Source organism: Limnobacter parvus, from assembly GCF_024623725.1.
Lineage (GTDB): Bacteria > Pseudomonadota > Gammaproteobacteria > Burkholderiales > Burkholderiaceae_B > Limnobacter > Limnobacter parvus.
The window spans coordinates 1-57,274 of sequence record NZ_JANKHG010000005.1 but is presented as its reverse complement, the minus strand read 5'-3'; the positions used below and the strand labels follow the sequence as shown (position 1 = coordinate 57,274).

The 57,274-nt window shown below is 51.8% G+C and carries 59 protein-coding genes (1 of these 59 cut by a window edge); 28 read left to right on the top strand and 31 right to left on the bottom strand.

The annotated features are described in order from the left end of the window. The 13 genes from fliF to fliR form a co-directional block, all read left to right on the top strand. Positions 1–1,053, top strand: the 3' portion of a protein-coding gene (gene fliF, locus NSP04_RS02220; protein ID WP_257510713.1) for a flagellar basal-body MS-ring/collar protein FliF. 672 nt of this gene lie to the left of the window's left edge; 1,053 of the gene's 1,725 nt are visible here — the last part of the coding sequence; its start codon lies beyond the left edge, outside the window; its stop codon occupies positions 1,051–1,053. 35 nt (positions 1,054–1,088) lie between these two features. Next, positions 1,089–2,090: a flagellar motor switch protein FliG gene (gene fliG, locus NSP04_RS02215; protein ID WP_257510712.1), complete on the top strand. Its 1,002-nt coding sequence runs from the start codon at positions 1,089–1,091 to the stop codon at positions 2,088–2,090. Further along, a complete protein-coding gene (locus NSP04_RS02210; RefSeq protein WP_257510711.1) occupies positions 2,077–2,838 on the top strand; it encodes a FliH/SctL family protein in 762 nt (253 codons plus the stop codon). Before fliG ends, NSP04_RS02210 begins: the two co-directional genes overlap by 14 nt. Then, positions 2,839–4,245 (top strand): flagellar protein export ATPase FliI, encoded by a 1,407-nt coding sequence (gene fliI, locus NSP04_RS02205; protein ID WP_257510710.1) that lies wholly within the window; start codon positions 2,839–2,841, stop codon positions 4,243–4,245. 15 nt (positions 4,246–4,260) lie between these two features. Beyond that, positions 4,261–4,710: a flagellar export protein FliJ gene (fliJ, locus tag NSP04_RS02200; RefSeq protein WP_257510709.1), complete on the top strand. Its 450-nt coding sequence runs from the start codon at positions 4,261–4,263 to the stop codon at positions 4,708–4,710. Next, a complete protein-coding gene (locus NSP04_RS02195; protein ID WP_257510708.1) occupies positions 4,707–6,176 on the top strand; it encodes a flagellar hook-length control protein FliK in 1,470 nt (489 codons plus the stop codon). The genes fliJ and NSP04_RS02195 overlap by 4 nt, the downstream gene beginning before the upstream one ends. Before the next feature lie 127 nt (positions 6,177–6,303). Next, positions 6,304–6,819 carry a flagellar basal body-associated FliL family protein gene (locus NSP04_RS02190; RefSeq protein WP_257510707.1) on the top strand — a complete coding sequence of 172 codons (516 nt, stop codon included), beginning with the start codon at positions 6,304–6,306 and terminating at the stop codon, positions 6,817–6,819. A 16-nt stretch (positions 6,820–6,835) separates the two neighbouring features. Then, complete coding sequence (fliM, locus tag NSP04_RS02185; protein ID WP_257510706.1) at positions 6,836–7,882, top strand: flagellar motor switch protein FliM; 1,047 nt, start codon at positions 6,836–6,838, stop codon at positions 7,880–7,882. Between the two features lie 22 nt (positions 7,883–7,904). Then, positions 7,905–8,354 carry a flagellar motor switch protein FliN gene (gene fliN, locus NSP04_RS02180; protein ID WP_257510705.1) on the top strand — a complete coding sequence of 150 codons (450 nt, stop codon included), beginning with the start codon at positions 7,905–7,907 and terminating at the stop codon, positions 8,352–8,354. A 94-nt stretch (positions 8,355–8,448) separates the two neighbouring features. Next, positions 8,449–8,907 carry a flagellar biosynthetic protein FliO gene (gene fliO / locus NSP04_RS02175; protein WP_257510704.1) on the top strand — a complete coding sequence of 153 codons (459 nt, stop codon included), beginning with the start codon at positions 8,449–8,451 and terminating at the stop codon, positions 8,905–8,907. After that, positions 8,904–9,677: a flagellar type III secretion system pore protein FliP gene (gene fliP, locus NSP04_RS02170; protein ID WP_306815212.1), complete on the top strand. Its 774-nt coding sequence runs from the start codon at positions 8,904–8,906 to the stop codon at positions 9,675–9,677. The genes fliO and fliP overlap by 4 nt, the downstream gene beginning before the upstream one ends. 20 nt (positions 9,678–9,697) lie before the next feature. Beyond that, a complete protein-coding gene (gene fliQ, locus NSP04_RS02165) occupies positions 9,698–9,967 on the top strand; it encodes a flagellar biosynthesis protein FliQ (protein ID WP_257510703.1) in 270 nt (89 codons plus the stop codon). A 10-nt stretch (positions 9,968–9,977) separates the two neighbouring features. Then, entirely contained in the window at positions 9,978–10,742 is a 765-nt protein-coding gene (gene fliR, locus NSP04_RS02160) for a flagellar biosynthetic protein FliR (protein ID WP_257510702.1), read from the top strand. 66 nt (positions 10,743–10,808) lie between these two features. On the opposite strand, the gene NSP04_RS02155 is transcribed toward fliR, so the two are convergent. The 7 genes from NSP04_RS02155 to ectA all read right to left on the bottom strand — a co-directional run bounded on the left by NSP04_RS02155 (position 10,809) and on the right by ectA (position 18,048). Further along, the gene (locus NSP04_RS02155; protein WP_257510701.1) at positions 10,809–11,258 is read right to left on the bottom strand and encodes a response regulator; all 450 of its coding nucleotides are present in this window, start codon (positions 11,256–11,258) and stop codon (positions 10,809–10,811) included. Beyond that, entirely contained in the window at positions 11,246–13,294 is a 2,049-nt protein-coding gene (locus NSP04_RS02150; protein WP_257510700.1) for a histidine kinase dimerization/phospho-acceptor domain-containing protein, read from the bottom strand. The genes NSP04_RS02155 and NSP04_RS02150 overlap by 13 nt, the downstream gene beginning before the upstream one ends. Before the next feature lie 171 nt (positions 13,295–13,465). Beyond that, complete coding sequence (locus NSP04_RS02145) at positions 13,466–14,866, bottom strand: sodium/proline symporter (protein ID WP_257510699.1); 1,401 nt, start codon at positions 14,864–14,866, stop codon at positions 13,466–13,468. Between the two features lies 1 nt (position 14,867). Next, positions 14,868–15,779: a phytanoyl-CoA dioxygenase family protein gene (locus tag NSP04_RS02140; protein ID WP_257510698.1), complete on the bottom strand. Its 912-nt coding sequence runs from the start codon at positions 15,777–15,779 to the stop codon at positions 14,868–14,870. Positions 15,780–15,803: 24 nt separating this feature from the next. Continuing rightward, a complete protein-coding gene (locus tag NSP04_RS02135; protein ID WP_257510697.1) occupies positions 15,804–16,193 on the bottom strand; it encodes an ectoine synthase in 390 nt (129 codons plus the stop codon). Then, the gene (gene ectB, locus NSP04_RS02130; protein WP_257510696.1) at positions 16,190–17,524 is read right to left on the bottom strand and encodes a diaminobutyrate--2-oxoglutarate transaminase; all 1,335 of its coding nucleotides are present in this window, start codon (positions 17,522–17,524) and stop codon (positions 16,190–16,192) included. The genes NSP04_RS02135 and ectB overlap by 4 nt, the downstream gene beginning before the upstream one ends. Continuing rightward, positions 17,521–18,048: a diaminobutyrate acetyltransferase gene (gene ectA / locus NSP04_RS02125; protein WP_257510695.1), complete on the bottom strand. Its 528-nt coding sequence runs from the start codon at positions 18,046–18,048 to the stop codon at positions 17,521–17,523. The genes ectB and ectA overlap by 4 nt, the downstream gene beginning before the upstream one ends. 307 nt (positions 18,049–18,355) lie before the next feature. Between ectA and NSP04_RS02120 the strand changes: the two genes are divergently transcribed. Beyond that, positions 18,356–18,838, top strand: coding sequence for a MarR family winged helix-turn-helix transcriptional regulator (locus NSP04_RS02120; RefSeq protein ID WP_257510694.1), 483 nt, complete (start codon positions 18,356–18,358; stop codon positions 18,836–18,838). Between the two features lie 146 nt (positions 18,839–18,984). After that, positions 18,985–19,146 carry a hypothetical protein gene (locus NSP04_RS02115; RefSeq protein WP_257510693.1) on the top strand — a complete coding sequence of 54 codons (162 nt, stop codon included), beginning with the start codon at positions 18,985–18,987 and terminating at the stop codon, positions 19,144–19,146. Here NSP04_RS02115 and NSP04_RS02110 read toward each other — a convergent pair. The 16 genes from NSP04_RS02110 to NSP04_RS02035 all read right to left on the bottom strand — a co-directional run bounded on the left by NSP04_RS02110 (position 19,143) and on the right by NSP04_RS02035 (position 36,419). Next, positions 19,143–20,177, bottom strand: a complete 1,035-nt coding sequence (locus tag NSP04_RS02110; RefSeq protein ID WP_257510692.1) for a GGDEF domain-containing protein — start codon at positions 20,175–20,177, stop codon at positions 19,143–19,145. The genes NSP04_RS02115 and NSP04_RS02110 overlap by 4 nt on opposite strands. A gap of 217 nt (positions 20,178–20,394) precedes the next feature. Next, the gene (locus tag NSP04_RS02105; protein WP_257510691.1) at positions 20,395–20,916 is read right to left on the bottom strand and encodes a chemotaxis protein CheW; all 522 of its coding nucleotides are present in this window, start codon (positions 20,914–20,916) and stop codon (positions 20,395–20,397) included. Positions 20,917–20,930: 14 nt separating this feature from the next. After that, entirely contained in the window at positions 20,931–23,132 is a 2,202-nt protein-coding gene (locus NSP04_RS02100; RefSeq protein WP_257510690.1) for a methyl-accepting chemotaxis protein, read from the bottom strand. Positions 23,133–23,151: 19 nt separating this feature from the next. Beyond that, positions 23,152–25,317: a chemotaxis protein CheA gene (locus NSP04_RS02095; RefSeq protein ID WP_257510689.1), complete on the bottom strand. Its 2,166-nt coding sequence runs from the start codon at positions 25,315–25,317 to the stop codon at positions 23,152–23,154. Between the two features lie 3 nt (positions 25,318–25,320). Continuing rightward, positions 25,321–25,665, bottom strand: a complete 345-nt coding sequence (locus NSP04_RS02090) for an STAS domain-containing protein (protein WP_257510688.1) — start codon at positions 25,663–25,665, stop codon at positions 25,321–25,323. Positions 25,666–25,696: 31 nt separating this feature from the next. Further along, positions 25,697–26,062 carry a response regulator gene (locus NSP04_RS02085; protein WP_008252462.1) on the bottom strand — a complete coding sequence of 122 codons (366 nt, stop codon included), beginning with the start codon at positions 26,060–26,062 and terminating at the stop codon, positions 25,697–25,699. A 23-nt stretch (positions 26,063–26,085) separates the two neighbouring features. Further along, complete coding sequence (locus NSP04_RS02080; protein ID WP_257510687.1) at positions 26,086–27,279, bottom strand: methyl-accepting chemotaxis protein; 1,194 nt, start codon at positions 27,277–27,279, stop codon at positions 26,086–26,088. Beyond that, positions 27,263–27,451, bottom strand: a complete 189-nt coding sequence (locus NSP04_RS02075; protein WP_257510686.1) for a hypothetical protein — start codon at positions 27,449–27,451, stop codon at positions 27,263–27,265. Before NSP04_RS02075 ends, NSP04_RS02080 begins: the two co-directional genes overlap by 17 nt. A gap of 224 nt (positions 27,452–27,675) precedes the next feature. Further along, entirely contained in the window at positions 27,676–27,969 is a 294-nt protein-coding gene (locus NSP04_RS02070; RefSeq protein WP_257510685.1) for a hypothetical protein, read from the bottom strand. A gap of 24 nt (positions 27,970–27,993) precedes the next feature. Then, positions 27,994–28,980 carry an alpha/beta fold hydrolase gene (locus NSP04_RS02065; RefSeq protein WP_257510684.1) on the bottom strand — a complete coding sequence of 329 codons (987 nt, stop codon included), beginning with the start codon at positions 28,978–28,980 and terminating at the stop codon, positions 27,994–27,996. Between the two features lie 169 nt (positions 28,981–29,149). Continuing rightward, complete coding sequence (locus NSP04_RS02060; protein WP_257510683.1) at positions 29,150–29,848, bottom strand: DUF3299 domain-containing protein; 699 nt, start codon at positions 29,846–29,848, stop codon at positions 29,150–29,152. Positions 29,849–29,876: 28 nt separating this feature from the next. Next, on the bottom strand, positions 29,877–31,175 hold the full coding sequence (locus tag NSP04_RS02055; protein ID WP_257510682.1) for an ABC transporter permease: 1,299 nt from the start codon (positions 31,173–31,175) through the stop codon (positions 29,877–29,879). After that, a complete protein-coding gene (locus tag NSP04_RS02050; protein ID WP_257510681.1) occupies positions 31,172–31,855 on the bottom strand; it encodes an ABC transporter ATP-binding protein in 684 nt (227 codons plus the stop codon). Before NSP04_RS02050 ends, NSP04_RS02055 begins: the two co-directional genes overlap by 4 nt. Beyond that, complete coding sequence (locus tag NSP04_RS02045) at positions 31,852–32,469, bottom strand: DUF2796 domain-containing protein (RefSeq protein WP_257510680.1); 618 nt, start codon at positions 32,467–32,469, stop codon at positions 31,852–31,854. The genes NSP04_RS02050 and NSP04_RS02045 overlap by 4 nt, the downstream gene beginning before the upstream one ends. Positions 32,470–32,550: 81 nt before the next feature. Continuing rightward, complete coding sequence (locus NSP04_RS02040) at positions 32,551–33,366, bottom strand: mechanosensitive ion channel family protein (RefSeq protein WP_257510679.1); 816 nt, start codon at positions 33,364–33,366, stop codon at positions 32,551–32,553. 5 nt (positions 33,367–33,371) lie between these two features. After that, complete coding sequence (locus NSP04_RS02035; RefSeq protein ID WP_257510678.1) at positions 33,372–36,419, bottom strand: parallel beta-helix domain-containing protein; 3,048 nt, start codon at positions 36,417–36,419, stop codon at positions 33,372–33,374. Between the two features lie 181 nt (positions 36,420–36,600). On the opposite strand from NSP04_RS02035, the gene NSP04_RS02030 reads away from it, so the two are divergent. The 3 genes from NSP04_RS02030 (at position 36,601) to NSP04_RS02020 (ending at position 39,208) form a co-directional block, all read left to right on the top strand. Then, complete coding sequence (locus tag NSP04_RS02030; protein WP_257510677.1) at positions 36,601–36,948, top strand: c-type cytochrome; 348 nt, start codon at positions 36,601–36,603, stop codon at positions 36,946–36,948. A gap of 10 nt (positions 36,949–36,958) precedes the next feature. After that, positions 36,959–38,233, top strand: coding sequence for an NAD(P)/FAD-dependent oxidoreductase (locus NSP04_RS02025; RefSeq protein ID WP_257510676.1), 1,275 nt, complete (start codon positions 36,959–36,961; stop codon positions 38,231–38,233). Between the two features lie 204 nt (positions 38,234–38,437). Further along, positions 38,438–39,208, top strand: coding sequence for a lipase family alpha/beta hydrolase (locus NSP04_RS02020; RefSeq protein WP_257510675.1), 771 nt, complete (start codon positions 38,438–38,440; stop codon positions 39,206–39,208). 13 nt (positions 39,209–39,221) lie between these two features. Here NSP04_RS02020 and NSP04_RS02015 read toward each other — a convergent pair whose 3' ends face one another. The 3 genes from NSP04_RS02015 to NSP04_RS02005 all read right to left on the bottom strand — a co-directional run bounded on the left by NSP04_RS02015 (position 39,222) and on the right by NSP04_RS02005 (position 41,185). Next, positions 39,222–39,596, bottom strand: a complete 375-nt coding sequence (locus NSP04_RS02015) for a 5-carboxymethyl-2-hydroxymuconate Delta-isomerase (protein WP_257510674.1) — start codon at positions 39,594–39,596, stop codon at positions 39,222–39,224. A 201-nt stretch (positions 39,597–39,797) separates the two neighbouring features. Beyond that, positions 39,798–40,676 carry an alpha/beta fold hydrolase gene (locus NSP04_RS02010; RefSeq protein ID WP_257510726.1) on the bottom strand — a complete coding sequence of 293 codons (879 nt, stop codon included), beginning with the start codon at positions 40,674–40,676 and terminating at the stop codon, positions 39,798–39,800. 38 nt (positions 40,677–40,714) lie between these two features. Next, entirely contained in the window at positions 40,715–41,185 is a 471-nt protein-coding gene (locus NSP04_RS02005) for a thioesterase family protein (protein WP_257510673.1), read from the bottom strand. Positions 41,186–41,336: 151 nt separating this feature from the next. Between NSP04_RS02005 and NSP04_RS02000 the strand changes: the two genes are divergently transcribed. The 5 genes from NSP04_RS02000 to NSP04_RS01980 all read left to right on the top strand — a co-directional run bounded on the left by NSP04_RS02000 (position 41,337) and on the right by NSP04_RS01980 (position 45,923). Further along, positions 41,337–41,549, top strand: coding sequence for a hypothetical protein (locus NSP04_RS02000; protein ID WP_257510672.1), 213 nt, complete (start codon positions 41,337–41,339; stop codon positions 41,547–41,549). A gap of 3 nt (positions 41,550–41,552) precedes the next feature. Next, entirely contained in the window at positions 41,553–42,332 is a 780-nt protein-coding gene (locus NSP04_RS01995) for a hypothetical protein (RefSeq protein ID WP_257510671.1), read from the top strand. 555 nt (positions 42,333–42,887) lie between these two features. Next, entirely contained in the window at positions 42,888–43,112 is a 225-nt protein-coding gene (locus NSP04_RS01990; RefSeq protein ID WP_257510670.1) for a hypothetical protein, read from the top strand. 197 nt (positions 43,113–43,309) lie between these two features. After that, complete coding sequence (locus NSP04_RS01985; RefSeq protein WP_257510669.1) at positions 43,310–44,728, top strand: UDP-glucose dehydrogenase family protein; 1,419 nt, start codon at positions 43,310–43,312, stop codon at positions 44,726–44,728. Positions 44,729–44,798: 70 nt separating this feature from the next. Then, the gene (locus NSP04_RS01980) at positions 44,799–45,923 is read left to right on the top strand and encodes a beta-ketoacyl-ACP synthase III (RefSeq protein ID WP_257510668.1); all 1,125 of its coding nucleotides are present in this window, start codon (positions 44,799–44,801) and stop codon (positions 45,921–45,923) included. A gap of 471 nt (positions 45,924–46,394) precedes the next feature. On the opposite strand, the gene NSP04_RS01975 is transcribed toward NSP04_RS01980, so the two are convergent. After that, positions 46,395–47,168 (bottom strand): glutathione S-transferase N-terminal domain-containing protein, encoded by a 774-nt coding sequence (locus NSP04_RS01975; RefSeq protein WP_257510667.1) that lies wholly within the window; start codon positions 47,166–47,168, stop codon positions 46,395–46,397. Positions 47,169–47,296: 128 nt separating this feature from the next. Between NSP04_RS01975 and aroQ the strand changes: the two genes are divergently transcribed. The 5 genes from aroQ to NSP04_RS01950 all read left to right on the top strand — a co-directional run bounded on the left by aroQ (position 47,297) and on the right by NSP04_RS01950 (position 54,523). Beyond that, positions 47,297–47,728 carry a type II 3-dehydroquinate dehydratase gene (aroQ, locus tag NSP04_RS01970; protein ID WP_257510666.1) on the top strand — a complete coding sequence of 144 codons (432 nt, stop codon included), beginning with the start codon at positions 47,297–47,299 and terminating at the stop codon, positions 47,726–47,728. 144 nt (positions 47,729–47,872) lie between these two features. Next, a complete protein-coding gene (locus NSP04_RS01965; RefSeq protein WP_257510665.1) occupies positions 47,873–49,306 on the top strand; it encodes an efflux transporter outer membrane subunit in 1,434 nt (477 codons plus the stop codon). Then, positions 49,303–50,499 (top strand): efflux RND transporter periplasmic adaptor subunit, encoded by a 1,197-nt coding sequence (locus NSP04_RS01960; protein ID WP_257510664.1) that lies wholly within the window; start codon positions 49,303–49,305, stop codon positions 50,497–50,499. Before NSP04_RS01965 ends, NSP04_RS01960 begins: the two co-directional genes overlap by 4 nt. After that, positions 50,496–53,636 carry an efflux RND transporter permease subunit gene (locus NSP04_RS01955; protein WP_257510663.1) on the top strand — a complete coding sequence of 1,047 codons (3,141 nt, stop codon included), beginning with the start codon at positions 50,496–50,498 and terminating at the stop codon, positions 53,634–53,636. Before NSP04_RS01960 ends, NSP04_RS01955 begins: the two co-directional genes overlap by 4 nt. Then, positions 53,633–54,523, top strand: coding sequence for a substrate-binding domain-containing protein (locus NSP04_RS01950; RefSeq protein ID WP_257510662.1), 891 nt, complete (start codon positions 53,633–53,635; stop codon positions 54,521–54,523). The genes NSP04_RS01955 and NSP04_RS01950 overlap by 4 nt, the downstream gene beginning before the upstream one ends. A 16-nt stretch (positions 54,524–54,539) precedes the next feature. Here the strand turns inward: NSP04_RS01950 and NSP04_RS01945 are convergent, their stop codons facing one another. The 4 genes from NSP04_RS01945 to NSP04_RS01930 all read right to left on the bottom strand — a co-directional run. Continuing rightward, a complete protein-coding gene (locus tag NSP04_RS01945) occupies positions 54,540–55,358 on the bottom strand; it encodes an ABC transporter substrate-binding protein (protein WP_257510661.1) in 819 nt (272 codons plus the stop codon). Between the two features lie 21 nt (positions 55,359–55,379). Next, positions 55,380–56,144, bottom strand: coding sequence for an ABC transporter ATP-binding protein (locus NSP04_RS01940; RefSeq protein ID WP_257510660.1), 765 nt, complete (start codon positions 56,142–56,144; stop codon positions 55,380–55,382). Then, positions 56,137–56,844 carry an ABC transporter permease gene (locus NSP04_RS01935; protein WP_257510659.1) on the bottom strand — a complete coding sequence of 236 codons (708 nt, stop codon included), beginning with the start codon at positions 56,842–56,844 and terminating at the stop codon, positions 56,137–56,139. Before NSP04_RS01935 ends, NSP04_RS01940 begins: the two co-directional genes overlap by 8 nt. A 226-nt stretch (positions 56,845–57,070) precedes the next feature. Beyond that, positions 57,071–57,274, bottom strand: a 204-nt coding sequence (locus NSP04_RS01930; RefSeq protein WP_257510658.1) for a flagellin, incomplete at its 5' end; no start/stop codon positions are given.

The following is a 57,274-nucleotide window of genomic DNA, read 5'->3' as shown; positions in this document are numbered from 1 at the left end:
TCTGGCCGCTTGCTGACCGGCAAAACCCAATTGGAAAGCGGTCTGAATCCTACCCAATTGGCTTACACCAACCAGATTGAACAAAGCCTGACGAGCCGTATTGTCGACATTCTCACTCCCGTATTCGGCAGCGAAAACGTACGCGCCACAGTCACCGCCAACATGGATTACTCCACTTCCGAGCGGACCGACGAAATTTACAAGCCCAACGGTGACACCACCCAGGCCACCATTCGCAGCCAGCAAATCAGCGAGTCGAATGACGGCAGCAGCAACAACCCGCAGGGCGTGCCCGGTGTGATGGCCAATCAGCCCCCAGGCGAGGCTGCAGCCAATATTGGTCAAAACCCCCAGCAGGCTTTGGCCAATGGTGCAAACGGCGGCAACAATGCACCGGTGCAGACCAATAACAGCATGCGCAAAGACTCCACCGTGAATTACGAAGTGGACAAATCAGTGCAGTACACCAAATCGCAAGTGGGCAAAATCGAGCGCTTGTCTGCCGCGGTGGTGGTGAACTTCAAAACCATCACTGACCCCAAAGGCGAAACGCGCCAGGTGCCATTAACTCCCGAGGAAATTACCCAGCTTGACAGCCTTGTGAAGCAGGCAATTGGATTTGACGAACAACGCGGCGACGCCGTGAATGTGCTGAATCAGGCCTTCACAAAAGTAGAAGAAGACACCATCCCGATGTGGGCTCAGCAAGAAACCATGGACCTAGCCAAATCACTGGGCATGCCAATAGGTATCGCGCTGATTGCAGCCATTCTGGTGTTTGGTGTGTTCCGCCCCTTGATGAAACCCGCTGAACTTGAACTGTATGACGATGGCCCTGAACTGTTGCCGGGCCAACGCACCCCCTTGCTGGCCAACCAGGTGGGTGGCGACAACGACATGGAATTGCTGGAACAGCTTCAACGCGAAGGCACCTTGCCCGGCATGAACCGCCAGGAAAAGCTTGAAAAGCTTCGCCTGCTGGCCAAAGAGCATCCGCAAATTGTCGCCAACATCGTGAAAAACTGGGTCAACGGCGAAACACAAAACGCTTAAAGCAAACGCCTTAAGTACTACAAGGAAGAAACACCATGGCAGAAAGCGAACTGGGAATTCAGAAAGGCGCAATCTTGATGCTGAGCTTGGGCGAAGAAGAAGCCGCTGAAGTATTCAAGTACCTGGGGCCCAAAGAAGTCCAGAAACTTGGCCAGCAAATGTCGAAAACCAAAGACGTGCCAATTGACCGTATTGAAGAGATTGCCGGTGAAGTGGTCAACATGGCGCAAAGCCAAAGCGCCTTGGGACTTGATTCTGATGCCTACATTCGCAGCGTACTGACCCGCGCCCTGGGTGAAGACAAAGCGGGGTTTCTGCTTGACCGTATTCTGCAGGGCAGCGACACGTCCGGCATTGAAGGCCTGAAGTGGATGGACCCGGGCACAGTGGCAGAGTTGATCAAAAACGAACACCCGCAAATTATCGCCACCATTCTGGTGCACCTGGAACGCGACTTTGCAGCGGCCATTTTAAATTTGTTTGTGGACCGCCTTCGCAGCGATGTGGTGTTGCGCATTGCTACCATTGATGGCATACAGCCCAATGCCCTGATTGAACTGAACGACGTTTTGTCCAAAGTTCTGGCCGGTGGCGACAAGCTGAAGAAAACCACCTTGGGTGGCGTACGTGCTGCAGCTGAAATCCTGAACTTTGTGGGCACCACTTCCGAGAAAACTGTGCTGGATACCATTCGTGAATACGACAACGAACTGAGTCAGCGCATTCAGGATGAAATGTTCACATTCGACAACCTGCTCGACATTGACGACCGCGGCATGCAAAGTATTCTGCGCGACGTTCAAAGCGACTTGCTGGTAATCGCGTTGAAAGGTGCAGACGAAGCCATTCGTGAAAAAGTGTTCAAGAATATGTCTAGCCGTGCTGCGGAAGCGCTACGCGACGACCTGGAAAGCCGTGGCCCAGTAAGGCTATCGGAAGTGGAAGCGGCACAAAAAGATGTACTGAAAGTGGCCAGAAAGTTGGCTGATGCAGGCGAGCTGGTACTGGGTGGTGGAGGCGACGATGCGTTCGTCTAGCCGAATTATTCGCGGCCTGGATGCCGCTGAATTGCCCAACTGGTCTGTCGAACTGATTGGCTCACGTTATGAAAACCCGGTTGACCGAATGATGTCGGAACTGGACCGTCAACGCACGGAGCAAGCCACCCCACCCCCGCCCCTCACAGCCGAGGAATTGCGCTTGAAGGAATGGGAAGAGGCACTGGCCCGTCGCGAAAAACAGCTGGAAGAACTGGAACGCGATACCTTGAAACTGGCCGAAGAACGCGGTCAGCAATCCGGTTATGAAGCCGGCTGGAATGCGGCACACAACGAACGCGTGGTGTTGGTACAGGCTGCAAAAACAATGGAAGACGAGTTTGAGCGGTTTAAAGGCGAGCTGTCAGAAAAGCTGCTTGACTTGGCCGTGTTGGTCAGTAAAAAAGTGATTTCCGACACACTGGCCATGCACCCAGAGCAAGCGGCTGAACTGCTGAACCAGGTGCTTGAAACCATGCAACTGCATGGCAAGGCAGTGGCTTTGCGTGCGCACCCCAATACCATCCGTGTGTTGGAAGCCCAATTCGGCGACCAGCAAATGCTTGGCAATTTGCGCATGATCGAAGACCCAAAACAACTGCAAGGCGGCTTTTTGCTGCAGCACCCAGAAGGCGAAGTGGACGCCACATTGCAAACCCGCTGGCTGCGCGCCATTGAGGCCTTGGGTAGAAACACACCCATTAACCCCGACGATTTGAACGAAGATTCCGACAAGGACGCAGACTAAATGGCAGACCTGCTGGACTGGCTTGATGAATGCAAGTTTCTGGTTGAACACAGCCAACCCCAGGTTGCCACCGGAAAGTTAACCCGCGTTGCTGGTTTGGTGATGGAAGCTGTGGGCTTGAAGTTGCCTGTTGGCAGCGTGTGCACTGTGGTGCAAAAAGGCGCGCCCCCGCTTGAAGCGGAAGTGGTCGGCTTTAACGGCGACAAACTGTTTTTGATGCCCGCCACCGATGTACACGGCATGACCCCCGGCGCAAAAGTGATTGCGCAGGAACCACCCCCCATCGCTCCCAAACTGGGCGTTAAAGCCCACCCCTGGCGCAGGCCAGAAGACAAAACCAAACACCTGCCCGTGGGCGACAGCCTGTTGGGCCGGGTTGTTGACAGCAATGGCCGCCCGCTGGATACACTGGGCGAATTGAAATTCGAAAAACGCTGCCCCTTGGCCGCCCGCCCAATCAACCCGCTGGAACGCGAACCCATAACCGAACCCATGGATGTGGGTGTTCGTGCCATTAACGCCCTGCTTACCGTAGGGCGTGGCCAGCGAATTGGCTTGATGGCGGGTTCAGGCGTAGGCAAATCGGTGTTGCTGGGCATGATGGCCCGTTACACCAAAGCCGACCGTGTTGTGGTGGGCCTGATCGGTGAGCGTGGCCGCGAAGTGAAAGAATTCATTGAACAAATTCTGGGTGAAGAGGGCTTAAAACGCAGTGTGGTGATTGCGGCCCCGGCGGACGTCAGCCCACTGCTTCGAATGCAAGGTGCCGCATACACCCAAGTGGTGGCTGAACATTTCCGGGATCAGGGTCACAATGTGCTGATGATTATGGACTCGCTAACCCGCTACGCCATGGCACAGCGAGAAATCGCCTTGGCCATTGGCGAACCACCTGCCACCAAAGGCTACCCACCCAGTGTATTTGCGAAGCTGCCCACGCTGGTCGAACGCGCGGGCAATGGCCGCAAAGGCGGCGGATCGATCACCGCGTTTTATACCGTGCTAACAGAGGGCGACGACCAGCAAGACCCGATCGCGGACTCAGCCCGTGCAATTCTGGACGGGCACATTGTACTTTCGCGCCAACTGGCCGAAAGTGGCCACTACCCCGCCATTGACATTGAACAATCAATTTCACGCGCCATGCACAATATTGTGCCAGCAGGCCACCTGAATGCCGCGAGGGGCCTGAAAGCCGCGTTTTCCAGGGTGCAGCGCAACCGCGATCTGATTACCGTAGGCGCTTATGCCCCCGGGGCAGACCCGCAATTGGACCATTCTTTGGCCCTTTATCCAAAGATTGAAAACCTGCTGCAACAGTCAATGTTAGAGAGTGCAAGTTTCGATGAAGCCTTGGCAGGTCTTCAATCGCTGTTTCCCAATGAATTCAAGAACGACAAACATTAAAACGCTTGGGTCTTTATGAGCAATGTGCTGCAAATTCTGATTGAACAGGCCAGCGAAAAGGCCGACAACCTGGCCCGAAGCATGGCTGCTACCCAGCAAAAGTTGGTGCAGGGTCAAGACAAGCTGAACATGCTGCAAACCTACCGCGATGAATGCGAAGGCGGCATGCACAACAAAGCCTCGGTTGGCATGACAGGCCAACAATTGCGAAACCAGTTGGCCTTCGTCGGCAAAATCGGCGAGGCAGTGGCTCAGCAGACCCGTGAAATCGATTTTCTGAACACCACCCTGGCCCACCAACGCACGCAATGGCAAACAGCATTGGCCGAACAACGCAAATTCGAAGCACTGGTTGAACGCGAAAAGTTGAAGCAGGCCAAGCTGGAGAACAAACGTGATCAAAAAATGAACGATGAGTATGCTGCACGCATTTATCGGGTTCAAACCGCTGGAGAGCACTCTTGAGCACAAGCACACAAGCCATGAACAACATCAACAAAGTTCAAACCCAAAGTACGGGTGGCAAGCCCAAGCAGGCCAACGAGCAGGTTGAACTAAACTTCAACGACCTGTTCAGTTCCGCCATGGGGAAGATGACTCCAAATTCCCAATTGAACAGCATTGAATCGCAGCTGCGAGAATCGCTATTTAAACAGGACAAGCCCAAAAAGAGCAGCGACAGCAATGTGAATACCGAGGCAGCACAGGCCGCCATGTGGGCGCAGCGCAACTGGATGCAACCTGCCAGTGCAACGCCGATGCAAGCGGATGTTTCGCAGGCGCCAGTTGCCAGTAGCAACAAAGCGAATTCTGCTGAAAAGGCTCCAGAGCCAACCAGTCAGGCAGCCCGACCCAATGACAACTCAACGACTGAACAAACCGCTGTGGAAGGTAAACCTTCGGCTGAACAGGTGAAAACTGCCAACACTGAAAATACAGGTTCAGAAGGCGCCAGCTTAACAACCGCAGCCGCTACGTCCGCCACATCAGCAACTACAAGCCCTGCCGCCACCTTGGCTGCAGGCAACGCGGCCGCAGTAGTTGAAACGCAAGGCGATGCCCTCAAAACAGTTGCAGTAGACTCAAGCACCAAACTGGTCAACACGGAACAAACCGTTCAAACAACGGTAAACACCAGCCCGGCTCAAGACAAAACATCAACAGGCAATACGAAGTTGGATGCCCTGTTGAGCAGCGGCAACGTGAGTACGAAAGCCGAAGTGCAGGCACAAACAGGAACTTCCGCCAATAATGTGGGCAATACCAATCCGGTGGCGGCCCAGCTTGCGCCGCAAATTGCCCAACAGGCACAAAACCTGGGTGGCAAGCTGGAGGCTGAAGAACTGAAAGTGGGTCAAAAAATTCTGGCCAACGGCAGTTTGCAAACTGCCGGCACTACAAATGGCATCGCTGCGGGCACCAATGGGCTGGCTGGCACAACGGGCACCGCCCCCCAAGCCTTGATCAAAACCCCGGTAAATCAACCAGGCTTCGCCAAAGAACTAGGCCAGACCGTGAACTGGGCAATCGGCAAAAACATGTCGACCGTGGACATTCGCGTGAACCCGGAAACATTCGGGCCGATGAACATGCGCCTGGTTCAAAAAGGCCAGCAGGTTCAATTGGTGATTCGCACACAAGACGAAGCCTCGGCAAACCTGCTGACCCAAGCCTTGGGTGGACTGAAAGAAGTGCTGGCACAAAATGGCTTGCAACTGAACCAAGTTCAAATTCAACATGGCAACTCGCCCGGCAGCAATGCCAATGGTCAGAACAGCAACGCACAATCACAGTTTGATCAGGGCAATGGACAAAACCGGGGTGGCCAACAATCCGCCAACGGGGGTTCAAGCGAGCAAGAATCGATTGCAGCAAATACCGCAACAGGCAGCGCTCGCAAGGCAGACGGCAAACTGGACCTGTTCGCCTGACCAAACAAGCTTTACGAATGAATAGAGTCAAAACAACACGGCTTTTCGGGGGTTTGCTCAGAAACCTTTCAGACACAATAGAGTTTGAAAGTGACACACAACAGCATTTGAACTTACGGAGTCAAGTATGGCCAGAGTTGCCCCGGCACCCGCTGCAGCAGTACCAGAAGCTGCGCCCGCAAAGGGATCCAAGAAGAAACTGATCTTGATTCTTGCAATCGTTTTAGCGGTTCTTGGCGCAGGCGGCGCTGCTGCTTTCTTCATGTTGGCCGGTCAGTCTGGTGACGGTGCCGCAGAGGAAAAAGTCGAAGAACCTTTGGGGCCACCCACATTTGTTGTGATGGATCAGTTCGTGGTGAATCTGGCCGAACCCGACAGCACACGCTACCTGCAAATCGGAGTTACCTACGAGGTCAGTGGTGCCACACAGGCTGATGAAATCAAAAACTTCACACCCGTAATCCGCAGCCGCATTTTGTTGGTGTTGTCTGGAAAAAATGTGGGTGACCTGACATCGATTGAAGGCAAGCAACGCCTGATGGATGAGCTGGTGGATTTGGCCCGAGTCACCATCAAAGGTGACCCCAAAGATCCAACACGCGGTATTCGCGACGTACATTTCTCCAGTTTTGTGATTCAGTAACAGGACGCCCAGCACCATGCCCGGAGAATTCCTTTCACAAGACGAAGTCGATGCCCTGCTTCGGGGTGTCAACGGCGAAGAAGAAACGAAAGACGCGTCTGAGACCCATGAAGGCGTCCGCCCCTACAACTTGGCCACGCAAGAACGTATTGTTCGCGGCCGCATGCCGACGCTGGAAATCATCAACGAGCGTTTCGCACGTTTGATCCGAATCGGCCTGTTCAACTTCATGCGCCGCAGTCCGGAAATTTCGGTTGGGCCAGTGAAGGTTTTGAAGTACAACGAATTCATTCGAAACCTGGTGGTACCCACCAACCTGAACATCATGGCCATGCGTCCATTGCGCGGAAACGCCCTGTTCATTTTCGACCCAAGCCTTGTGTTCGCAGTAATCGACAACCTCTTTGGTGGCGACGGTCGCTTCCACACCCGTGTAGAAGGTCGAGATTTCACGCAAACCGAACAACGCATTATTGCGCGCATGCTGGAAGTGATTCGTGAAGAATTCATCAAGGCCTGGGCACCCGTGTTTCCTTTGAAGCCAGACTACCTGCGCTCTGAAATGCACACCCAATTTGCCAACATTGCAACGCCTTCAGAAATTGTGGTCACCACCTCATTTTCAATCGAGTTGGGTGCCGGCGGCGGTTCGTTGCACATTTGCATTCCCTACTCCACCATGGAGCCCATTCGCGACTTGCTGTATTCAAGCATGCAGGGTGATCAGGCAGAGCCCGACAAACGTTGGGTCACCATGTTGAAAAAGCAGGTACAAATGGCTGAAGTGGATCTGGTTGCAAGCTTGGCCAGCGCACCGCTGACAGTGGCAGACATCATGGAACTGCGAATTGGCGATGTAATCCCAATTGAAATCGACAAGGTGATCGAAGCCCGCGTCGACAATGTACCGGTATTCAATTGCAGCTACGGAACCAGTGGCGGGCAATACGCCCTGAAAGTGGAAGAAGTGTTGGCGGTTCAAAACGAATCCCACGCAGACGCCCTGAATCTGGAGGCTTTGCTGAGCAAAGATGCCAAACAAACCGAAAAAACACACGAATAGCGATCAAGATAAGGAATAGACCATGTCTGAACAGCACGAAGAAACCGTTACCGACGCAGCCGACGATTGGGCAGCCGCACTGGCTGAACAGGCCAGCACAAGCGCCACGTCCACCAGCGACACTGACAACCTGTTCGCCAAGGCCAGTGACGCGAAACCCGCATCTGGCTTGTTTCAGCCCTTCGCCGGAAGTGTGGCATCGGGCACTCAGAACGACATTGACATGATTCTCGACATCCCGGTTCAGTTGACTGTTGAGCTGGGTCGGACGAAGATACCCATTAAACACATTCTGCAGCTTGCTCAAGGCTCCGTGATTGAACTGGATGGCTTGGCTGGCGAACCCATGGATGTGTTGGTGAACGGCTACCTCATTGCGCAGGGTGAAGTGGTGGTAGTCAACGACAAATTTGGTATTCGCTTGACCGACATCATTACGCCCTCAGAGCGTTTGAGAAAGCTCAACCGTTAAAACCACTTCGCAGTACCAAGGCATGCACACACAAAAAAAATACAGAAGTACGGTGGGAAAACTGATCACAAGGCGCAACCCTTTCGCAAAGGGCATGCGCCTTTTGTTCTTGGCTGGGGGCGCATTGCTGGGCAACAGCATGGCCTGGGCCCAAGAAGCTGCAAACCAGGGCGCCACTGAAGCCAACGCGATGGTCATGCCTGCGGCTGAGTCACCAGTGACAGGTCACCTGCTTCAAACCACATTGGGCTTGTTGTTCGTCATCGGCCTGTTGTTCGCACTGGTGTGGCTGCTTAAACGCATGGGGTTCACCAATCAACAAAAGCGCGGTGGATTTTACAAGGTGTTGGCCACCTCGGCCTTGGGACCACGGGAAAAAATTGTTCTGGTTGAAGTGGGCGACACCTGGCTGATGTTGGGCATGACCAGCAACAGCATCACCACCTTGCACAGCATGCCTGCTGGCAGCATTGAGCTTGAGCAAATGCAAAACCCGGCGGCCAATTTTGCAAAAATGCTGGAACGCATGAAAAACCCAAAGGTGAAGCCATGAGCATGCTCAACGCGCGCTGGGGCACATCACTCGCATGGCTTGGCATTCTGGCTGCTGGCCTTGCACTGCTCGCACCTGAAGCGCAGGCTCAGCAAGTGCTGCCCGGCGTCACGGCGAGCCCCGGTGCAAACGGCACCACCAACTACAGCGTGCCCATTCAAACGCTGCTGTTCTTTACCTTTCTTAGCTTTTTGCCTGCCCTGTTGCTCATGATGACTGGCTTTACCCGCATCGTGATTGTAATGTCACTGTTGCGCATGGCGTTGGGCACTCAGAACTCGCCACCCAATCAGGTCATCATTGGCCTAAGCATGTTCCTTACTTTTTTTGTCATGGCCCCGGTATTTGATCGGGTGTATGAAAACGCCTACCTGCCGTTTTCCAACAATGAAATTCAATTTCAGGAAATGACCGAACGCGCAAGCATTCCCATGAAAGACTTTATGTTGAAGCAAACGCGCGAACCCGACTTGGCACTCTTCATGCGACTGGGCAAAGTTGAGAATGTAGAGAATCCAGAAGATGTGCCCTTAAGAATTTTGATTCCGGCATTTGTCACCAGCGAACTTAAAACTGCGTTTCAAATTGGCTTCATGATTTTTCTGCCTTTTTTGGTCATTGATTTGATTGTGGCCAGCGTGCTGATGTCGATGGGCATGATGATGCTGTCCCCCATGTTGATTTCATTGCCATTCAAGCTCATGCTGTTTGTATTGGTCGACGGTTGGACGCTGCTGGTCGGCTCGCTGGTGGCCAGCTTTGAAACCTGAACGGAATTGGGCATTTACTCATGAATAGCCAAACTGTACTAAATTTGGGGCAAAACGCACTGGAAGTGATGTTGATCGTTTCCGGCCCATTGTTGGTCGTCGCCCTTGTGGTCGGTTTGTTGGTCAGCATTTTGCAGGCAGCAACCCAAATTAATGAGATGACCTTGTCGTTCATCCCGAAAATTTTAGGTATTTTTGCAACGTTGCTGCTGCTGGGGCCATGGATGTTGTCCACTTTGGTCGACTACACGCAACGCCTCATCATGAACATCCCCAACGTGATCGGTTAAACCGGGCAGTATGGTTCCCATCAACGGCGAACAACTGGAGATCTGGATTGCCACATTTCTGTGGCCCTTCATTCGCATCCTTGCGATGTTGGCTACCGCTCCGGTGTTCGACAATCGGACTGTACAACGACGAACACGTGTTGCCCTGGCTGCTCTCATCGCGGTCATGATGATGCCACTGCTGCCCGCCCCCCCCGTATTAACGTCTGCGCAGGCAATTCCCGTGCTACTACAGCAAATACTGGTGGGCGTGGCCATGGGATTTTCGATGCGTTTGGTGTTTGCCGCGTTCGAGATGGCCGGTGATTTATTGGGTCTACAAATGGGGCTTGCGTTCGCCCAATTCATCGACCCTTCCCGGGGTTCCCAAACACCGTTGATCGGTAGTTTTCTCGGTGTACTGGCCAGCTTGGTCTTTCTGGTTATCGACGGCCACTTGCTGGTGATCGCGGCAGTGGTTCAAAGCTTTGAGCTTATACCGATCAGCGCAAACTTAACGGTGGTCAACTCTCAGAACATTGCACAGGCCGGCAGCATCATGTTTATGCTTGCACTACAGATTTCTCTACCGGTGCTGGCTGCTGTATTGATCAGCAACATTGTGCTCGGTATTTTGGCACGTGCAGCGCCCCAACTGAACGTGATGTCGATTGGTTTTTCCATCACGATTGGCGTGGGTTTGTGGGTTCTTTGGGTCAGCTTGCCTTACTTCATTGCTGGCATTGATGGCGCGATTGGGCGACTGCTTAGCGTGTCGGTGTTGGTTACGAATTAAATTCGCTCTATAGTTTCAATGCCCAATCAGCGCGGAAGAAGCGAAGCACCACGGGTGATCAGCAGATTATTCCAGAAAAAAATCCGTATTGGCCTTGTTGTTATAGCCAGGGACTTCATCTGGTGGCTGTGTAGTCTTGGAAAGAAAATGCCGAATCACATCCATGAGTTGATCCACTTCAAATGGCTTGACCAGATATTCGCTGGCGCCCAAAGTGAATGCCTGGTGAAGGTCGCTGGCATCACTGCGTGCGCTTAAAAGTACAAACGGAATTGACTCAAGCTCTGCATGGTCCCGCACCGCCGCCAGCAACTCAAATCCGTCCATCTTGGGCATCATCAAATCGCTCACAATCAACTTGGGCAGGGCCGCGCCGGTCGCCAAGCGGCTTTGCAAAATGGTCCATGCCACATCGCCATCGTGCGCTTCGATCACATCCAGACCACTTAATTGCAGTATCTGTGACAGATTGCTCAGAATTGTCAAATCATCTTCTACGATCATCACACGTGGCATGCATCCTCCTTCATGGACGGCAACTCAACACACAACCAATGGCGAACGCCACGATTTTTGATCATAATGCGGCCGTTAATCAAGCGAATCACACGCTTGGTCAGCAATAAGGTAAATGGCAAACACTCTCCCTTGAAAGGAACCACTGTTTCCTTGTCGTGAGTCGGCTCCAACTGTCCGCCTTTAATCATCCATGCTGGCCATGCTTTCAATTCGATGCACAGGTTAAGCGTATGATCATTGTTCATCTTGATGGTCAGTTTGCCCGCGTCAGATTCTTTGCTTTCCGCGAAAGCCAACATTTGCCTCATGACTTGTGTGAACACATACTCGTCAGAATAAAAATCCATCTTCTCAAGGCTTGGATCCAGATGATACTTAAACCAATGTTGACCGTGACGACGGCGCTGTTCAAGAGAAGAAAATTGGTTGAACACTTTGCTGACATTCAACAAAGTGACGTTCAGGTGCTTTCTGGCGAAATTCGAACCCATAAACATCAAGGTTTCGTCGACCAACGCCCGAAGTGACCTCAATGCCCCACCGATCTGATCAATGTAATGCAAGGCTGTTTCCGTATTGACTTGTTCCTTCTGCAAGGTACTTTCAAGCAGCGCTTTGGCTGAACCGATCACCGTCATGGGTGTGCGAATTTCATGCGAAAGGTACGATACAAACTGGGATTTTCTCGACGACAACAAAGACTCTTCATTCAATTCTTCCCGGATCGACAATTCAAGATCCATTTCTTCGGTGCGGTCATAAATAATCCCTACCGCCTTGCTGGGAAGACCATATGCATTCTTGACGGCCACCAGATTAATTTCGAGCTTTAGCGTGGATCCATACGATGTTGCATAACGAATCTGCACGGCTGCACTGCTCACCTCTCCGGTTAAACAGGCGTGCAGGGCAGCATCAAGACTTTTGATGTCTTCAGACAAAACACCAGCTCGCCAGATGTTTGCAGGCAAAGCGGGCTGTAAAACATCATCGAGCCCGAACAGCCTTCTCCATGTCGAACTGAAAGCCATTGTTTCATGCTCAATGTCCCATTCAAACACGCCGTCTTCAAGGGTCGCTACCGCAGCCACCAGGCTGTCTACAGACATTTCATGGTCGTGCTGAACAAGTTCGATTGACCGCTCGAGCTGCTCAATGCGGGTTCTCTCGAGTTCAAGTTCTTCCGATGCATTGGCGACCTGAGCCAATGCATCTTGTTTCAACACACGCAGTTTTTGGTTGTCTGCGCGCAGAACTTGTACTGACTTGTCAAACAGCACATAGACATAACACATCAACACAGAAATCATGAACAGGGCGGAGAAACTGATGAAAAGTTCATAACCCACCCGATCAGTCCACAAGCCGAACCAAGATACCGCTCCATCGCCCTCGACCACGGTAATGAATCCTATCAAGCTGTAAGCGATCAGCTGATTCAACCCGGCAATGCCAAAGATGTGCACCATCCGTTTACGGATGCACTTGAACTTTCCCAGTGCAGTGTCGTGAACAAATTGACTCATGCACCCCAAAACAAGAACCAGAACCAAAACCAATGTGCCAAGACCATTCCAGCTTATTTGCAAGATGGAACGGTCATTTGGCAAAAGAATGAATGCTGCCTGTATGGACAATTGCAGCACCACACCTGAAAAAACATAAAAAGCCCGGAAAAGCAGCGGGCGATGTTTGAGCGCTTGCAGAATGTAATCTGCGGCAAGTAGTAAGAGGATGCCCACTGGAAATAGAGCAAGTGTGCCGACAAGACTGAATCGAGATTCACGCGACGCGGGGAGATTCAAGTCGGCTAGAGTGGCTGCAAAAAACATGGCCAATGCGAACAGGGTAAGTGGAGCTCCCCGGCGAATCAAAGCGGGACTGTTGGCAATCACTGTGGGATTCTTGATTCGAACTTCCACGCCCACTGTCATGGCCAACAGCGATGCGAAAAAGCCAAAAGCTAGGCCAGACAGATTTGACTCTGAAAGTACCATTGCAGCGAATGCAAAATCCTCCACTAACCAATTCATTAAACCTGTCGCCCTGGAATTAGTATTTACAGCTAAATGCTGATATTTTTATATGCGCCTAGACTTGAATACTCAACTCGAGCCCAGCTACCAATTTAACAAGTTGGGGTATCACCCCCATCCCCCCAATCGGGTTAACAGGGTGAAATAATGTCCAGTACTTATACGTAGTCAATTCACTGGCCTTTGTTTTGTGCTGACAAATACGCCCAGCACCAGACCAATCAAAATTCCAAATGCCCCTTCGTAGAAGGTAGCTGGAAAGCCATAAAACTTCCAAACTATTGTTGCGGTCACCCCTGCAATCGACATGCTTAGCATTGCCAAGGAAGACAAACTTGCTCCTAGCACTTGCCAGATCAGAATGGGCACGAATGCAGCACCCAATGTGCCCCAAGCCCATACCACCAGTGAAAATACGCTTTGCTCGCTGAACAGGCCAATGCCCAGTGCGAACAAGGTAGTGGCCGCCGTGGCCGCCTTCAGGAAAAATCGGTTTTCAGATTGTTTTCGAGGGAGATCTTGGGTAATGGCCGATGAACACGACAACACCAGTGAATCTGCGGTCGACATGGTTGCAGCAAAAATGCCTGCCAACATCAAACCGGCCAGCCAGGGTGGCAAGAGGTCTCGCGCCATATTGGGCAAGGCCAGTTCAGGATCAAAGCCAGCACTTTCACCAAAATACAGGCGGCTAAGCAATCCCACCGCTGTGGCAAAACAGTAGAACAGCAGGTAGTAGCTGTAGTACCACAGGCGCACCCTGTTCATTTGTTTGGTGTCTTGCAGGGCCAGAAAGCGGCTCACGATGTGCGGTTGCCCCAGTGCAGCAGCACCAGCAAACATCCATCCAACTACAAAAGCCACCGGCCCTGCAAAGCCTGAAATATCCAGGCCAGTTGGCATTGGGCTCATGAAGCCATTGATTGCATTTGCTCGTTCGAACACGGCATTCAGCCCGCCCAAATGACCCACTGCCGCCACCAACAGCACCACCATCGACACCACCATCAACAGCGACTGGGCAGCGTCGGTCCAGATGGAAGCGCGCATGCCACCCGCAATGCTGTAGGCAATCACCACCACGGCAACCATGCTCATGCCAATGGACATGGGAATGTCGAGCATGCCTTCGAGCGCCTTGCCTCCCGCAGAAATTTGTGCAGCTGCATAGGTGGCCAGAAATACCACGCTGACCAAGGCAGCCAGCACTTGCCAACTGCGGCTGTTGGTGCCACCCCAACGCGCAAGCAGGCTGATAATGCCGTTGGCATGAACGCGATCAGCTTCGTCGCGCATGCGTTCATGGGCAATTTTGGAGGCAATCAAATCGCCCGCGATCCAGCCCACCATCAACCAGATTGATTGAATGCCCACGGCGTAGGTGTAACCAATCAATCCAATGAACATGTAACCGGAATTGTTTGTGGCTACAGCCGACAGCCCCACCAACCAAGGAGGAATGCTGCGGCTTGCCACAAAGTAATCAGACGCGCTTGCTTTGGCTTGCCTAGCGGAACTGAGCCCGATCAGCAACACCACCGCAAGGCAGATAAAAAAACTGGCGCCCAAATTAAGCGGGAACCTGCGCCATCAAGGGTTCAACCTTGCGTGAAGCCAGAAACTCGGGCCGAGGTTCGCTGGCGGCATATGGCGTATTCAGCGCATTGCTGACTGCGTTGTACACATAGAACAAATTGGCCCGCAAGTGCTCGCTGGTGTTTTTACCCGCACCGTGCATCACATTGCAATCGAATAGCACCACCGAACCTGCAGGTGCAACCACTTCTTGCACGCCACCGCTTTCTTCAAGTAAATCAAGGAACAAAGCAGGCGGCTTGCCAACTGCCTGCTTCTTAAAAGCCTCGCGGTAACAGGAATCAGGAGTTTCGCCAGGGCAGGCCACAAATGTTCGATGGCTTTTGGGCATGAATTTCAGCGAACCATCGGCTGAAATTTCATCGGTCAGCAACACTGTGGCGCTGATGGCTCGCATACCTGGCATGCCGTCCTCGGCGTGCCAGGTTTCAAAATCGCTGTGCCACTCAAAGCCACTGCCGTAGTGCGGGCTTTTGAAATTCAAACGCGACTGGTGAATGTAAACCTGGTCATTCAACAAGGTTTGAATCACTTCAAGCATGCGGGGGTTGCTGGCCGTGTCTTTCAACAAACCTTCCATGCCATGTACACCAAACAAGGTGCGAAGCTGCTCACCATCGGCTTCCTTGATCAACTGACCAGGATGGGTTTCTGCGCAATTTTTGCTTGCACGCTCAGCAGCGGCGCGCAACTCATCCAGTTCATGTGCAGAAAACACATCGGTCAACACCAGGTAACCATCGCGCTCAAACTGGTCCATTTGTTCTTTGCTCAAGGGTGAGTCTTCAGTCCACTCGCTGTACACCACGGGCTCGGCGCGTCGAATCAACGCACCTTCCGATTTGTCGCGTGTAGGGTATGGGTCTCTTACGGCTGAAACAATCATTGTTTTGCCTCCTGAATAATTTGCTTAGTCGGCCAGCGCAGGGTATGCGCCGGTCTCGTCGTGCACTTCCGCGCCAGTGACGGGCGGATTGAACACGCAGGCCATAATCATGGGCTCATCGAACGCACGCAGAATATGCGGATCGTGCAAGTTCAAGGCATACATGGTGCCCGCTTCAATGGGGTACACCTTGCCGTCGATCTTGCTTTCAATCTCGCCCTTGCCGCTGACGCAGTACACGCTTTCCAAGTGGTTCTTGTAGTGCATGTGCAATTCAGCTTTGGCGTGAATGGTGGTGATGTGAAAGGAAAAGCCCATTTTGTCGTCGCGCAACAGCATGCGAACACTGTCCCAACCTTTGGAATGAATGTGCTTTTCCGTGCCCTGCACATCGCTCAGTTTACGAACAATCATGCTTTCACCTTTTTGTTGTTGGCTTCCTTCTCAACCTTGGCACTGATGGTGGCCACCGCTTTTTCAAGAATTGTCAGGCCTTTTTTCAGGTCTTCCATTTCAATGTTCAACGCAGCAAATACCTTTACCACCTGGCCATCGTTGCCACAGGTTTCAATAATCATGTTGTGCTTGAAACACTCGGCCACCACCTCGTCAGCCAAAGCACCGTTTTGCAACTCGATGCCTTGCATCATGCCGCGGCCTTTGACCTGAACGGTGATGTTCTCATTGGCCTTCAAAATGCGATTCAGGCTTTGATTGATCACGTCTGCACGTTGGGCAATTCCACGCTCGAACGCCGGGTTGGCCCAGTACTTTTCAAGCGATGCTGCGGCAGTAATAAAGGCATGGTTGTTGCCACGGAAGGTGCCGTTGTGCTCGCCTGGCTTCCAGAAATCTAGGTCGGGGCGAATCAAGGTAACGGCCATGGGCAAACCCATGCCCGAGAGCGACTTGGACAGGCAAATCAAATCGGGCTCAATACCAGCTTCTTCGAAACTGAAGAAGGAACCTGCGCGGCCTACACCCGCCTGGATTTCATCCAGAATCAACATGGCACCTGCTTTGCGGGTTACCTTGGCCAGGTTCTTCAGCCACTTCATGGAGGCGGGGTTCAAACCACCCTCGCCCTGCACGCCTTCCACAATCACGGCTGCAGGTGAGTCTTGACCACTTGATTTGTCAGTCAGCATTTTTTCCAGGTATTCAGTGGTGTCTACACCCTCACCCATGTAACCGTCGTAGGGATAACGATCAACACCACACAGCGTTGAAGCCGATGGAGTTCGGTGATGTGTGTTGGCCGTACATGCCAGCGCCCCCTGGGTTACACCATGAAAGCCGTTCGTAAACGCAATAATCTGCTTGCGCCCGGTAATTTTACGGGCCAGCTTGATGGCCGCTTCAACCGAGTTTGTGCCTGTTGGGCCTGTAAATTGAATGCGGTACTGCATGCCGCGTGGCTTCAGAATATGGCGATTGAAGGCATCAATAAATTTGGCCTTTGCGGCGCTGTGCATGTCCAGGCTGTGGCCAATGCCGTCGTCTGCAATGTAATCAAGCAATGCCGATTTCATCTCTGGATCGTTGTGCCCGTAGTTCAACGAGCCTGCCCCAGACAGGAAATCGAGATAATCCTGACCATTCATGTCGGTCATGTAGCTGCCCTTGGCACGCACAAACAGAGTGGGAAAGCTGCGGCAATAGCTGCGTGCTTCCGATTCATTTTTCTGGAAAGTGCGGATTTTGCTCAGGGTTTGAAAGTCGATTGACTTGCTTGAGTCACTCATTGTTGTACTCCTTGAGTTTGTAGGAATGTCGCCAGAGGCGATGTTGGCAAGGCGATTTCCACCAGTACTTCGGTGTTGTGTCGACCGCCAAAATGAGACTGTTCTTCGAACCAGTCTCGTGAAGTCAAATCGCTGCCCCAATCACGGGCCAACGACTTGAAAAGACCCCAAGACGCCGCATTGTCGGGCGTAATGGATGTGTGTATTTTTTGAATTCCGTTTTGTTGTGCAAGCACCCAGTTAATGAGTTTCTTGCCCAAACCAAGACCCCGGGCTTTTTCACCCACAGCCACTTGCCAAACAAAAAATGTGTCGGCGTGTTTGGGTGGAATGTAACCAGAAACCCAGGCCACAACTTCACCGTGCAGGGTTGCAACCACGCATGTGGGCGCAAAATGGCTACATTGAAGCAAGTACAAATAATGGGAGTTCAGGTCGAGGGGCTTGCAAGCGTCCACGAGATCAAACACGGCAGTACCGTCTTCGAGCACGGGATGTCGCAAAACGACATCAATTTCAGACATTCGGATGAGATGGCGCTGTTATTGGCAGAACCATTTATTATTAATAAAATAAACTACTTCTCATCCTTTCGTAAAATCTCCTTGTCTAATTTTATCTTTTAAAAACAACCAAACAAAGAATTTTTATGAAAGAACCCGACAATAATAGTTTACTTTATGAACTAATGCAAATTTAGACTATTTACCCCACCACCAGCACTCCCACGCTACATTTGGGGAGATTGCTCTAAGCGCAGATTTTTACGACTTCTACAGCCTGTTAATCACTACAATTCACAATATTGAATCAGTTTATAAATTGGCCAGCATGGACAGCACCCTACAAAATTCCCTTGTTTCGCTACGACGAATTATTCGTGCCACAGAATCTGGTGCCCGGGAGCTGGCCAAAAAAGCCGATATGGCGACCTCGGAATTACTCACCTTGCAGGCAGTTGCAGACAATCCGGGAATTTCGCCTGGTGAACTGGCCAAATCAATGAGCCTTTCCCCTGTAACTTCCACGGTTATCTTGCAGAAGCTGGAAAGCCGCGGCTTGATTGAAAAAATTCGCAGCACCGTCGACAAGCGCAGGCTTGAGGTGGTGCTGACAGACAAAGGCAAACATGAGGTGAATGACGCACCATCGAGCCTGCAAACCAGGTTCTCGGATCGGTTCAATCAATTGCAAAGCTGGGAACAACATCTGATTGCCTCGGTGTTGGGTCGCGTCACCATGCTGCTGGGTGCCGAGTCGCTGGACGCTGCCCCTATTTTGGACGTGGGCGAACTGGACAAACCAGTCAAATAAGAATTGACATATTGTTATTTTTTTTCAATAATTGCAGCCAATTTACAACATTTACTACTTTCTAGGTTTGACTGCATCCCATGTTTGATTTAAGCGCTTTTTTTAGACGGAACAGCAAGGTTTTGTGGCTAGTCATTGCTGCATTCATGGCAATTTTCGTTTCAATACAGCTCAGCAAAAGCCTTGCATCCGTTGATTCGAATTACGGTGAAATCGCGGAATGCAGTTACATCCATCAGGCAGCAGATTTACAAACCCCCCTTAGCAAGCAGGAACCCGTGGGTAAATACTGCGCCAAACGCAGCTAAATCTGCTCGACCAATACCCTGTTCTTGCCCGAATTTTTTGCCCGGTACATAAGTTCGTCAGCTTTCGAAAGCAATTGCTCCAGGCTGACTACCTCAGAATGTTTGACCAGCAGCACCCCGACACTGGCCGACACGGGTAAATTCGGACAGGTGTAGTGAATGGCCTCCGCAATCGCTGAACGAATCCGCTCACCCAGACTTTCAGCGAACTCTTCCCTCACCTGTCCAAAACTCAACACCACAAACTCGTCACCTGACATTCGATAAACTTTGTCTTCAGCCCGTAACCTGATAGAAAGCTTGGCACAAACACGCTTCAACAATTTGTCGCCTGTCGCATGTCCCATTGTGTCGTTGACCATCTTGAAATTGTCCAGATCCAGAAAAGACATCACAAACGGCTCCTTGGTATTCAAGACACGCCACAGGGCTGCCTCTAACGCTTTTCGATTCAAACTTTTGGTCAGGGGGTCGGTCAAGTTCTCTTGACGCAAAGATCTTGAACTGGCCTGAATTTTGACGCTGACCCCATAAAACTGGATGGGCAACACCAACAATAGAAACAAGTTGGCGTAAACCAAGGTGGTTTGGGTTTGCCAAAAAGGGTTGGAAACCGCCAGTAACAGCACAATCAACATACCCAAACCAATGTGGCAAGCCAGCATGCAAGGGCCATAGCGTATGCCGCGAACCAGTGCCACCACGGCCAACAGTGGAGACGCCAAGGCCAAATATTCGCCGGCAATTGCCAACCCAAGGCCAATGAAAGGCATGTCCATCAAGAAACTTGGCAATTCGATTTTTATCCAGTGAGGCGACTGATCCGAAATAAGCCAGGACTGGAGCATGGCAAACAAAAAATAAACACCCAGCGCGATCATTAGGTACATCAAACTGGTGTTGCCAGTGATTGCATTGGCTGGGGAGAAAAAGAAAACCGTGAGAAATGAAAGACCAGTAAACGCCATGCGCTGACGCGCGCGTGAGGCGCTGTCGGACATATCCAGTGCAATCTTTAAGGTTCGAATCATGGTTATCGCTACAAGGTGGGCCAGCATGGATCAGATTTGCCACGAACCAAGGATGACAAATATCCCCCAGTGGGTGTGAGTGTGCCATCTAGGTGGCAATCTTGTGTGCTGGGGTTCCAGCCTGATCATTGTGGGGGATGGGCGATTCTTCAGGTTCAACTCAAAAATAAAAAGGGCCCGCACCGTGCGAGCCCTTTTAACAACGACTTCATGCGAATTAAGCCACCGCAGCAGCCGCTTCTTCCAGGTCAGTAGGAATGTCGAAATCAAGCAGGCGTTCAACATTCAACACCAACACGAATTCTTCATCCACCTTGCCAATGCCGCGCAAAAAGTCGGTTCGAACTCCAGCACCAAACTGCGGTGGTGGTGCGATGAATTCGGCGCCAATGTCGACCACTGCATTCACCGCGTCGACCATGAAGCCGACCACCTGCGTTTCTTCACCCATTTGTGATTCAAGAATCACAATGCAGGTGCGGCGATTAATAATGGTTTTGCCCTGCCCAAACCGGGCACTCAAATCCACCACAGGCACCACTGAACCACGCAGGTTAATTACGCCGCTAATGCACTGCTGCATCATGGGCACCACTGTAATTCGACCAAACTCGATGATCTCTTTGATTCGGAGAATTTCCACCGCCAGCTTTTGATCATGCACCTGAAAAGTCAGGTACTGATGGCTGGCGCTGTCACTCTCCATGGCCTTGGCCAATTGCTCATTGACATTGCTCATGGTGAGTGCCCCTTTTAGAATTCATCAAAGCTGTCGAAACCGTCGACACTGCCCTTGCTGCTGGTTTTCATTGCAGCTGGCTTGCGTTCGGTGTGGCTTGCGCCCCGTGAATTTGTCGTCCGACCTGAACCCGTGTCGAAGAAACTCATGGCGCTGTTCAGCATGCTGGCCTGCCCGCTCATTTCCTCTGCCGTGGCAGCCAACTCTTCAGACGCTGCCGCATTCTGTTGGGTTTGCTGGTTCAGGTTCATCATGGCCTGGTTAATTTGCGCCACACCGTTGGTTTGCTCGTTCGATGCAGCCGTAATTTCTTGAACCAGATCAGACGTGCGGTTAATCGCTGGGACCATTTCCTGCAACAGGCTTCCTGCACGTTCTGCCTGCTTCACACTGCTGCTGGCCAAATCACCAATTTCCTGTGCGGCCACCTGGCTGCGTTCTGCCAGTTTGCGTACTTCGGCTGCCACTACAGCAAAGCCTTTGCCGTGTTCACCAGCGCGTGCTGCCTCAATTGCAGCGTTCAAGGCCAACAGGTTGGTTTGGTAAGCAATGTCGTCGACGATGCCAATTTTGTCGGCAATCGCTTTCATGGCATTCACAGTTTCACTCACTGCGCGGCCACCCTCTTTCGCTTCTTCAGCTGCTTTGGTGGCAATTTGATCAGTCACACGGCTGTTTTCGCTGTTCTGCTTGATCGAACCTGCCATTTCTTCAATGCTGGCTGACACTTCTTCAACACCGGCAGCCTGGCTGCTTGCACCTTGAGAAAGGCTTTGCGAAGTTTTCGAAATTTCGCGGGCAGCGTTGGTCAGCGAACTGGCGTTGCCGCGCACTTCCTGAATTACATCGCTTAGGCGATCAATCGTGGTGTTCACATCGTCTTTTACTTCACCAAACAAGCCCTTGTAGTCGGCTGTGATTTTCTGAGTCATGTTGCCACTGGCCAGCAGCTTCAGCACGCGGCCCACGTCTTCCAAACCAACCGATGTGGTGGTCAACAAACCATTTACGTTTTGTGCCAGGATTTTCAGGAAACCGTCTTTGTCATCTTCACGAATACGATCGCTGAAATCGCCATCTGAAGCTCGACCTACAATTCCGGAAATTTCATTTTCAATAGCAACTTCGGCTGTGCGGTCACTCCACTCCACCACCGTACCCAAGCGCTCGCCTTCCTCGTTGATCACAGGCGATGCAATCAGGCGGAAACTCAGATCGCCCACTTTAATTCCCGTTCTCAAAGGCGAATTCAACGCAGACAACATGCCGCGCTGGTGCGCAGGGTTTTTGTGGAAAACATCAATATTTGCACCAATTAATTTACGCACGTTGAAGTTGGGCAGACTCTTGCGAATCATGTCCTCGTTGCGCGTCATCATGGTGTTCAGCGAGTTGTTCAAATAAGTGATGTGATTCTGGTTGTCTGCAATCATCACGTTGGTGGTCACAGAATCGAGCGCAATGCGAATTGCCAGGTTTTCAAGTGCTGTCTTGCGCTCTTTCTCTGCGCGCTCTTCTTCGCGCTTGGCCATGGCCACTTCGCCTGTGCGGTCTTTCCATTCAACCACAGTACCCACGCGGATGCCTGACGCATCAAACACCGGTGTCACCAACAGGTTGAAATGGCGCTCGCCAATCGTCAGGTTGGTACTGTATGAATCGCGCAGACGGGCCAACATGCCACGCTGGTGACTCGGCACTTTGTGGAAGCTGTCAATATTCGCACCCAAAATTTTTCGGGCATCAAATTGCGGCAAATCTTTCTTGATGTCGGTTTCTGCTTCAACCAGCATTTTCGACAGCGAGTTGTTCACGTACACAATGTTGTAATCCGCGTCAGCAATCATCACGTTTGTGGCCACGCTTTCCAGTGCTTGAACCTGACGTTGCGCAAACATGGTCTCTGCTTCCAATTTCTTCATGGCGTCGCGAATCACCGTGGGCAACTCATCCGCTGTACCTTTCAATGTTTCTTTTTTCCACAACTGGTGAATGCTGCGCACTGCAGTCTCTTCAATCTTGCGTGAACGCTCATTCACATTGGCGATCATCTCGTTGATCTTGGTGACCACTGACAACACATCACCACTCAGGTCTTTTGTAGGCAACGCCTGCAAAGGCTTTTCCAGGTTGGTTTTCAAGCTGGAAATTTCCACTTCCAGGCTGTCTGCAACTGTGGCCAACTGACCGCTCTTTAAAAAATCAAATGCACCCATTTCGTTTTCCTTTGTAAAATTACGCGTTGGCCTGCTCAAGGCTTTGGCTTGGAACTGCCGGTTGTTCAATGGCATGCCGGCTGTATTCCAGCTCCGCCGTTTTGGTTGTAATACTGCTGACTTCAGTGATTAATTTTGGTACGTCGATAATCAAGGCCACATCGCCGTTGCCCATGATGGTGGCCCCGCTGATTGCTCTGTTTTGTTCAAACAAATTGCCCAGTGGCTTGATCACTGTTTGTGATTCGCCGTGTAATTGATCGGCCACAATGCCGGCTTTAACACCGCCAAAACTGACCACAATAATGTTTTCGCGCTTGGGGCGTTTTGCCCCTGGGTGAAATACTTTGCGCAACCGCACGCAGGGCAAAAACTCGCCGCGCAGGTCGTAATGAATGTCCATTCGATCGTCAGAACCCAAGGCGTCAGCCTGCAATTCCAGGCATTCCCGCACATAAGAAAGCGGAATAACATACACCGAGCCGCCCACACCGATCATGAAACCATCAATAATGGCGAGGGTCAGCGGCAGTCGAATTTCGAATGTGCAACCTTGCCCTGGGCGTGAACGCACCTGAACTGAACCACGCAAGGCTTCTATGTTTCGCTTCACCACATCCATACCAACACCGCGACCGGAAATGTCGGTCACTTTGTCTGCGGTCGAAAAGCCAGGCGCAAAAATCAGCATGTTGACTTCAGCATCAGTCAGCATTTGTTCGGCCGTGATGATGCCTTTTTCGATCGCCTTCTTTAAAATTTTGTCACGGGCCAGGCCGCGGCCATCGTCGTTCACTTCGATCACAATGTGCCCACTGTCGTGGTAAGCATTCAATTGCAGCTTGCCTGTACCTGACTTGCCCGCGGCAATTCGCTCTTCCGGTGTTTCCAGACCATGATCAAGCGCGTTGCGAACCAGGTGCATTAGCGGGTCGCCAATTTTTTCAACCACTGACTTGTCCAGTTCAGTGTCTTCACCGGAAATTTCAAGTTGAATTTGTTTGCCCAATCCCATTGCGGTGTCGCGCACCACACGCTGAAAGCGCTGAAAGGTTTCACCAATTTGAACCATGCGCAAACCCAAGGCACCATCTCGAATTTCTTCAATCAAACCGGCGACTGCACTGGTTGATTCCAGCATGGCTGTGTGGTTCAAATGTTTGGCTTGTTCAACAGTGCCTGCGTTGGCAATGACAAGCTCGCCCACCAAGTTGATGAGTGCGTCCAGTTTGTCAGAAGGCACCCGAATGAAGGAACTGACCGGTGTGGCCTTGCCTGCAGCTTTTGCTTTTGCTGCTGCAACAACCATGCCGCCGGTTGCCTCATGCACCTCGGGTACAAACACCTCGACTGGGCGTGGGAAGCCTGCTTCCTTCAAAAGTTCGGTGGCGCGCGCAATGCCCTCGGGCAATGCTGCAACCAATCCATCCCATTGCTCGGGCGTGCAGTCGTGGGGAAGAATTCGCACCTTGCTTTCTTCGGTCAAAAACTCAAATGCGTCTTCAATACCCGCCTGGCCTTTGTCGGTTAAGAAGCGAAGCTCAAAACCCAGGTAGCAGGCTTCTGAATCCAGCTCTGCAAAACTGGGCAATGCATCCAGCACCGGAATAACCGCCTGCAATTCACCGTAACTGTCCATGTAAGAAAATATCGGCGCTGGGTCGAATCCGTCGCACAACGTGCTACGGCCCAGGCGCACAGACACATGCCAGGTTTGTAAGGCACTGTTTACTGCAGTTGCATCTACAGGCGCTGCGGCTTGCGGCGCATCTTCTTGCAGCAGATAGGCTTTCAAACGGGCAGTAAGGCCCGCTTGCCCAGTGGCCATTTCGGGGCTGACGTGCTCCGCGCTACCACCCGCTTCAATGCAGTCGACCAGTTCAGAAATATGATCGCGACATTCCAGCACCAGCGTGCTCATGTTGGCGTCGAATGCAATTTCAGAATTGCGCACACGGTCCAGCACGGTTTCAAGGTTGTGCACAAAGTGGGTAATGACCATCAAGCCAAACACACCCGCGCTGCCCTTGATGGTGTGCGCGGCACGGAAAGCGGCATTCAATACTTCGTGATCGTTCGGGTTTTGCTCCAGCTGCAGCACATAGCTTTCCACTTCGGCCAGCAGTTGCCGGGCCTCAGTGAAAAATATGCCGCGCGAAGCGTCCAGGTCCAGTTCAAAGGCCATGCCTTAATTCTCCAAAAAACCAGCGTTGATCCAGGACTGCACGCCCAAACGCGCAGCCTTCATGGCCACCACTTCAGAAGGTTTGGTCCAATGCACACGAAGGTTTACCGCGGGGTCGTTTTGAATGGTCACCAGCAACTGCATGCCGGCTGTGTCCACTTCCTGGCAATTGCTCAAATCCAGCACCACGGAAATTCCGGCGCTCAGCGATTGTCGAATCACTTCCACCAAAGCTGCACAATCTGCAATGGTTAAAGTTTCCAAAGCCACTTGGGTGTGTTTGCTGGAAGCGATGCTGTTTTCCATTTCGCTTTCCAGGTCTTCCTGCAGTATCAATTCGCTGTGCATGTGCTTTCTCCGATGTGGCCTTTGATGTGGCTTAAGCCACCAATTTATTCACTGCTGCAATCATTTGCTCAGGCTTGAATGGCTTGACCATCCAGGCTTTCAGGCCAGCCGCCTGCCCTTCACTTTTCAATTTGTCGTCCGATTCAGTGGTCAGCATGATGATGGGTACGAACTTGTAAGCTGCCATCTTTTTCACTTCGCGCACGAAGGTCAGCCCGTCCATATTCGGCATGTTCAAGTCGCTGACAATCAGGTTGATTTTTCGACCATCGAGTTTGGTCAACGCGTCTTTGCCATCACAACCCTCGACCACATCAAAGCCCTGACTTTTCAAAGTCATCGACACCACTTGGCGCAAGGAAGTTGAATCGTCCACAATCAATACGGTTTTGCTCATACAAATTCTCTCGTGTTCAAATATTAGAAAAAAGTCAATTCATCGGTTGCACTGGCTGCTTTCGCTGCTGCCGCACCTTTACTTGGGCTTGCATGGTTCACCCGCTCTTCGGCCATGGTGTATTTGCTTTCCAGTTCATGCATTAGCGCCGCCACATTCAAATCTTGAAGGCCAAGGCTTAACTGACCTTTCATCTGGTTCAAGCTGTCCTGCACATGACCAAGAATTTGCGAGACCCGATCCTGAAACTGGAAATGAACAACAGCATTGTTCAAGCTCGACGACACCTGATTGGTGTTTGCAATGATTTGTTCGCTGGCTTGATGAAGGGGCACGGTAACCTGCTCGAACTGCTCAACCACACCGCTCAATGTGTCACTGGCTTGGCTCAGCACTTTCTCGTCGCTGCTTTCCATACGCGCAGCCCCATCGCCAGCACGTTTTGCGGCCGTGGCAATCAGTTGTACGCGTTCACGAATTTTTACGCCGGTTTCTGCAGACAGCATCGAGAGCTTTCGCACTTCATCCGCTACGATTGAAAAGCCCCGGCCTTCTTCACCTGCACGCGCTGCTTCAATGGCTGCATTCAATGCAAGAAGGTTTGTACGCGCGGCCAGGTTTTCTACCGAGGCTGCCATTTTTGCCAATTCTTCGGTGGAGGAGATAAAGCCCTTCACCTCTTGCATGATGGTGGCCTTTTCAGAAAAGGAATGTCGAATGTTGCTCAACATGCCATTCAGGCTTTCCGCAACATGTTCGGCCAAACCGCTGCCAGCCGATGCGTTGCCCAACACGTTGGCAGCATTGGATGCAACAGTGACAGTGTCATTCAATTTGCTGTGAATTTCAGAAAAGGCTTCTGCCAAATTCACGATGCCCATTTCCATTTGGGAATTGGCCGTACCCAACTGATTATTCAGTGTAGGCACCCATGTACTCGCCAATTGCTCAAGTTGTGCTTCTTCACTGTGATTTGAAGTCAATTCTGCAACTTCGGTTTCCAGGGCTTCAATACGCTTTTGAAAGGCATCAATCTTGTGTTGCTTGAATTGATTCAATGCAACACAACCCAACCCCATAACAAGCAAACCCGAGGCCAGCGTCCATACACTGCTGCTCAACCATGTTGCGCCCAACAGCAGTGCAACTGCACAGACACCCAAAGCAATCGGCCACACCAGGGCCACATTCAACATGTTTTTATTGTGTTTGTTCATGTACAGAAATTCCTATCAACTGTTTGACCGGGCACACTGCGTCTTCTTTTTCAACGGAGGAATGTTCCAGCGCTTCAAACCAACCATGGGCCAATGCACTGCAAACAATCAAATAGGCCGATGCAGCCCAACGATGGAGAACTCGAAGAATTTCAATCATGATGCTGCGCATAAAGTCCTCCAGTGGACTATTTTGTTAAACGCAGTGAACTTGTATATTTCACGCTTGAATAAATTCTGCGGGAATACCCCTGCCCTTAATGGGGAGAAAAGAAATGGAAAAGGGGGCCAATATTGGGTTAATGCCTCCGGGGGAATGCAAAAAAAGGTGAAATGTGTGAAGAAATGTAAAAAACCCGCTTCAGGAGCGGGTTTCAAGGCATTTTTGTTAAAGAATTATTTCGAGGTTTCAGGTTTTAAAGTCATGCCCAGCGGCCCTTTAATCGTGCCGTCGTCATTCAAATCGTAGATCGTGGTTTCACCATCATCGGTAATTTTTACTTTTTTGTCTTCCACCTCATAGGCAGCTTCACGGGTTATACCCATGGTGGAAACATACACGGTGCCATTGCCTTGAAATTCATACTTCTGCAAACCCAGATCATCTTTGTAAACACCATCCAGGTTTTGTCCGCAAGCAACCAGTAACCCCGTCAAACCCAACACCACACAAGTTCGAAAAATATTCATGCTTGTCTATTCCCCTTTCGAATATCAAACCGACCAAAAATCTTGCAGGGCCTTGGCCGTGCGGATCGGAATTTCAACCATAGGCAGGTGCCCTACAGCATCAAAAAGTAACACATCGGCATGTGGAATAATGGCTTGATAAGTGTATGCGCCCGTGTAATGCACAAGCCGGTCTTCTTTGCCCCACATGATTAGTGTCGGCGCCTTGGTGGCCGACATACCGGGACCATTCGGGTTGGGTGCATTTACAAACATTTGATGAAACAAGTGGCGGTTAACATGGCGTCGGTTAATCAAGTCTTGGGCCATCACAGGCGCAAGCGCAAGCGCAATGGCGCGGTTGTGAATCGCCAAGCTCATCAGGGTGTGGGCACCCGCAAGGCTTTCCACAATCATCGGGTTGCGACCTTCTTTCAAACCCGCCTCGAATACAGTGTGGTCAGTGCCTTTGCCTCCAGCCGGATTCATCAGGCACAAGGTTTGAATCAAATCATCATGCCGACCAGCCAGCAGGGCCGATACAAGCCCGCCCACTGAATTGCCAACCACATGGGCTTTGCCAGGCACGTGGGTTTGCATCCATGCAGCCACACGGGCCACCTGATCGTCCAGCCCATAAGGCACGTTTGCGTTGAACTGGCTTTCACCCCAACCTGGCAGATCCAGCACAAAAAGACGGTGTTGTTTTAACAGAAAAGGCACCAGCGAAAGCCAGTTTTCCTTGTTGGATGCAAAACCGTGCAGCAACACCACCGGTGTTCCTTCGGGGTTGCCACCCTCCAGCCAAACCAGTTCATGGTCCAGCACGTTGGCGTGGTGGCGCCTCAATCCAGACAGACCAGCATGCAATTTGTTGATCAAGGAGACTGCACTGCGATTTTTCCACTGGCGAATTTTCAAACCATGTGGTGGCCGCGCCAAACTAAGGTATTTCGGTGCCACATCATCCAGAAATGCAAGCTCGAGATGGTGCATTCCAGCGAATTGTTCGCCAGTGCTTACATTGCCCATGAATAAAACCTCCGGTGGAAGACGGGTGCCTCAATGGCACACTATTCTTATCAAACGTTTGTTTGTTTTTTAGACTGTAACATCGGCTGATGTAAAGGTAAGGACATGGTGCATCCCTGTCAACGATAAAAATAGAGGGGTTTTTACTAATTCTTTGGCAAAGGCGTGTTCAATCCTCGTAGGGCTGAATGCCGGTGGCCGTTAACAGGTAAGCAGCATCGCCCAACTCTTCGCTGCTGAACTTGGTGGCAGTCAGTTCACCCCACACCCAATACGCCTGCATTGCGCCCACTGCTGGCTGGGGTTCGCTTAACTTCACATGGATGATTTGGTTAGCGGGTGGCGGTGGGGTGTGTATGCAGGCACCAAAGTATGGCACCAACAGCAATTCGTCCACGCCCTTTTCGCTTTGCTCAATCGGAATGGCAAAGCCAGGGATACGAACTTTCTTGCCTGTGTATTCGGGATTCACGGGGGCGTCGTTCCAGGCTTTTCGCATTGTGTCCAGCGCCTCTTGTGCACGGGGATCATTGTCTTGAAGCTCAGCAATATTCAAACCTCTAAAGGCGGCCATGGGGTCCCAATCAGCTGGCATCAAGTTGTCCCACTGAAGTTCAGGAAAGGCGGGGTCAAATTCAAGGGCCTTTTTCGACTCGCTACTGGATGAACCACCCGACAAACGGTCGCCGACGGCATATTCACCATTGGCCGAAACATCTGTTGACAGTTGTGCCAGTGTTTGTTCAAGTTGCGTTGCGCCCTTGGCTTGCTCTGCAGGGCTGTCAAGAAACCACGCAGCCAAACCGTAGCCCAATGCAGTCATCACCACAACGGCCACGGTTAATCCAATCAACTTGCTAATCTTCATTGCACTGCTTCCGTTGTTACAGGGTTATTTAGTTCAGTTTTGGGTTCAAACCATCTTGTAGTTGGTTGCGGTAGGCCTGCATGGCTGGGATTACACCCAACACGCTGCCAAACGCAGCAAATGCCAACACCGCCAACAAGCCTGTGTTCAATTCATACATGGACACCAATTGCAATCCAAATTGTGACTGAACCCAGGGTGTCAGCAATCCACTGACCAAGCCTAACACCACCAGCCCCAGGGCAACACCCACCCACATCACCAAGGCACTTTCAAGACAAAGCAAACCAAACACGGTTCTTGGGCCAGCCCCGGTTGAGCGCAACACCGCCAGTTCACGGCGTCGCTGCGCCAAAGTAACCAGCATGACACTGGTCAAGCCCAGTGCACTCACCACCGCCACCAATGCGGCCACAAACAGGAGCACCCGCTCAACCAGACCCACGGTTTGCCACAGTGTACTTAATGCCACACCGGGTAAAATCGCACTGAGCGCGGCATTGGGACGATTTTCCAGTTCACGCTGAAGTCGAAACACGCCAGCCCGGTTGTTCAAGCCAACCAGCACCGCAGTCACCGACTTGGGCTTCAAGTTGAATTTGGTGACCAATTCAGCTGGAATGTCTGCCCCTGGCACGGGTACTCCTGCGGCCCAATCCACGTGTATGGCCTCCATGCCTGCAAGGCTAATGTGCACACTCTGATCCACCGGGGTGCCCGTGGGCTTCAGTACCCCCACCACGGTAAACGGCTTGTCGGCGTGGCTGGGCTCGTTTTGCTGAATTTGCATGCCATGGCTCAAAGCAATTTTATCGCCCACAGAATGCGCCAATTGCTTGGCGACTTCGGAACCCAATACGGCTTCAAACAGCACGCTGGCTGGTTTGCCGACCGAGTAATCTTCGAATACCCGACCTTGCCCAAGTTGCAGATTTTGCCTTGCGCCATACAAAAACTGATCGAAATAGGCCGCTTTGGTGCCCACCACAGCGAAGCCTCGATAAGAATCGCCCAAGGCAATCGGGAGGGCTGATTTCACGCGCGGGTCTTGCTCCAGGCGCTCGAACTCGGCGTACGGCACATTCCGCGTGGCCTGACCAATTCTGAATACGCTGTACAACAACAATGACACCGGGCTGGTTTGTGCGCCGACGATCAAGTCAGTACCCGCCACAGCATTAGAAAAACTGGCCTTGGCACTTTGTCGCGCCAAATCAATGCCCATGAGCAGGCATGTGGACGTAATTACACTAAGCAACAAAAGCAACAAGCTGCCTTTGCGGCTCCATGCACTTTTACTGGCCAGCAATACCAGGGTTTTAATCATGCTTGCCACTGTGCCATGTGTTCGCGCCGCGCACACTGTTCCGCCAAGCGGGGGTCGTGGCTTACCAACAGCACTGCAGTGTTTTGTTGAGCGGCTTGGTCCAGCAACAACTTCAAAAATTGCTGCTGATGACCTGCATCCAGGGCAGAAGTGGGCTCATCTGCAATAATCAAATCAGGCTTTCCAATCAGCGCTCGGGCGGCCGCCACGCGCTGCTGCTGCCCGACCGACAAAGTAGACACCGGCTGCTTCAGATAGCTACCCATGCCCAGCGACTCAAGCAATTGAATGGCCACCTGTTCTACAGTGTTTGCAGACAAAAGGGCATGGCTTTTTCGGCGTTTTGAAAATTTGCAGGGCAAGGTTACATTTTCCAGCACGCTTAAATAGCTCAGCAAATTAAATTGTTGAAACAAAAAACCGACGTGGTCAACCCGCAGGGCATCGCACTGGCTGGCGGAAAGTTCGCTCAGGTTTTTCCCCATCAAACTGACATGCCCCTTCTGTGGCAACAACACACCAGCCATCAGGTTTAGCAGTGTGCTTTTGCCGCTACCGCTGTCGCCTTCCAGAAACACCGTGTCGCCCACGTCAACATGGAATTGAGGAACACGCAATTCAAAGCCGGTTTTTGCGTACTTGAATGCAAGGTTCTCGCACTGAAGCACAGCTTTTGTCATTGAATCACCAGGATATTCTGCTTCGGTGTCAGGCTGGCACCAATCTGACCGCTGGGAAAAAGGGCCTGCACTTCAATTTTTTCAAAAGCAGGAAACTGCCTGAACAAACGCACCTCAATTTGTTTCAATGCGGCTGGCTTCTCACACTCAAATTCATACGCCACTCGAAGGTCGGAATGCCCGCTTTCACTGTCATGGTGCTGGTGGTCGTCTTGCGGACCATGTGAATGCGGATTAAGCACTTCCGAATAAATTTTGTGCGCGGTGCGTTTACACTGCGCAGCGTTTGAAAATAAAAACAAACCATTTGCTTTCAGCAAGGAAGTTACCCGTCTTGCCTTTACACGCTCGGCATCTGTTTTGGGCATGTGCTCAAATCCCAACACATTGTAAAGCGGCGTATTCAGGCTGATAAAAAGACCTTTACCGTCCTGCACCACCTCAAGTTCGCCTGCGCCATGGACATGGGCTGCATCGCTGTGACGACCCTTGGATTCAGAGTGTTCGTGCGCATGACCATCATTACCGTGGGCTGATGCGGAAACACTGAAAGTTGCAATCGTCGCAATTGCTACCAATTTGGTCACCCAAGATCGAACTGTGAAATTTGTCATGAACATCCCTTGCTTGTTACTTAACAACCTGCCTTGTAGACCCTTCCAGTAGAGCGGTGGTTCCCGCCCGGCGGACTAAAACTACACAGGCCCAAATTCGCGCCAAAAACCTTTGTAAATGGCCTGCTCGGCATCGCCCCGCTGCTCAAGCGGACAGGCCAGGCGAACAATCATTTTGTGCGCCAGTTCGTTGTATGCCTGCCAGAACACCTCAGGCTTCGCGCCGGGAAGGTCCACAAATTCTGATACTTCGATTTTGTCGAAATATTGGTCTGCCTCTTCAAGCCAGCTGGACGAGACCGCGTTGGCCACTTGCAAGGCCACCTGTTCTGCGCGTGCCGAGTCCGCTTTGAATGGCAAAATAATTTCAATGGTGTACAGGCTGAATTTGCCCAACATCGACAAGTGTTTGATTGTTTGGGTTAGTACAAATGCATTGGGCACGGCAAGACGCCTACCGGTGTATTTGCCCGACATGCCAATTTCAAACAGCTTGGTGCTTAACAGGTCAATGTCGATTACTCGGCCATTCTGTGTGCCGATTTCGACATAATCACCGATACGGAAAGGCTTGGACAATGAAATGTTTACATAGCCCAACAGGCTTAGCACCACTTCTTTCCCGGTAATAATCAGCGCGCCTGCAATGGCCACCACGCTGAGAAACGCCCCGGTAATTTGGGACGCCCACACAGAAATCAACAAGAAAAACACAGCCATGCGAACCAGATTCTTTAAAAAAACCAGTTGCGAGCGTGCTTTTTCCGGGTGGTAAGGATGAAGTTTGCGAAGCGACCAGGACAAAGCCCGGTTTACGAAGAAGCCGCTGGCCATCAGCCCGAAGGTGATGGCCAGCTTGATCAGAAACAGCGTTGTCGGGTCTTTGAGTAATTCCATGCCCGTTATGGTAACAGGGGAAGGCCTCCAATCAATGGCAAACCGCCACCCGAAGTATTGCCTTCTTGACAGGCATCGGCGTTTTCATAGGTGGAGTCGATCACTTGGTTGATCCACTGGTTCATTAGCGCAACACCTTCTTCATGCACCACGCTGCGCGCCAGGGGGGGCATTTTGGCCGCCAGTTCAACTGCTTCTGGTCCCATGCGGTACGGAACGATGGAGTCACTGGCCAATCCGGGGTGGATGTCGTAGGTGCGGGTACCCCGCCCCTCGGAACCACTGGCAGTGGGCTTTTTACAAATGCCGTGGGTGCCGTCCACTGGCCTGAACACATCCACATAGAAGCCAGTGTTCGATGCCTGCCCATTCACGTTGTGGCAGTGAGCACAGTTCACTTCCAAATAGGCTCTTGCGCGGGCCTCAATGTCACCCTTGGAATTGGCTGGCATTCCTGAATCACCCGGGTTGTTGAACTTTGGAATGTGACTCACATTGGTGGCCACTTGGCGCTGATCCAGATTAAAGTTGGTGGGGCAGCCGTTCATCAAGCCTGTTTCACACATGAACTTCAATTGGTTTTTGCCATTGACCGGGTGTTGCGACTGCCCTGTGAACATGGGCGATTCGTTGATGTACGCGCGGTTCAGGTTGCGTGGCTTGGGACCAATTGGTGCAGAACCCGGATCAACATCGTTGTTGCTGTGGCAAATGGCGCATTGGCTGGCATTGGGGAACATGTACGCATTGGTACTTCCAGTTTGGCGCTTGCCGGAATCCACATCAACATAATCCCACCGGGCTGCTGCACTGCCACCAAACTGGGTCAACACCGCCTTGCGCTGGCCATTGCCTGCATCTTGCCAAATGTACTCAAGTGCTTCCCAATAGTTTTGGCCGTCGGTGCGCTGGCGCTTGATCAGCAACCGGGTTTCATAAGGCGTTTCACGGGCGGCTGGCTGGTCAACAAACGAGAAGGTTTTGGCGATGATGGTGCCCACCGGAAATTCAATCGTGGAATTCACGCGGCTTTCTTCATCTTCCAGGAAACGTGCCTGTTTGCCTTCAGGAATAAACATCACCCTGTGCTTGATTGAATAGTCACTGAACAATTTGCTGTTCAACACATATGGCATGCCCTGCCCGTTTGGCCTGCTGGCCGGGTTTTGAGCATTCTCAAACAAATTGTACTGGGCCAAATCGGGGCAATTCACTTGTGCAGCCGCCTCATTCACCACACCGGCTTTCAAAGGCACTTCGCACAAGGCTTTGACTGCTTCGGCGGTGGGTTCCGGTGCAAACTGTCCGCTGGGCTCGAAGGGTTCAAGCTCGAAATCGGGCAAGCGTGGCAATTCAGCTCCAAAACGCGCCATGCAATCGTGTTGGCTTAAGTCAAACTCACTGGGCAACAAGGGGATGCCAGTGGCAATCGATTGAATGTATTCAAGCGACAAATTGGCTGTCGGGTCGCTGGTGTTCAAGTTGATGACTGCATCCAGCCCGCGTGTGCCGTGGAAGTTCGCAAACGGCAAGCTGTCAGAACCGAAGTTGTTGTTGGGGTTGATGCAACTGAACCACCACGCCGGCACCTTGCGCTGACCGTTTGATTCGAACTTGTATTTGTTGTAACGGCAGCTGGGGTTGGGGTTCTGGTTTCCCTGAACAGGCTTGCCGTCTTCATCCACCGCCACCGGGTTGCCATTGCGGTCTTTGGGCAAGTCGCAGCTGCTATTCAATGTATCGGTGTACCCATCCCACACAATGTGGGCGCCACGGTAACCCTGGCCACCCAGTGCATTTTTCAAGCCCACCACCAACGGAAATGCACTGCTGATTTGCGCGCCTTGCGTGGCGATGATGCTGGCAAAATCAGGCTGGGGCAGGTCATTGCCGTTGTCGATGAACGTGTTGTTGAAAATGTTCACTGCTTCGGAATACACGTCCATTCGACGGTCACCGTTTTCACCCAGCAAATCATAGCTGGTCAAAATAATACCGGCGGTTCCGTTTCCTTCAAACACGTTGTCGTAAATGTCGATTTTGTCGTAAGCCAGCGTAATCAAACCCGAACCACGTGGCACGTTGGCCACGATTGAACCGGGCACCGCGAAGTTGTAGGTGTTGTTGTTTCTGGCCACGTTTTTGAATACTCGAGAACGCGACCCGTACTGCGTCAGGTTGTCCAGGTCATAAACCAGAAAACCACCGGAATTGCACTCGGCCAGGTTTTCGGAATACTCACCATCCACCACGTTTTCAATCTCGAACCCGAACACGTTGTAAGCTGCGCGGCTCTTGCGAATTTTTGCGATATTGGTCTGGCCCACGTAAATGCCGGCATCAGATGCACCAATACTCTCAGTTTCTTCCACAAGAATGTTGCGACTTTCAACCGGGTAAATGCCGTAGCGTCCAGAAGCTGTACTCACCGTGTAGTCGGGTGAAGTGTTGTCGGTTTCAAGCGGATTTGGATTGGCAGGATTGTGTCGCGCAGGGTCGGTACACGCCACATTGATTTCGTCGCGAAAGTTGGCCGCAGTGATGGGGCGCTCTTCTGGCAGTTTTCGGCCGCTGCTCCAAATGGCGCGAACTTTCTTCAAAGTACCGTGATTCACGCCCTTCAACTTAAAGGCGTCACCAGGTGAATCGCCAATCGTCAGGTTTCGCACTGTAATGCCACGCACATTCGAGGCCAGAAAACCTTCCTGCGAGGTGCTGTCTCGAAATGACAGGAAAGTTTCATCCATTCCACAGCCTTCAATAATCACGTCTTCCGTGGTTGTAATTTGAATGCCTGTTTTCAGATCGAAGAAACCGCACTCAAAGCGAAGAATGTCTTTGGGCTTAAGCTGCACCATGGCCTTGACCATTTCCTCGGTGGCATTGGGCCCAGGCTGAATCAGGAAAACTCGTCCATTGGATTCCGCCGGGTTGATGACACTGCCACCGCCTGTACCTGCGACGGGATCATCGCCAGAAGACAAACAGGCGCCAAGCACCAGGGTGGACAAAGAAAGAAGTACCGCGCGCAGTGCATTTATGGAGTAGGTCACGCCAACCTCGGTTTTGTTATATGCATATGAGAAAAAACTGCTTGCCAGCGCTTAGTACCACGTTAAAATCGAAACGGATTTGGGTTTGTGTCAGCTAATTGACACTGCCTGCGCATTGCTTCATATTCGGCAGGCTAAAGCGATACACGCAATTACTCATACAAGAACGGGAGAGACATCAATGATCAATTTCAAACACAGCGCCCACCGCGTGTTGCTTGGTGCAGCATTGGCCCTCGGCGGGTCGCTAATCAGCGCAACTGCCGTCGCCAGTGAACTGACACCCGAGAAAAGACTGCAAGCAGCCAGTTTGGCTGCCACCTGTGCAAATTGCCATGGCACCAACGGACAGGGCGTGCAGGGAAGCGCAGTGACTGGCTTGGCCAACTTGAGTGTGGAATACATCAAAACCAATATGATTTGGTTCAAAACCGGGCAACGCCCCGCCACTGTGATGCATCAGCTCGCCAAGGGTTACACCGACGAACAGATCGACATCATCGCCAACTACCTCGGCCAAAAAGACTAAGGAGCGCACCATGCAAAGAAGACAATTTTTACAGACCAGCGCCTTGGCAACTGCCTTGCTGGGTGGCATGCCCCTTTCTGCAACCGCAAAAAGCGCGAAAGGAAAAGTACTTGTTGTTGGCGGCGGTTATGGCGGTGCCACTGCAGCGAAATACCTTCGGCTCCTTTCCGGTAACCAGCTGGATGTCACCTTGGTTGAACCCAATTCCACCTTTGTTTCATGTCCCATGAGCAACCTGGTGGTGGGCGGCCTGCGTCAAATCAATCAAATCAGCACACCCTACACTGGCCTTTCCCGCAACCATGGCGTGAAAATGGTGAAAGATTACGTCACGGCCATTGATGTTGAAAAACGCTCGGTGACGCTGAAAAGTGGCAAAACCCTGGCCTACGACAAACTGGTGCTTTCACCCGGAATTGACCTGCAACTGGACAAAATCGAGGGTTTGGCTGCGGCCAATGCCAGCGGCCAAATTCTGCACGCCTGGAAGGCTGGTACCGAAACCGTGGGTTTGCGCAAGCAACTTGAGGCCATGCCCGACGGCGGCACCTATGTGTTGAATGTGCCCCTGGCCCCATACCGCTGCCCACCCGGCCCTTACGAGCGCGCCAGCATGGTGGCCAACTACTTCAAACAATACAAACCAAAGTCCAAAGTATTGCTGCTGGATGCAAACGCGGATGTCACGTCAAAAGGCAAGCTGTTCAAAGACGTGTGGGCCAGCGAGTACAAAAATATTCTTGAATACCGCCCCAACATGAAGGTAACCGGGGTGGATGGTGCAACCAAAACGGTTCGCTTTGAATTTGAAGACCCAATCAAGGGCGATGTGTTGAACATTCTGCCGGATCAGCGTGCGGGTAAGTTGGCAGTCGATTCCGGCATTGCCAATTTGAACAACCGCTGGGCAGAAGTGAATTACATGACATTCGAATCCACCGTTGCCCCGAACGTACATGTGATTGGCGATGCGGTGCAAGGTGCGCCCTTGATGCCGAAAAGCGGGCACATGGCCAACAGCCAGGCCAAGGTTGTGGCTGCCGCAATTGTCGCGCAGCTTAGTGGATGGGAACCCAACACCAAGCCCTTGACCAATAACACCTGCTACAGCTACGTGACCACCAAAAATGTGATTCATGTGGCCAGCGTGCATGTGTACGATGCTGAAAAGAAAACCTTTCTGACTGTACCGGGCTCGGGTGGTGTTTCCGCTGAACCCAATGAACTTGAGGGCACTTACGCCTGGAACTGGGCCCAAAATATCTGGGCTGATACATTGGCGTAATTCAATGCCACGCTGCAATCAGCGTTCAATAAACTGACCCGTAATTTTGATACTGACAATCAAAATTGCGGGTTTTTCTTTGTAAAAGCTCAACAGAGAACGTTTTTAACCGTTAATTAAATTGTAGTAATTGCGCATACAGGCGTAATTTAGAAACAACGAGCCAGAAACCTGTTATCAATCAAACCTGTCATAGGGAAAAACATGGCTGCTCAACCACTTGTATCAAGCCACCCAAAACTGGGCATGGCCGAAGTTGCCAGACTTGCAGCCCGCGAAGGTTACCTGTTTGGCTTGAGTTTCGTGTTTCGTCAACGCGTGGCGCAATCCGTGCCTGAATTCAGCCCGAACTTCAACAACCGCCAGTTACCAATCGTATTCATGGTCCCGGGTTACATGGAAAAGCCCGGATGCTTCGCCACCCTTTACGAGGAACTGCTGTGGAGTGGTGTGCGCGTTGCCTTGTACCAGCCACGCTATGTGCTCGCCTCGGTCTACGACATGGCCGACGATTTCGGTCAGTACATGGATGAAGTGCTTGCACAAAGCGAATGCGAAGGGGCCAACACCTACCTGGTGGGCCATTCGATGGGCGGTTTGATTGTGCGCAAAGCCATGGCTCACCGCTGGAATACAAACACACAAGTTCAACATTTGTTCACGCTGGCATCACCGAACAACGGAACCAGGATGGCACATTTTGGCGTGGGAGAATGTGCAGTCGACATGCTGCCCAATAGTGATTTTTTGAATACGCTCAATGTTGAAGACGATGCGCACCGCTGCAAAATGAGTAGTGTGATTGCCATTCCCGACGCGCTCATCCTGCACCACAGGTATGCCCACCTTGAAGGGGCATCCAACCATGTGGTCGACAAAACAGGCCACATGGCCCTGCTGGACGAGCCCCGCTTAATTGAATTATTAAAGCGCCGAATGCAGGGCAACAATCCCCATCAACTACTAGGTGCATAATTTTTAGTCGTGTTTACCTGCGCTTGCTGACCGATTTGAAATAAAGCTCGGATTGAAGTTCACGGACGTGCACACTGATTTGAGTCAATGGACCGTCTTCTTCACGGCAGCATCTTTCCAAAGCCTTGAGTACTACCTGCCCCAAATGCTCTTTCACCGAGAACTCTCGCCCACTTAGCAATTCAACTGTGGCGGCCACGAAAGCATGGTCGCCAGTTTCTTCCGCAGCAACACCAATACGGAAGGAATTCAAACGGTGAATTCGGGTTTTTATGTCTGCGTCCATAAAAATGCCCAAGCCAAGCAAGGCTTTGTTTACTTGAAGCAAAACCCAGGACTCATCAAGGTTGCGCAAGTTTCCACTGTACTCAAGCGTAATGTGTGGCATCTTTTTTGGCCCCGTATATGTGACAAAACGGTGAAAGTTCAAAGTTTTGTCTAGTAGAAATCACCTACAAATCCACTTGCCCATGAGCTGCAGCGGACGCACAATGCTGACATTGAGCGCTGTGACAGTGCTCAACCTCATGTCTCCTCTTCTCCGCAAGCGAGAAAGGTTAAGCCGGCTTCTCACGAAGTCGGCTTTTTTTTATTCGTTTTTGATGTGTGCTTCAATCAGGCTGGCCAAGGCATCGGGTTGGTCGTGATGAACCATGTGCCCCGCGTTGTCCACGATTACTGATTTCCACTTCGGCACACAATTGAAACGTGTGCGAAACGCATCAAAATCCACGGGCTCGCCAGCGCGGCTTAACCACAAACCCGCCTCGGTTTGTTTGGCTTCAACATGTAGCACAGGTGCGCTTATATTGCTCCAACACGCCTGTGCTTCAGCCAAACGATAGCCAATCGGGTTCATGATTTTATGGGCTGCGTCACCCAACAAACTATAGCCCGTGTTTTCAGCTTTGCTCCAGAACTGCGCAAGGTACATGGCCTTCTCATCAGTTAGCCTGTGGTTGGTTTTTTGTAAACGCTTGGCCACCGCTTCCAAGCTGCCGTAGGTGCGAAGTTCTTTGGGTTCTTTCAACGCATCAAGCCAATTGCCATAACGGCTTGGCGCTTTTTCGGCTGGGGAATCGAGCATGCCAAATCCTTCCAGATTCACCACAGTACGAATACGCTGCGGGCGCACACCTGCATACATCATGGCGATGTTGCCGCCCATGCTGTGGCCCACCAAATTCACAGGCTGCGTGGGCGAAAGATGATCGAGCAAAGCGTCCAAATCTGCCAGGTAATCGGGAAACCAATACGAACGAATTCCTGGAGCCCCTTGCGCAACAGGCCAGTCACTGCGACCAAACCCACGCCAGTCGGGGGCGACAACCCGATATTCCTTTTTCAGCGAATCAACCACAAACTGATAACTCGCACCCACGTCCATCCAGCCGTGCACCATCACCAACAAGGGCGCATCTTCGGGCCCCCAGCAATGCAGATGGGTTCGCAAACCACGCAAATCCATAAACTTCGACTCATGCTGTGTTACTGCCTTATAAATATTCACCGCGTGCTCGCTTTGCTGGCTGATGCTTTGTGGGCCAAGGCTTCTTGCAAGGCTTTGGATATATCGCCGGGCATGGGCACCACTTTGCTAATGTTGTAGTTGAAAAACACAAAACCCGACTTGGCCAAGGCAATCAAACGATTGTCAGTGGGTCGGGTAATTTTGAAAACAATGTCACAACCATATTTGTTGAAATCCATTACGCCCACATCGAACTGAAGCTGATCGCGTGCATGGGCCTCGCTTTTGTACATGGTGGCTAGGTCGGTCACGATGATCCCGGTTTTGTCATCCGACAATTCGGGCACACCCATTTGAAAAAGAAAGCGCGCACGGGCTTCCGAAATCATGGAGATCATGGAATCGTTGGCCAGGTGATTGCCTGCATTGATGTCGGTGATTCGTACCGTCAACGTGGTCGTGTAAATAAAACAGTGGTCTGGAAATTCAAGTTGCAGGCGAGCCATGAATCACTTTTTTTTGTAGACATTTCATGCAGTGTATGCGATCTGCCCCTGCGCTGAATTTGACCTTGCGCTCTAAACGGAAAAGAAAACCTGTCGAATTGAAAATTTCAAACTATCATTCATCAAAACTTAACAAAAACAGGAGACAAGCATGCCCAAACTGGATGCAGCATTGATAGAGGCATTGGGAGAGCCCATGCCCGAACTGGAAAAGCTGAGCGCCGCAAACCAGAAGAAACTGGCCGCCGACCTGGCTTCCGCACACCATGCGCATGATGCTTTTTTGAAGAAAAGCATGGACAACGCGCTGGAACACATTCCCCGCTTGTTAAGGGGCACCGTCAAAAAAATTCTGGGGCTGTGAATCATGGATAGAAACACTGAACTTCGCCGTCTGGCCCAAGCCCTGCACAAATCAGCCGATGATTTGGCATATTTGGACAAACTCGACGCCGTGGCCTTGCAAAAGCTGCGCACCAATTTTCAAAACAGCCTGCTGAACAAGTTTGGCCCGGTGTTTGAACGTATTGCGGGTGCAGGCAAACTGGCACCCGATTCAATCAGTGCCACGCTTTGCACCAAAGTATTTGGCCCGGCGATTACAGCCAATATGTCGTACTTCACCCCGATGAGCAAAGCAGTTAGCTTGTGCAAACTGTTCGATGCTGATTTTATGGCTGAAGTGGCTCGCGAACAGATTCCGGAACGCGCCGTGGACATGCTGGCAGAGTTGCCGGTTGAGCAATTGAAAAAGGTAACTGTCAAATTGGTTGAACAAGGCGACTTCCACGTGTTGGGCGGCTTTACCGACTACATCCCAGAAAAGAAGGCCATTGAGATCATGGAAGTGATCAAAGACCCAGCGGCGAACCTGCACATTTCCTTCTATGCTCAACGCAAAGACCGCATCGCAAAGCTGGCGAACATGCTGAGCGATGACAAGTTGATTGAGTTGATCGCAGCGGCTTTTGCAGATTCGGGCTTGTTGGTTGAGGTGGGATTGATAACCGCCGAGATGGATGCCAAGGCGCAGGAACGCATGGCCAAGCTGACTGACAAAGTAAACAAGACCTATCGGAACTTGGCGAAGGTCAAGGCCGAAGAGCTGGGTTATGCAGATCGACTGAAAGCTTACTTTGCAGTATGAACTGAACTTGGCTTGATGCTTAGAACCGAACTCGAAGTGTCGCCGCTGACCGAAAACTTGCAAGTTCAGTTCTGAATCACTGGCTGGGTCGAAGCTTCCACTCACTCCTGCTGTTTGCAGGTACGAGATCAATCACCAGTCTGGTCCAAGCCCAATCGGCAGCGAGACTCCAATCGCTTCGCCTTCAAGAAGACCTGCCCGTTTGAATTCACACGCCACGGTCGACACCGAGACTCGGCCATGTTTTTTGCCGATCTCGGTGAGTCAGTGTGAATTTCAAAAAGGGAAGTACAGGTTTTCAGGCTAAGGGTTGGGACTCGCGCCGATTGGGCACAAACTCGCATAACGAACATCCTGTTCACAAAATTTAAAACGCCATAAACCATCAATAAACAATAACTTGCAATTCTTAGAATGAATATTCAAGTATTTTGACACTCTGTCAATTGACATTAAGTGCACAACTGTACACAATACAAACCATGCAAACACAACAAAGTTTGCTGGGTTAAAGCGAAAGCCCCGATTTCGCAACAAATGGAAAGGGATATCAACATGAAAAACTTTATCGACTCAGTAGTTCGCACACCTGGCGTTTTGTTCATGGCCATGCTGACCACCGGTTTCACGATCAACGCTGGCGTACAGTACATCAACGCCACTGGTTTCGAAGGCCCTAATTTGTTGGCTGCCGCTTGCTTGGTAGTGGGTCAGGTTGCCTTGGTAGTGGTTCATCAAATGCGCCGTTTTGGTCAAGACAACAAACTGACCTTGCAATAATGCGGTCGGTGAATACGCGGTAGGGAATCGCTTCTGCTCTCAGCAAGCACCCTGCCGCTTTCGCCGGAAAATATCGCAATCTTACCTTCGAAGCACTTCCCCTCCTCCTCTGTCACAATCCAGTCTTAAATCTGTCAAACGCAGGCAACACTGCCGCAACACACTGCACGCATTGATCACTCATCGAAGCAAATCACATGCGAGTTTCTATCGTTGGTAGTGGATATGTAGGCTTGGTTACAGCCGCCTGCTTGGCCGAAGTCGGTAACAAGGTATTGTGTTGCGACATCGACTCAGCCAAAGTTGCTCAGCTAAAAAACGGTATAAGCCCGATTTACGAACCGGGCCTTGACGAACTGCTGGAACGCAACCAACGCGAGCAACGCCTGGATTTCACAACCAACATCGAAGAAGCTGTAAATCACGCTGAGCTGATTTTTATTTGTGTGGGCACACCGCCAAAGGAAGACGGCAGCGCGGACCTTCAACATGTATTAAAGGTAGCCCAGCAAATCGCCGTGCACATGAACGGCTTCAAAGTGATCATTAATAAATCAACAGTGCCCGTGGGAACAGGCGAGCGTGTGGCCGATGAAGTACGCCGCACCTTGATTCAACGCAATACGCTGCACGCATTCACCGTGGTATCAAACCCCGAATTTCTGAAAGAAGGTGCGGCGATTGACGACTTTCTTCGCCCAGATCGCATTGTGCTTGGTACTGACGAAACGCCGGCTGGTCAGCGTGCCTTGCGCATGATGAAAGCCCTGTACGCCCCCTTCCAGCGCCACCATGAAAGGCTGATGTGCATGGACGTACGTTCTGCCGAGTTGACCAAATACGCAGCCAATGCGATGTTGGCCACTCGAATCAGTTTCATGAATGAACTGGCCAACCTGGCCGAGAAAATCGGTGCCGACATTGAGCAGGTGCGCGCTGGGATTGGTTCAGACCCACGCATCGGTTTTTCCTTTTTGTATGCGGGTTGTGGCTACGGTGGTTCGTGCTTTCCCAAAGACGTCCGAGCCCTGATTCAAACCGGCGAAGAAGCTGGCGAAAACCTGTCGATACTGCGTGCAGTAAACAGCAGCAACCAACGCCAAAAACGAGTGCTGGTCGATAAAATTATTCAGCGTTTTGGCGAAGACCTGAGCAACATGACTTTTGCCATGTGGGGTCTGGCCTTCAAACCTGAAACCGACGACATGCGCGAAGCCAGCAGCCGCACCATCGCCGCCGAACTGGTGCTACGAGGTGCCAGAGTTCAAGCTTTCGACCCTGTGGCCAATGAAACAGCGCGCAAGGCTTTGGACGAAGACCTTGCCACATTCCGCCAAGATGGTCCTCTGTTGGGTCACTTCGAAGTAACCAATACCCAAGAAGAAACTTTGTTCAATGCCGACGCTTTGATTGTGTGCACTGAATGGCGCATGTTCAAAAGCCCGGATTTCCTGATGCTTAGCCGAACCTTGCGTCAAAAAGCAGTATTCGATGGCCGAAACCTGTACGACCCCGCACTGCTGGCCGATTACGGCCTGATTTACGAAGGTGTTGGGCGCAGGGCCGAGCCTGCGGATCAGGGAATGCCCGTGGAACAAATTCGCTTGGCGTCTTAAAATTTGATGCCATTGCCTTTATCATTGCGCAAGAGACAGAACACACAATCATCCACCCAGGACGAGCGCAATGATCAAGGTAGCCATCAGCGGCACGGGGCTTTTCGTACCCAGCCAAACCATCACCAACGACGAATTGGTGGAATCGTTCAACGCCTATGTGGCGAAGTACAATCAAACGCACGCTGCAGAAATCGCCAGTGGCGAGTTGCAGCCATTGCAGGCATCCAATTCTGCATTCATTGAAAGTGCGTCAGGCATCAAGCAGCGCTACGTGATGGAGAAGGAAGGCATTCTGAATCCTGATCGCCTTCACCCCTACTTCAAAGAACGCCCGAATTCTGAACTGTCGATGATGGCTGAAATTGCCGTCGACGCGGGTCGCAAAGCCATGGACCAAGCGGGCCTGGCCGCCGACGAAATTGACGCGGTGATTTGTTCAGCATCCAATATGCAGCGCGCTTACCCAGCCATGGCCATTGAAATTCAGGAAGCGCTTGGCATTCAAGGCTTCGGTTACGACATGAACGTGGCTTGTTCATCTGCCACCTTTGGCATTGAACAGGCTGTGAACGCAGTGCGCAGCGGTACCGCCCGCGCGGTGTTGATGGTGAACCCGGAAATTACTTCAGGCCACCAGGCCTGGCTGGACCGCGATTGCCACTTTATTTTTGGCGATGTGTGCACAGCGGTGATTGTGCAGCGACTGGAAGATGCCAAGCCAGGAAGTTGGGAGGTATTGGGCACCAAACTGGCCACCAAGTATTCCAACAACATTCGCAATAATTTTGGTTTCTTGAACCGTTCAGAAGATGCCGACCGGGAGGGCCGCGACAAGCTGTTCATGCAGGAAGGCCGCAAGGTGTTCAAAGAAGTTTGCCCCATGGCTGCCGAGCACATGAGCACGCACCTGGAAAGCCTAGGATTGAACTCAGCCACAAACGTGCGCCGCTACTGGTTGCACCAGGCCAACTTGGCCATGAACCAATTAATTGCCAAGAAATTGCTGGGCAGCAGCGAATTTACCGCCGACAAAGCACCAGTGATTTTGGATGAGTTTGCCAACACGGCTTCAGCAGGTTCGGTGATTGCATTCCACCGCCACAAAGATGATTTGACGGCTGGCGATGTGGGAGTGATCTGCTCGTTCGGCGCGGGCTATTCGATTGGCAGCGTTGTGGTGCAGAAAACCTGACTCTGCCGTTTGCCGTAATTCAATGGTCTGGCTGGCTGCTTGCTCAGGTCCATACCCTCTCGCGCCAGAAAACCTGTATTCCCCTTGTTGATATTCACCCTGACTCACCTCGCTCGGCAAAAGGGCGGGCCGAGTCTCGGTGTCGGGCCATGGCCGACCGTGGCGGGTGACTACAAACGGGCAGGTTTTCTTGACCGGCGCTGCGAGGGCATTGCAACCTGAGCAAACAGACAACGGCGCTGGCGACTTGAAAGGCAGCTGCCTTGGTTCAAGAGATGCTTGGGTTGCTGCACCGTATGACCGGCTTTGCAAGGCTTCCCGGCTGCTTCGACGCGCGGGGCGACCCTTGGGTCGATGCGAAGACGCTTTAGCGTTTCGCATGCCCCAAGCCAGAAGCATCAAGCCGGAATCAGAAGCCTTGCTTAGGTCAAATGATGCAGCAAACCTAGCATCTCCAAGAACCAGTGCAACTCAAGCGCCGTAAGTCTTGTCCAGATAACGCAGAATGTCATTGGACTCGTACATCGCCACCCCAGTATTCGGATCGATCAAGTATGGCACCTGCACCTTGCCAGTGTTCTCTGCAAGCCAAGCCCGATTGCGCGTGGTGCCTTGAGGTGCTTTGAACAATTTGTCGCGAAACACGGGCGGCCCCATGTCGGTCATTGCGCCCTTGGGCGTGTTTTTTAACAAGTACGGAATTTCCAGTTCGCACAAGCGAGCGCGCACAGGCTTGGAATAGGGACTGGACTCAAAACTGTAAAGCACCAAAGGCTCAGCAGGTGCTTTCGATGGTCGGGCTTTCATGCCCTGAAAACCACCAATCCGGTATTGAAACGTACTGGCCAAAGCAGATGTACCCACCGCAACCTTTCGGCCAAAGCCTTGCTGGCTTTTCAATTTGCTTTCATAAGTTTTGGCCAGGTAATCAATGATGTTGGCCGACTCATTCATCACCACACCCGTGTTGTCATCAACCAGCATTGGAAACTTGGTGCCGGGCAACAGGGCACGGGCTTCTTCGCGGAAACGTTTGCCCCCCGCCGGGCAAGGCAAAATCATCACATCCAGGTCCATTTCACTCAACGCTTCACGCACCAGGCGGCAAAACGGGCTGATTTCAATGTCGTACAACTTCAGAGTTTTTTCAGGGGTTTTGCGGGCACGGGCAGTAATGCCAGTGCCACGCCAGCCGCGGGCAGTTCCGGCCAGCAAATTGAAAATTGCGTCGATGTTGGTGTTCATGATGTTCCTCTGTCTCAAAATTTGTGGTTATTTTGTGCGTGAACCTGTGCGCAGTGTAGACGAAACCCCCTAGCCCGCCGCATTGCTTGTTACTATTTTTTGAAACACACCTGCACCGGAGAACAAACTTGAAAAAACTGCTGTTGATCAACGGCCCCAACCTGAACCTGTTGGGAACGCGCGAACCCGGTATTTATGGCCACATGACCCTGGTCGACATCGAAAAAGCGCTGAAAAACATCGCTTTCACCGATGGCTTTGAGCTTATGACCTTTCAAAGCAACCACGAAGGCGCACTCATAGACCGTGTGCACAAAGCGAAAACGGAAGATGTGGCAGGCATTGTCATCAACCCCGCAGGCTACACACACACCAGCATTGCCCTGCGTGATGCATTGGCAGGCGTGGCAATCCCCTTCATTGAGGTGCACCTGTCCAATATTTACAAGCGCGAGGATTTTCGCCACAACAGTTATTTTTCAGACTTGGCTGAAGGCGTTATTTGTGGTCTAGGTTGGCAGGGCTACGTGTACGCCCTGCGCCACTTCGCAGCCAAATAAAAATGGGCAAGTGTTGATTTTGGGTTCAATTTTGTAAAGATCAGTTAAAGGCTGAACAAAAGCCCACAGAGTGTGGTCTGATGGGCACTCAACAAGAAAAACGACACCATGAAGCACCGCCCGAAAACACCTTGCCCAACCGCCATGAAACATACAGCGGCAATGCCACACAAATTGCCTGCGTTCGTGGCACCAGTCTTGTTGGTGTTTTTTCTGTCGGCATGCGCCAGCATTGAATCGAGTAAACCTGAAATAGACTCCCGCTTTGAAAATGCCACTTTCAAGCCTTTGGTCGATGCGAACGCAGTGCAGGCCCCAAGCGATTGGTGGACTGGTTTTTCCAGTCAACAATTGAACACCTTGATGCAACAGGCGCAGGCTGAAAATTTAAGCCTTGAAGCCACAGCAGCCCGCCTTCGCGCAGCCCAGGCAAGCCTGGACGCTGCGCAAGCCAGCTTTTTTCCGTCGCTTACATTGAATGCAGGTCGACAGGAAAATACCGTCAAAGGCACTAGCATTCAAGGTCAGGCCACCAACAACCGCGGGCTGTTTACTTCAGCATCACTTAGCGCCAGTTACGAAATCGATTTGTGGTCACGGGTGCGCAACACTGCGCAAGCCGCTGAACTGCAATTACAGGCCACACGCTATGAACTGGATGCCGCACGAATCACCATTGCAGGCCAGTTGGCCACCACATGGGCACAGTGGGTTGCAGCCGATCAAACCGTGCGCCTCTTCGAGCAAGAACTTGACGGCTTTCAAACCAATTTGAATCTGATTGAACTGCGATTCCGTCAAGGCATTGCAGTGGCCTCCGACGTGCTTCAGCAAAGGCAATTGGTGGAATCGGCCCAAGGCAATTTGGCACTGGCCATTTCCAACCGTGACGTGTTAGCAAACAGCTTGGCATTGTTGGTCGGTCAGCCCCCCAACGCACTCAGCTTGACGCAAGAGAATCTGCCTAACCTGCCCCCGCTACCAGCCACCGGCTTTCCGGCTGAACTGCTGAACCGTCGACCCGATGTGCAACAGGCTTGGTCATTGGTTTTATCCACTGATCGCAGCGTTGCAGCGGCCATTGCCAATCGTTTTCCGCAGCTTAGCCTGCGGGCCAGCTTCAGCGATCAAACCCGTGATTCCGATTTGCTGTTCGACAACTGGGTGCGCAACCTAAGCATTAACCTGGTCGCGCCCTTGTTCGATGGTGGCGCACGTTCGGCCGAAGTAGACCGCCAGCGCGCATTGCTAGACCAAGCGGTTGCGCAGTATCAAGATGCGGCCATCAACTCACTGGCTGATGTTGACAACGCTTTGATTCAGGAAACACGCCAACGTGAAGCTGTAGAAAGTTTTCAGCGTCAACTTGAACTTGCCGAGCTCAGCTTGAAACGCCTGTTCGCGGGCTACCGCAACGGGTCGGTCGATTACATTGAAATTTTGAATGCCCAGCAAAGCACCAGCCAGTTGCGCCGCAATTTGGTAAACGCACAACAACAATTGGTTGGTTTCCGCATTGCCCTTTACCGTGCCTTGTCGGGAAGCATTCCGCAAACCAAAGCAGCAGAACAGTTATGAGCCAACAATCTTTTTTCAAACGCAAATGGGTGCAAATTGGCCTGGCCGTGGGTGTTATTACTCTGGGTGTAATCGGTTCTGAAGTGTTGGTGGCCACTGCACCAACCGCCAGCCGCAAACCACCCGAAAAAGTGGCAAGGCTTGTAACCACCGAACCAGTTCAGGCCGGCAATCACAACGTTAGCTTGCTTGGTTATGGCGTGGTACAGGCCGAACAGCAAATTACCTTGCAAGCCCGCGTCAGCGGTGCGGTGAAACGGATTGGTGACAAATTTGTGCCGGGTGCCACTTTCAAAAAAGGCGATGTGCTGATTGAACTGGACAACACCGATTACCGAATTGAACTGCAAACTGCACAAGCCAATTTGGCACAAGCACAGTCAACCTTCACTTCCGAGCAAGGTAACCAGGTAGTCGCCCAGTCTGATTTTGATTTACTGGGCATGAATGTTGACGAACGAGAACGCGCGTTGATTCTGCGCAAACCCCAATTGGAAGCTGCGCGTGCCACTGTTCAGTCGGCCCAGGCGGGTGTTGAACGGGCCAAAGTCAACCTTGAACGCACTATTCTGCGAGCCCCGTTCGATGGCGTCGTGGTGAGTCGCGAAGCCAGTGTGGGCGCTCAAGTCAGCGCCACCACAGCGCTGGGTGTGTTGGCCAGTAGCAAAGCCTTCTGGATCAGTGTGGCAGTTCCACAGGCCGATCTTAAATGGATCCGTTTCCCCACCGGAAATCAACCTGGTTCCACCGTGTGCGTCAGTGATGCAAGCAGCGCTGAACAGAATTGCCACCCCGGACGTGTGCTCAGTTTGCAAACCAGCGTTCAGGACAGTGGCCGACAGGCCCAAGTATTGGTTGAGGTACCGCGCAATTTTGGACCGCAACACCAGCCCCTTTTGCTGGCGCAGTATGTGAAAGTCCGCTTTGACGGTATTGAATTGCAAAACGTTTTCAAACTGGCTCCTTCTTCAGTTCACGACAGCAATGTGTGGGTTAATGACAATGGTGAACTCGATATTCGCCCGGTAAACATCGCTTACCGAGCTGCAGATTATGTGCTGATCGACCGGGGCTTGAGTAACGGCGAAAACATTGTGACGTCGAACTTGGGCTCGCCAGTAAATCGCATGGCCATTCGCACGAACGAGCCAAGCCAAACGCCTTCTCCAGCAACCGAAGCGGCCAAGCCATGAACGCCGCAGCAAGACGTCGCATAGACCGTTCAGGCCCACTGGCGTGGATGACCAAAAATTCAGTGGCTGCCAACATCCTGATGTGGGTGTGCCTGATTGGTGGTGTGTTCGGCTTCATGAACATGACCAAGGAAGTGTTCCCAGAATTCGAACTGGATTTGGTGACAATTTCAGTGGCCTACCCGGGCGCAAGCCCTGAAGACGTAGAGCAAGGCATTGTTCTGGCAGTCGAAGAAGCGATTTCGAGCGTGGAAGGCATTGTCGAAGTGAATTCCACAGCGAATGAAGGCTCCGCCAGCGTTGTGGTGGAAATTGACGAATCTGAGGATGCACAAGCGGTCTACGATCGGATCAAACAGGAAGTAGACCGCATCACCACCTTCCCAGGCGACGCTGAAGTGCCCAACGTTGCGCTGACGGCAAGGAAGCGCAGCGTGGTTACTTTGGTGGTCCACGGTGAGACCGACGAATTGTCGCTGCGTAATTTGGCCGAAGAAGTACGCGATGGTTTGCTGCAAAACCCGGACATTACCCAAGTTGACCTGAATGAAACACGCGAACAGGAAATTCACATCGAGGTACCCGAAGCCCGGCTGAACGCATACGGCTTAACCCTGCAGGGCATTGCCGACAACATCCGCGCCAACGTAATTGAGGTGTCTGGCGGTAGCATTTCAACCGAGAGTGGCGAGATTCTATTGCGCGTTTCAGAGCGACGGGATTTCGCAGAACAATTTGCAGAGTTGCCAATCTTGTCGCCAATCGGTGGCACGCCACTGAAGCTAAGTGACATCGCCACGGTACGCGATGGCTTTCAGGATGTGGACCGATACGCCACGTTCAATGGCAAGCCCTCCATTGAAATTTCAGTGTCTCGCACAGGCGATCAAACCCCGATCGGTATTTCTGAAGCCACAAAGGAGGCACTGGAACGCATCCGCCCGCTGATGCCTGAAGGTGTTGAGATATCCGTTGTGACAGACAGTTCCGACACCTACAAACAGCGCCAGGAGTTACTGGCCAAAAACGCGGTCATGGGCTTGATCCTTGTGATGCTGTTGCTCACCCTGTTTTTAGACTGGAAGTTGGCCTTCTGGATCAGCATGGGTATCCCGATTTCTTTCTTGGGTGCCATGTTGTTGCTGCCATTGTTCGGGGTTAGCTTCAACATGATCTCGATGTTCGCCTTCATCATCGCATTGGGTATTGTGGTGGATGATGCGATTGTGGCCGGCGAAAACATCTACGAGTACCGGCAACAGGGCTTAAGCATGCTGGATGCATCGATTTGCGGCGCGCGCGATGTGGCAATGCCAGTCACTTTTAGCATATTGACCAATATAGCGGCGTTTGCACCACTGCTGTTCATTCCAGGCTTTCTGGGAAAAATCTGGGGGGTGATCCCGGTTGTGGTCTGCACAGTTTTTATCGTTTCATTGATGGAGGCGATCTTTATTTTGCCCGCACATTTGGCTCACACCAAAGAAGGCAAAGGCAAGTTTCACAACTGGCAACAAAAATTCTCCAAAAAGTTCAGTCACTTCATTGAACGCAGGTACACGCCCATCGTTCAAAAATGTGTTGAATACCGCTACCTGTCGATGGGATTCGGTATTGCGCTGATGGTGCTGGTAATTAGTTGGCCGGTCAGCGGCCGCATGGGGTTCGAACTGTTTCCTCAAGTGGAGTCTGACCAGTCGGAAGTGCGGGCTCAACTGCCCTTGGGAAGCACCAACGAGCAGGTGAATTTTGTGCGCGACCGGCTAGTGGACAGTGCTCTGAAAACTGTCGAGAACACCGGTGGCGAGGCACAAAGTACAGGCATTTATGCCAGTGTGAATGAAAACAACATCACGGTCAGGACGTACCTGACTCCGCCTGATGTTCGACCAGTCAATACGGCAGAATTCACAGATCAATGGCGCACCTTGGTGGGCAGCATTCCGGGTGTAGAAACAATTCGCTTTGCAGCAGACTCTGGTGGACCTGGCAGCGGCCCGGCATTCACCATTCAGCTCAGTCATCGCAACGTGGACACACTTCGTGAGGCCAGTGAGGCACTTGCTCGCGAATTGGCGAATTACCCCATGGTGTCGGAAATTGACGACGGCTTCCAGAATGGCAAGGAACAGTTCAGCTTCACCTTGAAAGAAGAGGCACGACGCCTTGGCCTGACATCGAACGACATCGGACGTCAGGTACGGGCGGCCTTTTTCGGCTCAGAAGCCTTGCGCCAGCAGCGTGGCCGCAATGAAATCAAGGTGCTGGTCATGCGTCCGGAAACCGAACGTTCTGCCCAAACCGATGTGCGTGATTTATTGATCCGGACTCCGCAGGGCGCATTGGCCCCCCTGCATTCACTGGTGGAATTCGACGACACACGCGCAGTTGCAAACATTACACGTCGCGATGGCCGACGATCCATCACAGTCACAGCCAACGTGAACCCGCGCAACCAGGCTCAACAGGTTCAGAACGCTGCGGTGCAGGAATTGATGCCCAAACTGATGGTTGATTATCCCGGCCTAAGCTACAGTTTTGCAGGCCGTCAGCAAGACTTCTCCGAAGCATTGAGTGGTCTGGGCAAGGGTTTCATGGTTGCGTTGCTGCTGATCTATGTGTTGTTGGCCATTCCATTTAAAAGTTACTTGCAACCTTTTATTGTGATGCTGGCGATTCCCTTCGGTATTTTTGGTGCCATCCTGGGGCACTTGATGATGGGGTACAGCATCAGCATTGTTTCGATGATGGGTATACTTGCGCTGGCCGGTGTAGTGGTCAACGATTCCCTGGTCATGGTCGACCATGCAAACCAAAAAGTACGTGACGGCATGACACCCTACGACGCCATTTGTACATCGGGGGTGCGGCGTTTTCGCCCAATCATGTTGACCACCATCTCCACATTTGGTGGTTTGGCACCCATGATTTTCGAAACTTCGAGGCAGGCGAAGTTCATGATCCCGATGGCCATTTCCTTGGGCTACGGTATTTTGTTTGCCACAGCCATTACACTGTTGCTGGTGCCTTGCCTGTATTTAATGGTCGACGACTTGCGCAGATTGTTTGGTACAAGCCCTGGTGTTGAGCCCGATGAAATCGACCTTACCAAACTGGAAGAAACCCGCGCGACATGAACGTTGGCCTGGAACCCATTGAGTTTTTAACCACCAAGGAAGTGGCTGAACTACTTCGTATCAAGGAGCGCAAGCTTTACGACCTGGTCAGCGCGCAGGAAATACCCTGTGTGAAAGCCACGGGCAAACTGCTGTTTCCGAAAGCGGAATTGATGCACTGGATACGGACCGGCGAAATAATCGCGGCCAATGTGCCCCCAGCAACCAGACCAAATGTTATTTCGGGCAGCCATGACCCCTTGCTGGAATGGACCATACGCGAATCAGGTTGTGGCTTGGCCATGCAGTTCGACGGCAGCTTGAGCGGGCTTGATGTATTTGAAAAACAAGGGGCTGCAGCCACTGGCCTGCATGTGCTCAACCCCAACACCCAAGCCTGGAATACCCACGTGATTCAAACCCGCTTTGCAAAAAGCAATGTGGTTTTAGTGAATTGGGCCACTCGCCAACAAGGCTTGATTGTGGGCAAGGGGAATCCAAAAAATGTGCGCGGTGTATCTGATCTCGCCAAGCTAAAAGTTGCAACACGCCAAGCGGGTGCAGGCGGCATGATTTTGTTTGAGCATTTGTTGCAGGAACAGAATCTGGATTTGAAGCAACTACATATTTCTGAAACTTGTAGAACGGAAAACGACACCATTGCCGCTGTGGCCAGTGGCCATGCAGACGCCGCACCCGGCTTGCAAGCCCTTGCCATGCAATTTGGCTTGGGGTTCGTTCCCACGCGCACTGAGCAGTTCGATTTGATGGTGTGCAGAAAAGTGTGGTTCGATACGCCATTTCAAACGCTGATCAAATTCACCGACACGGCAGCTTTTAAATCAAAGGCCATGCAATTTGAAGGTTATGACACCACATCGCTGGGCAAGGTAATTTGGAACGCCTAGAAAGGATTCATGTGCCTTATTGGGGTGAATTTGGAAAGAACAGTGGGTCACCATTCTTTTTGAAAGCGGCAATTGTGGTTTGTCCTTTCGATGACAAAATCCAGCTTTCAAATGATCGGGCCAAATCCGCTTTCACATTGGGGCATTTTGCTGGGTTCACCACAATTACACCGTATTGATTGAACAACTCGGGATCACCTTCCACCATAATTTTGAAGTTGCCTTTGTTGCCAAATGCTACCCAACTTGCACGGTCGGCCAACACATAGGCACCCATTCCAACACCCAGGTTCAAGGTGGCACCCATGCCTGAACCTGTTTCCCGATACCACTTTCCGCTGGCGGTTTTCACATCCACCTTGGCTGCGTTCCACAACTCCCGTTCTTTCTTGTACGTACCGCTGTCGTCTCCACGTGATGCAAACAAGGCCTGCTTTTCAGCAATCGTTTTAAAGGCCTTCACCGCATCCTTGACCCCTGCCACACTGGCTGGGTCCCTTCCAGGGCCCACCACCACAAAATCGTTGTACATCACATCCGTACGCTTTACACCATAACCTTCCGCCACGAATTGTTGTTCAGCCGCAAGGGCATGTACCAACAACGCGTCGCCATCGCAGTTTCGCGCATTCTTTAATGCCTGGCCTGTGCCCACCGCCACCACGCGCACATCAATGCCCGTTTCGGCTTTAAACACGGGCAACAAGTGATCGAACAAGCCAGAATTTTGAGTCGATGTTGTGGATTGAAGAATAATAAATTTGTCAGCAGCCTGCGCATTTGCCACAACAGCGACAGTGAACAAACACGCAATCAGCTTTACCTGAAATTTCATTTTGATCGCCTTACCGCAAACTTAATCAATCAACAATTCACCATTCAGATAAGCCTTGGCTTGCCTGCTGGCCGGGTTTTTCAAAAAGGCACCTGCAGCTTGTGCTTGCTCTACCTTGCCTTGATGCACAAAAATAATTTCATCGGCCAAGCGCGCCGCTTGCCCTTGGTCGTGGGTCACAAGAATCACCTTCACACCACATTGGCTTGCGCGCAGCACAATGTTTTCAATCAATGCAGTGGCCTGCGGGTCCAGGCTGGCGCTTGGCTCATCAAGTACCAGCAGGCCTGGTTTGCCCGCCAGCGCGCGCAACAAAGTAAGCCGCTGCTGCTCGCCACCGGAAAGCTTTCGCGCGGGCGATTTTGCAAGGTGCAACATGCCACCCAATTCCAACAGTGCATTCGCATGTTCGTCGCGCTGCAACCGGTCTACCCCAGCGATAGCCAATGCATGCAGCAGGTTGCCCAATACACTTCGCCGCAACAGCACCGGGCGTTGAAACACAAAACCAATTTGCCCGGCGGGCAGTGGTGCTCCTTCGCCGTAAACAATGCGACCTTTGTCTGGCTGAACCAGACCAGCCAGCATGCGCAAAATCAAGCTTTTTCCGGCGCCGTTGGGGCCCATGATGGTGGTGATTCCCGACCCGCCAATATCCAGATTCAAATCCGCGTAAATCACACGCTTGGTGAAACCCAGGTGAACACCCTGAAAACGAATCGGCAAATACTTTTCGAAGGGTGCGTGGGGTGCAAGCAAAGCCATGTCGTTGTTCAACTTACGCATAGGCCCGCCGCTGCGCGCTGCTTTTCAACAAGAAAAGTGCTGCATTGATGATGATAGACAACACAATCAAAATGATGCCCAGTCCAAGGGCAAGCGCTAGTTCACCTTTGGAAGTCTCTAGCGCAATGGTAGTGGTCATGACCCGGGTTACATTGGCAATGTTGCCGCCCACAATAATGACGGCCCCCACTTCAGCCAGCGCACGCCCCAGACCAGCCAATGCACTGGTCAAGAGCGAATAACGTGCATCTACAATCAAGGTGACCACTGTCTGCAACCGGCTGGCATTCATGGCACGCAGCATTTCGTCGTATTCGCTATAGAGGTCTTCAATCACTTGCCGGGCCAGCGCGGCGACGATTGGAGTGACTAGCACCACCTGTGCAATCACCATGGCTGTGGGGGTGTACAGCAACTGCAAAAATCCCAAAGGGCCTGCAGCCGACAAAAACAGGTAAATCACCAAACCCACCACAACAGGCGGCAAACCCATCAGAGAATTCAGGAACACGACCAGAATCATTCGGCCTGGAAAACGACCAATGGCCAAGGCCGCGCCAATCGGAAAACCCAACAGGCAGGCAATTGCAACGGCAGTGAACGTAACCTGAAGCGACAAAGCGATGATGTCGATTAAAGTCGGGTCGGCTCGCCCAATCAGGGTGAAGGCTTGAACAAATGCTTGAGAGAAGTCTTGCATACCATGCATTTTTTACGGAATAAATGCAGTTTAATCGCAAATGATGCAGGCAGTCATTGGTAGTTACCATGGCTTATCGCACTGGCACAAACAACATTTGGTGGGAGGTATTCAGGAAGATTCAGAAAAAAGGCAGAGGACGAATGGTCCGAATTCGGGTATGTCCCCTGCCGAAACCAGCTGACCCAATGCTAGTCAGATCAGCCAGTGCTTGGTCAATACGGTGTTACTGCAACAGGCTCAATACGTTGTTGGGCAGCTGGTTGGCCTGGGCCAGCATTGCAGTGCCTGCCTGTTGCAGAATCTGTGAACGGGTCAGGTTCGCTGTTTCCTTGGCGAAGTCCGCGTCCATGATTCGGCCTCGTGCGGCTTGCAAGTTGGTGCTGGAGGTGTCGGCAAAGGCAGCCACCTGTTCCAGCCGGCTTTGGCC

Coding starts and splice junctions, on each gene's coding strand:
- fliN (WP_257510705.1), top strand. CDS start 7,905: ATGTCTGAACAGCACGAAGAAACCGTTACCGACGCAGCCGACGATTGG.
- fliO (WP_257510704.1), top strand. CDS start 8,449: ATGCGCCTTTTGTTCTTGGCTGGGGGCGCATTGCTGGGCAACAGCATG.
- NSP04_RS02115 (WP_257510693.1), top strand. CDS start 18,985: ATGGCAATTTTCGTTTCAATACAGCTCAGCAAAAGCCTTGCATCCGTT.
- fliJ (WP_257510709.1), top strand. CDS start 4,261: ATGAGCAATGTGCTGCAAATTCTGATTGAACAGGCCAGCGAAAAGGCC.
- NSP04_RS02010 (WP_257510726.1), bottom strand. CDS start 40,676: ATGGATTTGCGTGGTTTGCGAACCCATCTGCATTGCTGGGGGCCCGAA.
- NSP04_RS02135 (WP_257510697.1), bottom strand. CDS start 16,193: ATGATTGTTCGTAAACTGAGCGATGTGCAGGGCACGGAAAAGCACATT.
- fliM (WP_257510706.1), top strand. CDS start 6,836: ATGCCCGGAGAATTCCTTTCACAAGACGAAGTCGATGCCCTGCTTCGG.
- NSP04_RS02025 (WP_257510676.1), top strand. CDS start 36,959: ATGCAAAGAAGACAATTTTTACAGACCAGCGCCTTGGCAACTGCCTTG.
- NSP04_RS02150 (WP_257510700.1), bottom strand. CDS start 13,294: ATGAATTGGTTAGTGGAGGATTTTGCATTCGCTGCAATGGTACTTTCA.
- NSP04_RS02000 (WP_257510672.1), top strand. CDS start 41,337: ATGCCCAAACTGGATGCAGCATTGATAGAGGCATTGGGAGAGCCCATG.
- NSP04_RS02020 (WP_257510675.1), top strand. CDS start 38,438: ATGGCTGCTCAACCACTTGTATCAAGCCACCCAAAACTGGGCATGGCC.
- ectB (WP_257510696.1), bottom strand. CDS start 17,524: ATGAGTGACTCAAGCAAGTCAATCGACTTTCAAACCCTGAGCAAAATC.
- fliI (WP_257510710.1), top strand. CDS start 2,839: ATGGCAGACCTGCTGGACTGGCTTGATGAATGCAAGTTTCTGGTTGAA.
- NSP04_RS02070 (WP_257510685.1), bottom strand. CDS start 27,969: ATGAATATTTTTCGAACTTGTGTGGTGTTGGGTTTGACGGGGTTACTG.
- fliQ (WP_257510703.1), top strand. CDS start 9,698: ATGAATAGCCAAACTGTACTAAATTTGGGGCAAAACGCACTGGAAGTG.
- NSP04_RS01990 (WP_257510670.1), top strand. CDS start 42,888: ATGAAAAACTTTATCGACTCAGTAGTTCGCACACCTGGCGTTTTGTTC.
- NSP04_RS02190 (WP_257510707.1), top strand. CDS start 6,304: ATGGCCAGAGTTGCCCCGGCACCCGCTGCAGCAGTACCAGAAGCTGCG.
- NSP04_RS02120 (WP_257510694.1), top strand. CDS start 18,356: ATGGACAGCACCCTACAAAATTCCCTTGTTTCGCTACGACGAATTATT.
- fliG (WP_257510712.1), top strand. CDS start 1,089: ATGGCAGAAAGCGAACTGGGAATTCAGAAAGGCGCAATCTTGATGCTG.
- NSP04_RS01945 (WP_257510661.1), bottom strand. CDS start 55,358: ATGAAATTTCAGGTAAAGCTGATTGCGTGTTTGTTCACTGTCGCTGTT.
- NSP04_RS02155 (WP_257510701.1), bottom strand. CDS start 11,258: ATGCCACGTGTGATGATCGTAGAAGATGATTTGACAATTCTGAGCAAT.
- NSP04_RS02090 (WP_257510688.1), bottom strand. CDS start 25,665: ATGCACAGCGAATTGATACTGCAGGAAGACCTGGAAAGCGAAATGGAA.
- NSP04_RS02085 (WP_008252462.1), bottom strand. CDS start 26,062: ATGAGCAAAACCGTATTGATTGTGGACGATTCAACTTCCTTGCGCCAA.
- fliR (WP_257510702.1), top strand. CDS start 9,978: ATGGTTCCCATCAACGGCGAACAACTGGAGATCTGGATTGCCACATTT.
- NSP04_RS02140 (WP_257510698.1), bottom strand. CDS start 15,779: ATGATTGTTTCAGCCGTAAGAGACCCATACCCTACACGCGACAAATCG.
- NSP04_RS02075 (WP_257510686.1), bottom strand. CDS start 27,451: ATGCGCAGCATCATGATTGAAATTCTTCGAGTTCTCCATCGTTGGGCT.
- NSP04_RS01985 (WP_257510669.1), top strand. CDS start 43,310: ATGCGAGTTTCTATCGTTGGTAGTGGATATGTAGGCTTGGTTACAGCC.
- NSP04_RS02110 (WP_257510692.1), bottom strand. CDS start 20,177: ATGATTCGAACCTTAAAGATTGCACTGGATATGTCCGACAGCGCCTCA.
- NSP04_RS01940 (WP_257510660.1), bottom strand. CDS start 56,144: ATGCGTAAGTTGAACAACGACATGGCTTTGCTTGCACCCCACGCACCC.
- NSP04_RS01980 (WP_257510668.1), top strand. CDS start 44,799: ATGATCAAGGTAGCCATCAGCGGCACGGGGCTTTTCGTACCCAGCCAA.
- NSP04_RS02100 (WP_257510690.1), bottom strand. CDS start 23,132: ATGGGTGCATTTGATTTTTTAAAGAGCGGTCAGTTGGCCACAGTTGCA.
- NSP04_RS02040 (WP_257510679.1), bottom strand. CDS start 33,366: ATGGAATTACTCAAAGACCCGACAACGCTGTTTCTGATCAAGCTGGCC.
- NSP04_RS02060 (WP_257510683.1), bottom strand. CDS start 29,848: ATGAAGATTAGCAAGTTGATTGGATTAACCGTGGCCGTTGTGGTGATG.
- NSP04_RS02095 (WP_257510689.1), bottom strand. CDS start 25,317: ATGGCCTTTGAACTGGACCTGGACGCTTCGCGCGGCATATTTTTCACT.
- fliP (WP_306815212.1), top strand. CDS start 8,904: ATGAGCATGCTCAACGCGCGCTGGGGCACATCACTCGCATGGCTTGGC.
- NSP04_RS02055 (WP_257510682.1), bottom strand. CDS start 31,175: ATGATTAAAACCCTGGTATTGCTGGCCAGTAAAAGTGCATGGAGCCGC.
- NSP04_RS02050 (WP_257510681.1), bottom strand. CDS start 31,855: ATGACAAAAGCTGTGCTTCAGTGCGAGAACCTTGCATTCAAGTACGCA.
- NSP04_RS02045 (WP_257510680.1), bottom strand. CDS start 32,469: ATGACAAATTTCACAGTTCGATCTTGGGTGACCAAATTGGTAGCAATT.
- NSP04_RS01975 (WP_257510667.1), bottom strand. CDS start 47,168: ATGAACACCAACATCGACGCAATTTTCAATTTGCTGGCCGGAACTGCC.
- NSP04_RS01950 (WP_257510662.1), top strand. CDS start 53,633: ATGAACGTTGGCCTGGAACCCATTGAGTTTTTAACCACCAAGGAAGTG.
- NSP04_RS01955 (WP_257510663.1), top strand. CDS start 50,496: ATGAACGCCGCAGCAAGACGTCGCATAGACCGTTCAGGCCCACTGGCG.
- NSP04_RS01995 (WP_257510671.1), top strand. CDS start 41,553: ATGGATAGAAACACTGAACTTCGCCGTCTGGCCCAAGCCCTGCACAAA.
- NSP04_RS02210 (WP_257510711.1), top strand. CDS start 2,077: ATGCGTTCGTCTAGCCGAATTATTCGCGGCCTGGATGCCGCTGAATTG.
- NSP04_RS02065 (WP_257510684.1), bottom strand. CDS start 28,980: ATGGGCAATGTAAGCACTGGCGAACAATTCGCTGGAATGCACCATCTC.
- ectA (WP_257510695.1), bottom strand. CDS start 18,048: ATGTCTGAAATTGATGTCGTTTTGCGACATCCCGTGCTCGAAGACGGT.
- NSP04_RS01965 (WP_257510665.1), top strand. CDS start 47,873: ATGAAACATACAGCGGCAATGCCACACAAATTGCCTGCGTTCGTGGCA.
- NSP04_RS02080 (WP_257510687.1), bottom strand. CDS start 27,279: ATGAACAAACACAATAAAAACATGTTGAATGTGGCCCTGGTGTGGCCG.
- NSP04_RS02105 (WP_257510691.1), bottom strand. CDS start 20,916: ATGAGCAATGTCAATGAGCAATTGGCCAAGGCCATGGAGAGTGACAGC.
- NSP04_RS02005 (WP_257510673.1), bottom strand. CDS start 41,185: ATGGCTCGCCTGCAACTTGAATTTCCAGACCACTGTTTTATTTACACG.
- NSP04_RS01935 (WP_257510659.1), bottom strand. CDS start 56,844: ATGCAAGACTTCTCTCAAGCATTTGTTCAAGCCTTCACCCTGATTGGG.
- NSP04_RS01960 (WP_257510664.1), top strand. CDS start 49,303: ATGAGCCAACAATCTTTTTTCAAACGCAAATGGGTGCAAATTGGCCTG.
- NSP04_RS02015 (WP_257510674.1), bottom strand. CDS start 39,596: ATGCCACACATTACGCTTGAGTACAGTGGAAACTTGCGCAACCTTGAT.
- NSP04_RS02030 (WP_257510677.1), top strand. CDS start 36,601: ATGATCAATTTCAAACACAGCGCCCACCGCGTGTTGCTTGGTGCAGCA.